The organism is Plantactinospora sp. B5E13, assembly GCF_039871775.1.
Classification (GTDB): domain Bacteria; phylum Actinomycetota; class Actinomycetes; order Mycobacteriales; family Micromonosporaceae; genus Plantactinospora.
Genome location: NZ_JBDPLT010000018.1, coordinates 1 through 55,322 on the forward strand (window position 1 = coordinate 1; position 55,322 = coordinate 55,322).

General features: G+C 72.3%; 54 protein-coding genes and 1 pseudogene (1 of these 55 running past the window's edge). 30 read left to right on the forward strand and 25 right to left on the reverse strand.

What is annotated here, in order from left to right; translation table 11 throughout:
- Positions 1–73: 73 nt before the first annotated feature.
- The 3 genes from ABGB05_RS18145 to ABGB05_RS18155 all read right to left on the reverse strand — a co-directional run bounded on the left by ABGB05_RS18145 (position 74) and on the right by ABGB05_RS18155 (position 2,218).
- Entirely contained in the window at positions 74–649 is a 576-nt protein-coding gene (locus ABGB05_RS18145; RefSeq protein ID WP_347654602.1) for a hemerythrin domain-containing protein, read from the reverse strand.
- A 58-nt stretch (positions 650–707) separates the two neighbouring features.
- Positions 708–1,574 (reverse strand): SRPBCC family protein, encoded by an 867-nt coding sequence (locus ABGB05_RS18150; RefSeq protein ID WP_347654603.1) that lies wholly within the window; start codon positions 1,572–1,574, stop codon positions 708–710.
- 128 nt (positions 1,575–1,702) lie between these two features.
- On the reverse strand, positions 1,703–2,218 hold the full coding sequence (locus ABGB05_RS18155; RefSeq protein WP_347654604.1) for an STAS domain-containing protein: 516 nt from the start codon (positions 2,216–2,218) through the stop codon (positions 1,703–1,705).
- A 148-nt stretch (positions 2,219–2,366) separates the two neighbouring features.
- On the opposite strand from ABGB05_RS18155, the gene ABGB05_RS18160 reads away from it, so the two are divergent.
- The 4 genes from ABGB05_RS18160 (at position 2,367) to ABGB05_RS18175 (ending at position 5,717) form a co-directional block, all read left to right on the forward strand.
- Positions 2,367–3,080 carry a GAF and ANTAR domain-containing protein gene (locus tag ABGB05_RS18160; protein ID WP_347654605.1) on the forward strand — a complete coding sequence of 238 codons (714 nt, stop codon included), beginning with the start codon at positions 2,367–2,369 and terminating at the stop codon, positions 3,078–3,080.
- A 105-nt stretch (positions 3,081–3,185) separates the two neighbouring features.
- Positions 3,186–3,638: a DUF4383 domain-containing protein gene (locus ABGB05_RS18165; protein WP_347654606.1), complete on the forward strand. Its 453-nt coding sequence runs from the start codon at positions 3,186–3,188 to the stop codon at positions 3,636–3,638.
- Positions 3,639–3,651: 13 nt separating this feature from the next.
- Positions 3,652–4,368 carry a DUF2071 domain-containing protein gene (locus tag ABGB05_RS18170; protein ID WP_347654607.1) on the forward strand — a complete coding sequence of 239 codons (717 nt, stop codon included), beginning with the start codon at positions 3,652–3,654 and terminating at the stop codon, positions 4,366–4,368.
- 104 nt (positions 4,369–4,472) lie between these two features.
- The gene (locus ABGB05_RS18175; RefSeq protein ID WP_347654608.1) at positions 4,473–5,717 is read left to right on the forward strand and encodes a cytochrome P450; all 1,245 of its coding nucleotides are present in this window, start codon (positions 4,473–4,475) and stop codon (positions 5,715–5,717) included.
- Between the two features lie 4 nt (positions 5,718–5,721).
- Here ABGB05_RS18175 and ABGB05_RS18180 read toward each other — a convergent pair whose 3' ends face one another.
- A complete protein-coding gene (locus ABGB05_RS18180) occupies positions 5,722–6,171 on the reverse strand; it encodes an SSI family serine proteinase inhibitor (protein ID WP_347654609.1) in 450 nt (149 codons plus the stop codon).
- Positions 6,172–6,370: 199 nt separating this feature from the next.
- Here ABGB05_RS18180 and ABGB05_RS18185 point away from each other — a divergent pair, with 199 nt between their 5' ends.
- The 5 genes from ABGB05_RS18185 (at position 6,371) to ABGB05_RS18205 (ending at position 10,179) form a co-directional block, all read left to right on the forward strand.
- Positions 6,371–7,003, forward strand: a complete 633-nt coding sequence (locus tag ABGB05_RS18185) for a hypothetical protein (protein ID WP_347654610.1) — start codon at positions 6,371–6,373, stop codon at positions 7,001–7,003.
- Entirely contained in the window at positions 6,987–7,721 is a 735-nt protein-coding gene (locus ABGB05_RS18190) for an OmpA family protein (protein WP_347654611.1), read from the forward strand. Before ABGB05_RS18185 ends, ABGB05_RS18190 begins: the two co-directional genes overlap by 17 nt.
- 92 nt (positions 7,722–7,813) lie before the next feature.
- The gene (locus ABGB05_RS18195; protein ID WP_347654612.1) at positions 7,814–8,146 is read left to right on the forward strand and encodes a putative quinol monooxygenase; all 333 of its coding nucleotides are present in this window, start codon (positions 7,814–7,816) and stop codon (positions 8,144–8,146) included.
- Between the two features lie 533 nt (positions 8,147–8,679).
- Positions 8,680–9,552, forward strand: coding sequence for an LLM class F420-dependent oxidoreductase (locus ABGB05_RS18200; protein WP_347654613.1), 873 nt, complete (start codon positions 8,680–8,682; stop codon positions 9,550–9,552).
- A gap of 249 nt (positions 9,553–9,801) precedes the next feature.
- On the forward strand, positions 9,802–10,179 hold the full coding sequence (locus ABGB05_RS18205) for a hypothetical protein (protein WP_347654614.1): 378 nt from the start codon (positions 9,802–9,804) through the stop codon (positions 10,177–10,179).
- 62 nt (positions 10,180–10,241) lie between these two features.
- Here the strand turns inward: ABGB05_RS18205 and ABGB05_RS18210 are convergent, their stop codons facing one another.
- Positions 10,242–10,883: a TetR/AcrR family transcriptional regulator gene (locus ABGB05_RS18210; protein WP_347654615.1), complete on the reverse strand. Its 642-nt coding sequence runs from the start codon at positions 10,881–10,883 to the stop codon at positions 10,242–10,244.
- A 112-nt stretch (positions 10,884–10,995) separates the two neighbouring features.
- Here ABGB05_RS18210 and ABGB05_RS18215 point away from each other — a divergent pair, with 112 nt between their 5' ends.
- On the forward strand, positions 10,996–12,219 hold the full coding sequence (locus ABGB05_RS18215) for a DUF418 domain-containing protein (protein ID WP_347654616.1): 1,224 nt from the start codon (positions 10,996–10,998) through the stop codon (positions 12,217–12,219).
- A 160-nt stretch (positions 12,220–12,379) separates the two neighbouring features.
- Positions 12,380–12,874 (forward strand): nucleoside-diphosphate kinase, encoded by a 495-nt coding sequence (locus tag ABGB05_RS18220; RefSeq protein ID WP_347654617.1) that lies wholly within the window; start codon positions 12,380–12,382, stop codon positions 12,872–12,874.
- A gap of 65 nt (positions 12,875–12,939) precedes the next feature.
- Here the strand turns inward: ABGB05_RS18220 and ABGB05_RS18225 are convergent, their stop codons facing one another.
- From ABGB05_RS18225 to ABGB05_RS18240, 4 genes are all read right to left on the reverse strand, one after another.
- Positions 12,940–13,557: an ATP/GTP-binding protein gene (locus ABGB05_RS18225; protein ID WP_347654618.1), complete on the reverse strand. Its 618-nt coding sequence runs from the start codon at positions 13,555–13,557 to the stop codon at positions 12,940–12,942.
- Positions 13,538–13,924: a DUF742 domain-containing protein gene (locus ABGB05_RS18230; RefSeq protein WP_347654619.1), complete on the reverse strand. Its 387-nt coding sequence runs from the start codon at positions 13,922–13,924 to the stop codon at positions 13,538–13,540. Before ABGB05_RS18230 ends, ABGB05_RS18225 begins: the two co-directional genes overlap by 20 nt.
- A 7-nt stretch (positions 13,925–13,931) precedes the next feature.
- Positions 13,932–14,351, reverse strand: coding sequence for a roadblock/LC7 domain-containing protein (locus ABGB05_RS18235; protein WP_347654620.1), 420 nt, complete (start codon positions 14,349–14,351; stop codon positions 13,932–13,934).
- A 74-nt stretch (positions 14,352–14,425) separates the two neighbouring features.
- Positions 14,426–17,062 carry a nitrate- and nitrite sensing domain-containing protein gene (locus ABGB05_RS18240; RefSeq protein WP_347654621.1) on the reverse strand — a complete coding sequence of 879 codons (2,637 nt, stop codon included), beginning with the start codon at positions 17,060–17,062 and terminating at the stop codon, positions 14,426–14,428.
- Positions 17,063–17,519: 457 nt separating this feature from the next.
- On the opposite strand from ABGB05_RS18240, the gene ABGB05_RS18245 reads away from it, so the two are divergent.
- Positions 17,520–18,191: a GNAT family N-acetyltransferase gene (locus ABGB05_RS18245; protein WP_347654622.1), complete on the forward strand. Its 672-nt coding sequence runs from the start codon at positions 17,520–17,522 to the stop codon at positions 18,189–18,191.
- Between the two features lie 208 nt (positions 18,192–18,399).
- Here the strand turns inward: ABGB05_RS18245 and ABGB05_RS18250 are convergent, their stop codons facing one another.
- Positions 18,400–19,959: a glycoside hydrolase family 3 N-terminal domain-containing protein gene (locus tag ABGB05_RS18250; RefSeq protein ID WP_347654623.1), complete on the reverse strand. Its 1,560-nt coding sequence runs from the start codon at positions 19,957–19,959 to the stop codon at positions 18,400–18,402.
- A 176-nt stretch (positions 19,960–20,135) separates the two neighbouring features.
- Between ABGB05_RS18250 and ABGB05_RS18255 the strand changes: the two genes are divergently transcribed.
- A complete protein-coding gene (locus ABGB05_RS18255) occupies positions 20,136–21,311 on the forward strand; it encodes an ROK family transcriptional regulator (RefSeq protein WP_347654624.1) in 1,176 nt (391 codons plus the stop codon).
- A gap of 238 nt (positions 21,312–21,549) precedes the next feature.
- Entirely contained in the window at positions 21,550–23,133 is a 1,584-nt protein-coding gene (locus tag ABGB05_RS18260; RefSeq protein ID WP_347654625.1) for an N-acetylmuramoyl-L-alanine amidase, read from the forward strand.
- Positions 23,134–23,202: 69 nt separating this feature from the next.
- Here the strand turns inward: ABGB05_RS18260 and ABGB05_RS18265 are convergent, their stop codons facing one another.
- Positions 23,203–24,198, reverse strand: a complete 996-nt coding sequence (locus ABGB05_RS18265; RefSeq protein WP_347654626.1) for an ABC transporter permease subunit — start codon at positions 24,196–24,198, stop codon at positions 23,203–23,205.
- Positions 24,195–25,235 carry an ABC transporter ATP-binding protein gene (locus ABGB05_RS18270; protein WP_347654627.1) on the reverse strand — a complete coding sequence of 347 codons (1,041 nt, stop codon included), beginning with the start codon at positions 25,233–25,235 and terminating at the stop codon, positions 24,195–24,197. Before ABGB05_RS18270 ends, ABGB05_RS18265 begins: the two co-directional genes overlap by 4 nt.
- Positions 25,236–25,402: 167 nt before the next feature.
- On the opposite strand from ABGB05_RS18270, the gene ABGB05_RS18275 reads away from it, so the two are divergent.
- Entirely contained in the window at positions 25,403–26,191 is a 789-nt protein-coding gene (locus ABGB05_RS18275; protein ID WP_347654703.1) for an ABC transporter ATP-binding protein, read from the forward strand.
- Between the two features lie 9 nt (positions 26,192–26,200).
- Here the strand turns inward: ABGB05_RS18275 and ABGB05_RS18280 are convergent, their stop codons facing one another.
- Positions 26,201–27,184 (reverse strand): LLM class flavin-dependent oxidoreductase, encoded by a 984-nt coding sequence (locus ABGB05_RS18280; protein ID WP_347654628.1) that lies wholly within the window; start codon positions 27,182–27,184, stop codon positions 26,201–26,203.
- A 112-nt stretch (positions 27,185–27,296) separates the two neighbouring features.
- Between ABGB05_RS18280 and ABGB05_RS18285 the strand changes: the two genes are divergently transcribed.
- A complete protein-coding gene (locus tag ABGB05_RS18285; RefSeq protein ID WP_347654704.1) occupies positions 27,297–28,184 on the forward strand; it encodes a ribokinase in 888 nt (295 codons plus the stop codon).
- 38 nt (positions 28,185–28,222) lie between these two features.
- On the forward strand, positions 28,223–28,633 hold the full coding sequence (locus ABGB05_RS18290; RefSeq protein ID WP_347654629.1) for a YccF domain-containing protein: 411 nt from the start codon (positions 28,223–28,225) through the stop codon (positions 28,631–28,633).
- Between the two features lie 62 nt (positions 28,634–28,695).
- On the opposite strand, the gene ABGB05_RS18295 is transcribed toward ABGB05_RS18290, so the two are convergent.
- From ABGB05_RS18295 to ABGB05_RS18305, 3 genes are all read right to left on the reverse strand, one after another.
- Positions 28,696–29,973, reverse strand: coding sequence for an RNA polymerase sigma factor (locus ABGB05_RS18295; RefSeq protein WP_347654630.1), 1,278 nt, complete (start codon positions 29,971–29,973; stop codon positions 28,696–28,698).
- Entirely contained in the window at positions 29,954–30,328 is a 375-nt protein-coding gene (locus ABGB05_RS18300) for a YciI family protein (protein ID WP_347654631.1), read from the reverse strand. The genes ABGB05_RS18295 and ABGB05_RS18300 overlap by 20 nt, the downstream gene beginning before the upstream one ends.
- A gap of 114 nt (positions 30,329–30,442) precedes the next feature.
- Positions 30,443–30,952, reverse strand: coding sequence for a DUF664 domain-containing protein (locus tag ABGB05_RS18305; RefSeq protein WP_347654632.1), 510 nt, complete (start codon positions 30,950–30,952; stop codon positions 30,443–30,445).
- A gap of 175 nt (positions 30,953–31,127) precedes the next feature.
- Between ABGB05_RS18305 and ABGB05_RS18310 the strand changes: the two genes are divergently transcribed.
- From ABGB05_RS18310 to ABGB05_RS18355, 10 genes are read left to right on the forward strand one after another with little or no spacing between them, the layout of a single operon-like run.
- Positions 31,128–32,231, forward strand: coding sequence for a LacI family DNA-binding transcriptional regulator (locus ABGB05_RS18310; protein WP_347654633.1), 1,104 nt, complete (start codon positions 31,128–31,130; stop codon positions 32,229–32,231).
- Positions 32,231–33,166 (forward strand): sugar ABC transporter permease, encoded by a 936-nt coding sequence (locus ABGB05_RS18315; RefSeq protein ID WP_347654634.1) that lies wholly within the window; start codon positions 32,231–32,233, stop codon positions 33,164–33,166. Before ABGB05_RS18310 ends, ABGB05_RS18315 begins: the two co-directional genes overlap by 1 nt.
- A complete protein-coding gene (locus tag ABGB05_RS18320) occupies positions 33,166–34,047 on the forward strand; it encodes a carbohydrate ABC transporter permease (RefSeq protein WP_347654635.1) in 882 nt (293 codons plus the stop codon). The genes ABGB05_RS18315 and ABGB05_RS18320 overlap by 1 nt, the downstream gene beginning before the upstream one ends.
- 43 nt (positions 34,048–34,090) lie before the next feature.
- Positions 34,091–35,383, forward strand: coding sequence for a sugar ABC transporter substrate-binding protein (locus tag ABGB05_RS18325; protein ID WP_347654636.1), 1,293 nt, complete (start codon positions 34,091–34,093; stop codon positions 35,381–35,383).
- Between the two features lie 2 nt (positions 35,384–35,385).
- Complete coding sequence (locus tag ABGB05_RS18330; protein WP_347654637.1) at positions 35,386–36,519, forward strand: ADP-ribosylglycohydrolase family protein; 1,134 nt, start codon at positions 35,386–35,388, stop codon at positions 36,517–36,519.
- Positions 36,516–37,973, forward strand: a complete 1,458-nt coding sequence (locus ABGB05_RS18335) for an ADP-ribosylglycohydrolase family protein (protein WP_347654638.1) — start codon at positions 36,516–36,518, stop codon at positions 37,971–37,973. The genes ABGB05_RS18330 and ABGB05_RS18335 overlap by 4 nt, the downstream gene beginning before the upstream one ends.
- Positions 37,970–38,935, forward strand: coding sequence for a ribokinase (locus ABGB05_RS18340; protein ID WP_347654639.1), 966 nt, complete (start codon positions 37,970–37,972; stop codon positions 38,933–38,935). Before ABGB05_RS18335 ends, ABGB05_RS18340 begins: the two co-directional genes overlap by 4 nt.
- On the forward strand, positions 38,932–40,941 hold the full coding sequence (locus tag ABGB05_RS18345; RefSeq protein ID WP_347654640.1) for an SUMF1/EgtB/PvdO family nonheme iron enzyme: 2,010 nt from the start codon (positions 38,932–38,934) through the stop codon (positions 40,939–40,941). The genes ABGB05_RS18340 and ABGB05_RS18345 overlap by 4 nt, the downstream gene beginning before the upstream one ends.
- Positions 40,938–42,182 (forward strand): CoA transferase, encoded by a 1,245-nt coding sequence (locus ABGB05_RS18350; RefSeq protein ID WP_347654641.1) that lies wholly within the window; start codon positions 40,938–40,940, stop codon positions 42,180–42,182. The genes ABGB05_RS18345 and ABGB05_RS18350 overlap by 4 nt, the downstream gene beginning before the upstream one ends.
- Positions 42,182–43,000 carry a CoA ester lyase gene (locus tag ABGB05_RS18355; RefSeq protein ID WP_347654642.1) on the forward strand — a complete coding sequence of 273 codons (819 nt, stop codon included), beginning with the start codon at positions 42,182–42,184 and terminating at the stop codon, positions 42,998–43,000. The genes ABGB05_RS18350 and ABGB05_RS18355 overlap by 1 nt, the downstream gene beginning before the upstream one ends.
- Before the next feature lie 20 nt (positions 43,001–43,020).
- On the opposite strand, the gene ABGB05_RS18360 is transcribed toward ABGB05_RS18355, so the two are convergent.
- Complete coding sequence (locus ABGB05_RS18360) at positions 43,021–43,959, reverse strand: hypothetical protein (protein ID WP_347654643.1); 939 nt, start codon at positions 43,957–43,959, stop codon at positions 43,021–43,023.
- Positions 43,960–44,346: 387 nt separating this feature from the next.
- Between ABGB05_RS18360 and ABGB05_RS18365 the strand changes: the two genes are divergently transcribed.
- A complete protein-coding gene (locus ABGB05_RS18365; protein WP_347654644.1) occupies positions 44,347–44,472 on the forward strand; it encodes a transposase in 126 nt (41 codons plus the stop codon).
- Between the two features lie 242 nt (positions 44,473–44,714).
- On the forward strand, positions 44,715–45,545 hold the full coding sequence (locus ABGB05_RS18370; protein WP_347654645.1) for an SDR family oxidoreductase: 831 nt from the start codon (positions 44,715–44,717) through the stop codon (positions 45,543–45,545).
- Positions 45,546–45,896: 351 nt separating this feature from the next.
- Here ABGB05_RS18370 and ABGB05_RS18375 read toward each other — a convergent pair whose 3' ends face one another.
- The gene (locus tag ABGB05_RS18375) at positions 45,897–46,415 is read right to left on the reverse strand and encodes a hypothetical protein (RefSeq protein ID WP_347654646.1); all 519 of its coding nucleotides are present in this window, start codon (positions 46,413–46,415) and stop codon (positions 45,897–45,899) included.
- Positions 46,416–46,632: 217 nt separating this feature from the next.
- Here ABGB05_RS18375 and ABGB05_RS18380 point away from each other — a divergent pair, with 217 nt between their 5' ends.
- Positions 46,633–47,850 carry a cytochrome P450 gene (locus ABGB05_RS18380; RefSeq protein ID WP_347654647.1) on the forward strand — a complete coding sequence of 406 codons (1,218 nt, stop codon included), beginning with the start codon at positions 46,633–46,635 and terminating at the stop codon, positions 47,848–47,850.
- Between the two features lie 79 nt (positions 47,851–47,929).
- Here the strand turns inward: ABGB05_RS18380 and ABGB05_RS18385 are convergent, their stop codons facing one another.
- The 7 genes and pseudogenes from ABGB05_RS18385 to ABGB05_RS18415 form a co-directional block, all read right to left on the reverse strand.
- Positions 47,930–51,181, reverse strand: a complete 3,252-nt coding sequence (locus ABGB05_RS18385; protein WP_347654648.1) for a S8 family serine peptidase — start codon at positions 51,179–51,181, stop codon at positions 47,930–47,932.
- 178 nt (positions 51,182–51,359) lie between these two features.
- Positions 51,360–51,956 carry a hypothetical protein gene (locus ABGB05_RS18390; protein WP_347654708.1) on the reverse strand — a complete coding sequence of 199 codons (597 nt, stop codon included), beginning with the start codon at positions 51,954–51,956 and terminating at the stop codon, positions 51,360–51,362.
- A 121-nt stretch (positions 51,957–52,077) separates the two neighbouring features.
- A pseudogene (locus ABGB05_RS18395) lies at positions 52,078–52,338 on the reverse strand (sigma factor); the annotation flags it as partial.
- 77 nt (positions 52,339–52,415) lie between these two features.
- Positions 52,416–52,898, reverse strand: coding sequence for a DUF6232 family protein (locus ABGB05_RS18400; protein WP_347654649.1), 483 nt, complete (start codon positions 52,896–52,898; stop codon positions 52,416–52,418).
- A gap of 56 nt (positions 52,899–52,954) precedes the next feature.
- Complete coding sequence (locus ABGB05_RS18405) at positions 52,955–53,461, reverse strand: hypothetical protein (RefSeq protein WP_347654650.1); 507 nt, start codon at positions 53,459–53,461, stop codon at positions 52,955–52,957.
- A gap of 84 nt (positions 53,462–53,545) precedes the next feature.
- Positions 53,546–54,835, reverse strand: a complete 1,290-nt coding sequence (locus ABGB05_RS18410; protein ID WP_347654651.1) for an amidase domain-containing protein — start codon at positions 54,833–54,835, stop codon at positions 53,546–53,548.
- A 214-nt stretch (positions 54,836–55,049) separates the two neighbouring features.
- A protein-coding gene (locus tag ABGB05_RS18415; protein WP_347654652.1) for a DUF6232 family protein crosses the window boundary here: on the reverse strand, positions 55,050–55,322 show its 3' portion. The gene runs 201 nt beyond the window's last position; only the last 273 of its 474 coding nucleotides appear in the window; the start codon falls outside the window, past its right edge; its stop codon occupies positions 55,050–55,052.

Below are 55,322 nucleotides of genomic sequence, written 5' to 3' on the forward strand. Positions count from 1 at the left end.
GGGGCGCCCCCGGCCCCCGCGACCGGATCGTGGCGAGGGCATGGTGGCACGGCGACGCCGTCCGCTGGCGGGGTCAGCCCTTGTCCGCGTTCGACTCACGCCAGTCGCGGATCGCGTCCCGGACCCGGTCGAACACCGCCATCGGCGGACCGACCAGCAGGTTCGCCGAAGCGGACTCGCCGGTGTGCGGATGCGGCCGGGTCGGCGCCATCGCCTCGGCGGCCCGTAGCGCCCCGGCCATCCGGGCCAGCTGCGCCTCCGACATGCTGCGCCGCAGCGAGGGGAACTCCTCGTTCTCCTCGTGGCTGGCGTGCTGGATCACCGCGTCGGCGAACCGCGCCATCCGGGCGTCGAAGTTCGGGTGGTCGACGCCCATGTCGTACAGTTCGGCCAGATCGCGCTTGGCCTGGTCCTCCTCCTGTAGCCGCTGGTCCACCACCTGCTGGCCACGGTCGATCTTCTTCCGGGCGGTCGGGTGTACGACGATCTCCTCCGCGCTCTCGTGTACCGCCAGCAGCCGGACGAGGGATTCGAACAGTTCCCGCTTCTCCGTACCCTGCGCGCGGTGCAACTGGCCGAACAGCGTCTTGATCTGGTTGTGCTGGTCGACCAGGAGGTCCATTACGTCTCGCTGTTTCGTCGCCGTCATCGCCGGCCACCTCGCTTCCGTCGTGGTTGATGGTGGCGGTTTCCCCCTACGGACTCCTTCATGTGCGGTCGGCGGAACGGGTGGGGCGGGCGTTACCGCTGGGCCGGGTGCAGCACCGCCCGCAGGCAGCTGTCCTGCTTCTGTTCGAACATCCGGTAGCCGCGGGGCCCTCGTCGAGCGGGATCGGATGGGTCGCGAGGTACGAGGTGTCGATCTCACCGGCGGCCATCCGGGACAGCAGCATCGGGATGTAGCGCTGGGCGTGCATCTGACCCGCCCGCAGGACAAGAGCCTTGTTCATCGCCGCGCCGAGCGGGAACTTGTCGACCAGGCCCGCGAAGACCCCGACGATGCTCACCGTTCCGCCCTTGCGGCAGGCCATGATCGCCTCCCGGACGGCGGTCGGCCGGTCGCTCTGCATCCGCAACGTCTGCTTGATCTTGTCGTACCCGCCGACGACACCGCTGTCGTGCGCCTCCATCCCGACCGCCTCGATGCAGGCGTCCGGGCCCCGTCCGGCGCCGTACTCCCGCAGCGCGTCCAGGACGTCGACCTGGGTGTAGTCCACCGTGTCGACCCCGAGCCGGTCGGCCGCGGCACGCAGCCGGTCGGCGAACCGGTCCTCGGTGATCTCGGCGGTCCACTCGACCGGGATGTCCAGCGGCCCGCCCACCGTCCACTGTGACAGCCGTCGGTCCAGTTCCCGTACCCGGGCGGTCCGGTCCAGCGACGTGGCCAGGGTGGGCAGGTCGCGCCAGAAGGCGTACACCTGGGCGGGTGGTCGGTCGACCGCCACCCCGCGTACGGTGTGCCGGCTCCCGGTTCGGGGGCGGACGAACCCGCCGGTGTGCCGGGCCGCCACCGCGACGGCGGTGCCCGCCGCCGCCAGGCCGGCGAACAGCGCCAGCTTTCTTGTCGTCGGCATCCGATCTCCTCCGGTCGATGTCGGTTACCCGGATCGCTACCCTCTGGGTGCGCCGGATAACCGATCACGGCCGGAATGGGCGGTCGAGGTGTGTGGTCGGAGGACCGACCGACCCGGATCGGGCCGGGTCAGTACCGCAGCCCGAGGACGTCCTCGACGTTGGCCAGGTGCAGGATGCGGCGGGTGATGCCGTGCGCGTTGCGGACCGCGAACCGGGTGCCGGTCTGGGTGGCCCGGTGCTGCGCGGCGAGGAGGGCGTGCAGCCCGGCGGCGCTGAAGAAGGTGACCCGCGCGAGGTCGCAGCAGACCTGGTCGTGGCCCTCGACGGCGTGCACCAGCGAGCGTCGCAGCAGGGGTGCGGTGGTCAGGTCCACCTCGCCGACGGCGGAGAGGACCGGGAGCTTCCCGGGCGACGTCGGGCGGGCCTCCGGCCCGGCGGCGTCGAGTGTCCCGGTGGCTTCGAGATGGTGCCGGACCGTCAGCGGCGGGGTGGCCAGGCGGGGGCCGGCGGCCGTCCCGACGTGGTTGTCGGCCGGCCCGGAGCGGTTGTCGACCCGGTCGACGTGGTTGCGGGCCGGGCCGGAGCGTTCCCGGGCCGGGTGGGCGTTGTCGCCGGAAGTCGGGGGGAGGGTTCGTTCGGACACGGGGCACCAGCCTCTCTCGGCGTAGGCAAGAGCAGCATGGGCACGTGGCTTGACCCACGGTCGAGTGTACGGCGGTGCCAGCCCCTCTGCCCAGGCGGGACGTCCTGGGCAGGCGATCGTGGCACGTTTCGTCGTATGCTCGGACGGGATGGCAGCGTCACATCTGGAACCGATCGACGCGCTCGCCGAACTGAGTCAGATCAAGCTCGGCGAGACGGATCTGCGCGGTGTCCAGGAGTCGATCGTCGGGTTGGCGAAGCGCACGGTTCCGGGTACCCGTGCGGTTTCGGTCACCCTGGTGCAGGGCACCGAGGCCCACACCGTCGCCGCCACCGGTCCCCTCGCCGTGCAGTTGGAGACCTGGCAGTACGAGCACGGCAGCGGTCCGTGCCTGGACGCCGCCGAGGCCGGTGGCACGGTCTCGATCCCGGACACCTCGGCCGAGCCCCGCTGGCCGGACTGGGCCGCACAGGCCCACGCCGAGGGGATCCGCAGCCTGCTCTCGATCGGACTGCCGGTGCAGGAGGCCGTCGTCGGTGCCCTCAACATGTACGGCGCCGTACCGGACGCCTTCGACGAGGATTCCATCAACCTGGCCCGGACCTTCGCCGGGTACGCCGCCGTGGCGCTGGCCAACGCCCACCTGTACGACGCCACCAGCACCGTCGTACGCCAGCTGCGCACCGCGATGGAGAGCCGGGCGGTCATCGAACAGGCCAAGGGGATCATCATGGGCGACCGGCGCTGTACCGCAGACGAGGCGTTCGCCCTGCTGGTCAAGGTCTCCCAGGACTCGAACCGGAAGGTCCGGGACGTCGCCGCCAGGCTCGTCGCCGAGGCCAACCAGCCGCGCCGGAGCTGACGCCGGCCGGTCCGCTCGACCACCCCGGATCCGGACGGCCCGGCCTGTTTCGGACCACAGTCGATGGGAACAGGACACCATCGATTCCCGCAGGAGGTGGGCGGCATGGCAGGTGACTCGTACCCGGGGACGGCCGAGGCGAAAGACGATCGTTTGCTCCTGGTGCGCAAGCTCGCCGGGGCCGTCGCCGTGGTTTTCCTCCTGGCCGGAATCGCCGGTTTCATCCCCGGAATCACCACCCACTACGGGGACCTGACGTTCGCCGGACACGGTTCCGGGGCGAAACTGTTCAACGTCTTCCAGGTGTCGATCCTGCACAACCTCGTACACCTCGCCTTCGGTGTCGTCGGGCTGCTGATGGCCCGTACCGTGCCCGGCGCGCGGCTGTTCCTGGTCGGCGGCGGCGCGGTCTACCTGGTGCTCTGGCTCTACGGCCTGGTGATCGACCACGGAAGCGGGGCCAACTTCCTGCCGGTGGACGGCGCGGACAACTGGCTGCATCTCGGTCTGGGCCTCGGGATGATCGTCCTGGGGTTGGCCTCCGGCGAGCGCGACTGACCCCGGACGCGTCGTGCAGGCACCCCCGTCGCCCCGGATCAGCCGGCCCGTCATGTACCACCGCTGGGACCGGATCACCTTCCTGCACTGGCGGTACCCGCCGGAGGCGGTCCAGCCGATGCTCCCTCCGGAACTACGGGTGGAGACCTTCGACGGTGCCGCCTGGGTCGGCCTGACCCCGTTCCTCATGCGCGGGGTCCGGGCACCCGCCGTACCGGCCCTGCCGTGGCTGTCGGTGTTCCCGGAGACCAACGTCCGGACGTACGCGCGGGACGGGCGGGGACGTAACGGGATCTGGTTCCTGTCGCTGGACGCGGCACGGCTGCCGGCGGTGCTCGCCGCCCGCGCCACGTACGCCCTGCCCTACCACTGGTCTCGGATGTCGGTACGGTACGACGACGACCTGGTCGGCTACCGGTGCCGCCGGCGGTGGCCCGGCCCGGCCGGCCGGCGTTGCGATGTCGACGTACGACTGGGTCCGCCGTTGACCGAGGCGGAGCGGGACCCGCTGGCGCACTTCCTCACCGCCCGGTACCGGCTCTTCACCCGGATCGGTGGTCGGCTCGCCGCCGCCGAGGTGGAACATCCCGACTGGCTGTTGCGGCACGTGGAACCGCTCCGACTCGACCAGGACCTGCTGGTCGGAACAGGGCTGCCCGCGCCGGACGGTGCGCCGCTCGCCCACGCCTCCCCGGGCGTGCCGGTCCGGGTGGGGCTCTGGCATTGGTGACCCCGGTGCCGCCCGCCTCGGGTGCCGCCGTCCTGTGGGCGGCCGGCTCGGGTGCCGTCGGCGCGGGGTTTCGCCAGCTGGGTGTCCGGGCAAGTCTCCGCCTCATGAGCACCTCGCACCGCCCCGTCACCGCGGGCGCCTCCGGGCTGGTTGCCCACGGGTACGGATGGCTGCCCAACCTGCGCAGACGCAGCGGCGCGCAGGCCGTGCGGTTCCGGCTCACCGGTCAGCGGGTGCTGGCACTGTCCGGGCCCGACGCCGTCCGGTTCTTCTACGACGACAACCACATCCGGCGGGCCGGAGCGCTGCCGGAGCCGGTGCAGAGCACCCTGTTCGGCCGGGGCGCGGTGCACACCCTCGACGGCGAACTCCACCGCCACCGTAAGGCGATGTTCATGTCGCTGATGACCGGGGCGGGGATCGACCGGTTGGTCGGTCATGCCACCACGGCCTGGGACGAGGTGTTCGACCCGGGGCGGCGACACTCGGCGGTGGTGCTCTTCGACGAGGCGGCCCGGATCCTGACCCGGGCGGTTTGCCGCTGGGCGGGTGTCTCGCTGGCGCCGGGCGATGTCGCGCCGCTCGCCGCCGACCTGGTGGCGCTGGTCGACGGGTTCGGCACCCTCGGGCCGCGGCACTGGCGCGCCCGACGGGCCCGTCAGCGGCGGGAGCGGTGGCTGGCGGACCTGGTCGACCAGGTGCGCGACGGTGTGCTCGACGTACCCGAGGAGTCGGCCTGCGTGGCGGTGGCCCGGCACCGGGCGACCAATGGTGAGTTGCTGCCGCCCCGGGTGGCGGCGGTGGAACTGCTCAACGTGCTCAGACCGACCGTCGCGGTCTGCTGGTACGTCATGTTCGCCGCACACGCCCTGCACCGCTGGCCCGCGCAGCGCGCCCGGCTGCGGGCCGGCGACCCGGGGTACGCCGAGGCGTTCGCCCACGAGGTCCGGCGCTTCTACCCGTTCGCGCCGTTCGTCGGCGGCCGGGCGGTCACCGACCTGACCTGGCAGGGCGAGTCCGTTCCGGCCGGTGCCCTGGTGCTGCTCGACCTGTACGGCCAGAACCACGACCCGCAGCTGTGGCCGGAACCGTACGTCTTCGACCCGACGCGCTTCCACGACCGGGAGCCGGGTGCCGTCGACCTGGTGCCGCAGGGCGGTGGCAGCCCGTACACCGGGCACCGGTGTCCGGGCGAGGCGATCACCGTGGCCCTGCTGGCCGCGTTCGCGGACCGCCTCGCCCGACTCGGGTACGTCGTCCCGGAGCAGGATCTCGGCATTCCACTGCACCGCATTCCGACCCGGGTGCGCAGCGGTTTTGTCCTGGTGCCCCACGCCGGGGGAGAGTGACCGGTCAGGGCGTCCTGCCGTCCAGCGGAATCCGGAACACGTGTCCGTGCGACGTCACCGCGCAGCCCTCGTTCGACACCTCCTCGGTCCAGTACACCGGCTCGTCCCGGACGACCCCCGAGACGCTGATGTCGACCGGCTGCCAGACGCCCGCGCAGCCGGCGTTCAGCGGCGGGATGGCGGCGATGTCACCCTTGACCGCCTCGACCTCGGTGCAGGCCTCCGCCGGGTACGGGTGCTCGTTGCCCGGCCCCACGCAGCGGAGCAGGACGACAACCGGTTCGGTGCGCTTGCTGGGGCCGGGACCTTTGGGCGCTCCGACCACCACGTGCAGTGACGTGACCGCCGGGGTGACGGGGTCGACGAGGTCGGCGTTCGCGGCGCTGGTGGAGAATCCGGCCGCCATGCCGACTCCCATGACGAGCGTGCCGAGGGCGGCAGCGGGCTTCCTCATGTCTCCTCCGTTCGATTGATGGACATCGATTCAAACAGGTTAACCCAGAGTTTCGGGTTCGTGTCGTCCCGTTTCGGCTCCCCAGTTCGTGCCAACCGGAACCCGCTGCTCGGCCGGGGCGACCCCCGGGTGCCTACGGTCAGCCCGGTCGGTTTCGACGCCGGAAACCGACCGGTAGCGGAACCAGGGAGGAAGACTCGTGCGTGTGTCCAGGGTGGCCATCGTCGGCGTACTCACGCTGGCCGTGGCGCTGCCGCTGACCGGATGTGGGATCCTCGGTGGCGACGACGGGGCGACCGGCCCCGCAGCCGGCTCCACCGCAGCCGGCTCCACCGCAGCCGGCTCCACCGCAGCCGGCGGTACCGCCGCCGGCGAGCCGGAGCCGCTGGGTGCGGTCATCGCCACCCGGGAGATCGAGGTCGAGGAGAGCGGCCGGACCGTCCCGCTCCGGGTCGAGCTCCACCAGCTCCGTCGGGACACCGGGTTTGTCACCGTCAACCTGCGGATGACCAACACCGGCCCGGAGGGCGGGCAGCGTTGGCAGATCGCGGACGAGTTCGCCGGTGAGACGGTCGGGCACACCATGGCCGGGGTGTCGCTGGTCGACCGGAAGAACCGCAGGCAGTACCTGGTCGCCCGGGTCGCCAGCCCCGGAACCGGCGGGGCCGACCGGGAGTTGTACCTCTGCTCGGCCAACCTCGCCGGGGTGTTCGTCCAACCCGGGCAGTCGGTCCAGCTGTACGCCGTCTTCGGGGCCCCACCCGACGACGTCCGGGCGGTCGATGTCGTGGTGCCGAACGTTCCGATCTTCGAAAATGTCCCGCTCGGCTGACCGGCGGGCCGGTCGGACCACGGTCACGGCCCGCCCGGCCCCGACCTGGCTTCCGGCGCTGGTCGGCGCGGTGTTCGCGATCGAGCTGGCGGTGACCTGCCTCGCGCCGGCGATCGCCCGTGCGGAGCCCACCGGCCCGGCGACGTCCGGCCCGGTTGTCGCCCGCGCGGAGCCCACCGGCCCGGCTCCGACCGCCGGTGTCGTGCCGGGGCCCGAGGTGCCCGACAACGCCCCGGTGGTCGCTCCGGTCGTCGACCTCGCCGCGCCGGCCGTCGACCTGGCGACCCCGGCCCGGGACATCTACGTGCGCAGCGGTGACGTGGAGGGGAGCATCCGGGAGGCGGAGACCGGGAAACGCGTCGAGGTGACGCTCGACGCCGACGTACTCTTCGAATTCGGTAGCGCCGCGCTGTCTACGGCGGCCCGCGAACGGCTCAGCACGGTCGCCGGACGGCTCCGGGACCAGGCCAGGGGGACGGTGCGGATCGACGGCCACACGGACGCGATCGGCGACGACGCGTCGAATCTGGAACTGTCCCGGCGGCGTGCCGAGGCGGTCCGGGACGTGCTCCGCGACGCGCTCACCGGTACCGCCCTCAGCTTCGAGGTGCACGGCCACGGCGAGAGCCGTCCGGTGGCGCCGAACGTCCGGGACGGCCGGGACAACCCGGCGGGACGGGCCCGGAACCGACGGGTCGAGATCCGCTTCGACCGGTGACCGGTCGACCTCACTAGGCTCGGTTCGGCCTCACCAGGCCCGGCGGGCGTGACCCGGTCACGTCGCGCGAGACGTCGTACGAGGAGAAACCGATGATCTTCATTACCGCGAAGTTCCGAGTGCTGCCGGAGTACGCCGACCGGTGGCCCGAGATCGCCGCCGAGTTCACCACGGCGACCCGGGCCGAACCCGGCTGCCTGTGGTTCGAGTGGTCCCGCAGCGTCACCGACCCGACCGAGTACGTCCTGGTCGAGGCGTTCCGTGACGGCGACGCCGGTGCCGCGCACGTGCAGTCGGAACACTTCCGCACCGCCCAGCGGACGCTGCCGCCCCACCTCGCCGAGACCCCCCGGATCGTGAACACCACGGTTCCGCAGGACGACTGGTCGGAACTCGGCGAGATGGCGGTGCCCGACCGGAGTTGAGGGCGCGGAAGGGCCACTGTCCGAGCTCTGGTACGACAAGCACAGGCAGGAGTACGCGGCCGGGCGCGACGAGTGGGGCAACTGCTTCCGCCACGTGGGCGTTGACTGATCGGGGTGCGGCCGCTTCCGGCGGTCGCACCTCTTTCCTTTCGACCATCTGGTCCTGCCGACCCGGCGCTGGTCCGGGCCGTGGTGGACGCCTTCGCGGACGGGCTGCGCGGGCGGGGCCCGGGGTTGGCGGACGCGTCGGGTGACTGGCGCGGGCCCAAGTACGTCGGTCACCTGGTCGCTGATCCGCCGCCACCGGGCGGGCGGGCTCGACGTTGTGGCCTTCGACCACCCCACGGTCTGACGTTGCGTCCACAACGGGTGGCCGTCCCTGTTCGGCGGGATCCGAGGTCACACCACGAACGGCGACCGCCGTGTTGGTTAGGGTGGTTGGCGGGCGCCTGCCCCGGTTTCGGCCGCTCTTCCCGGGAAGGGTGGCACGGCCGACGCCGGGCGCTCCAACCGTGGAAGGAGCGCCGGAGAGCATGGAACTCGGTCTGCAGATCCCCAACTTCACCTGGCCGAACGGCCCTGCCGGACTCGGTGGTGACCTGGCCGCGATCGCCCGTACCGCAGATCAGGCGGGCTTCGGCTACCTGGCGGTGATGGACCACTTCTTCCAGATCCGTGGAGTGGGCCCGAGCGAGGCGGAGATGCTGGAGGCGTACAGCACGCTCGGGTTCCTCGCCGCGCACACCGAGCGCGCCACCCTGCTGACCCTGATCACCGGGGTGCACCACCGGCCGGCCGGACTGCTGGCCAAGACCCTCACCACCCTGGACGTCCTCTCCGGCGGCCGGCTGATGCTCGGCATCGGGGCCGGTTGGAACGAGGAGGAGTCACGCGGCCTCGGCTTCCCGTTCCCGCCGCTCGCGCAACGGTACGAGCTGCTCGAGGAGACCCTGCGCTACCTGTTGCAGATGTGGTCCGACGACGACGGACCGTTCACCGGCCGGCACATCCGGGCCGATCGGCTGCTCAACTCGCCGCAGCCGCTGACCCGGCCGCACCCACCGATCATGATCGGTGGCGGGGGTGAGAAGAAGACGTTGCGGCTGGTGGCGCGGTACGCCCAGGCGTGCAACCTGTTCAACACCCCGGAACTGGGGCACAAGCTCGACGTACTGCGACGGCACTGCGAGGCCGAGGGGCGGGACTACAACGAGATCACCAAGACCGTCTACCAGTTGATGGACATCGGGGAGAACGGCGAGAAGGTCGGCGAACTGGTCGAGGAACTGCACCGGTTGCACGACCTCGGCTTCGGGATGGCCATCGGCGCCGTACCCCAGTTGCCCCGGCTGGACGTGCTGGAGCGGATCGGCGCCGAGGTCATCCCGGTCGTCCGGCAGTTCTGACCCGGCCACGTCGACCATGTCGGCGGCTGCCCGCCCGCCGGCCACACCCCGGAGCCCGGCGGGCGCGTCGGGGTGTGCGACGGCCCGAAGCCCGTGTCCGGGGCCGCAAGACGGGAGAAAACCTCACAATCCGCCTCCCGGCGGTCCGTCCCGGTGGCAGCATCACGGGGTGGAAGGGCACCCCTCGAAAGCCTGCCAGGGGTGTCGTGGTCGGGCCGGTTCCGGCCGACCGGACGGGAGGGAACCGCCATGGGTGACATGCGCAGCGGCAACACCACGAGTGACCCGGCGGGCGTCACCGCCACGGACCGCTCGAGCGCGCCCGGCCTGGAACGGGCCGATGGCCAGGGAGCCGCCTCCCGGTCCGGATCCGGGACGTTCGGCCGGCGGCTCCGGGGCCGTCCGGTTCCGCTCGCCGCCGCGGCGGCGGTCGCGGCGGTGGCCGGGGTGGTGGTCGAGCGCCGACGGCGCAGAGCCGCGGCCCGCCGGGCCGAGGGCTGGAACGTCGACCGGCTGATCCGGCTGGCCCGCCCGGTGGCGCCGTGGTGGTCCGCCGCGGCCGGCTCGGTGCGCCGGATTTCCGGATCCCGACTGGCCCAGACGGCGACGCGCCGGGGGCGCTCCTGATCCGCAGGTGTGTCGGCACGGCTGGCGAGGCGGTGTGTCGCGGGCGTGCCGCCCCGGGGCCGTCAGCGGGATTCCGGCCCCTCCGGTCGGTGACCCGTTGGCCGGACCCCGACGGCGGGCAGGATCGCCTGGTCGACGATGGCCGCGATCAGCCGTCGGTCCGGTAGTTGGCCGTGGTCCGTGGCGTGTTTGAGTACCAGCGCCTCCCCGATGTCGGTCACCACCGGGGTGACCAGGGTCGGGTCGAGGTCCCCCCGTGCCGCGTAGTGCAGCAGGACGGTCCGGGTGAAGGTGCCTCCCCGGGCGTCGAAGACCCGGGTGTAGAGCGCGTCGACCAGGTCCGGATGGCGGTGGCGTTCCACCATGATCATCGCGACCGCGTTGGCGGCCGGGGTGATCAGCCAGGTGACGAGTTGTTCCAGGGCGCGGATCAGGTCGCCGCGCAGGTCGTCCGCGCCCGGGGTCGGGGTCTCCTGCGGGTGGGCGTCGTGCAGCGCGTCCAACAGCAGTTCGCGGGGTGAGGACCAGCGGCGGTACAGCGAGGTCTTGGCGGTCGCCGCCCGTTTCGCGATGCCCTCCATGGTGAGCCCGCCGATACCGACCTCGGCCACCTCGGTCAGCACCGCGGCGTGGATGGCCCGGATCAGTTCTTCCCCGCGTCGGCGGCCGCGACCGGCCGTGGTGCCGGGCCCTTCTTCGCCCATACTGCCTCCCACCTAAGAAACGCTTGCGTATCTTAATGCGCTGCGTTTAGATACGCATGCGTAGCTTATCTGCTCGCTGTTTCCGTTGATCCTCCAGCAGAACAGGTGGACCATGTCAAAACTCGCCAGCGGCGCGGAGCGGAAAGCGCCGCCGACCGACCAGTCCGTACCAACGGTCCGGTCGCTGGCCCCCGACCTCGCCCGGGGCACGATGCTGCTGCTCATCGCCCTTGCCCACGCCCACATGTACCGCTACGGCGAAGCGACCGGCTTCCGTGGCTACGCCCTCGACGGCAGCCTGCCCGACCGGCTCGTCGCACTGCTCCAGGTCCTCCTCGTGGACGGTCGCGCCCTGCCCATGTTCGCCGCGCTCTTCGGCTACAGCCTGGTCCGGCTGGCCGACCGGCGGTCCGCCGCCGGTGCCGACTGGCCGACGGTACGGGCCCTGCTGCGCCGACGCAGCCGTTGGCTGATCGCCTTCGGATTCGTCCACGCGCTGCTGCTGTTCTTCGGTGACATCCTGGCCGCCTACGGACTGCTCGGGCTGCTCCTGGTCAGCATGCTGCGCGCCCGGGACCGTACCCTGCTCCGGGTCGCCGCCCTCTGGACGCTGGTCTTCGTGGCCGTTGCCACCCTGCCGCCGCTCGGCATCATCGAAAACGGGTCGACGCCGCTGCCGACCGGGCTGGCGTCCCCGGTCGAGGCACTCGGCGCCCGGCTCGTCACCTGGACGTTCCTGACCCCGATGCTGGCCATGGACGTGGTCACGCCCCTGCTGCTCGGCATCTGGGCGGCCCGCCGCCGACTGCTCGACGAACCCGGCCGGCATCGTGCGCTGCTGCGCCGGATCGCGCTGCTCGGCGTCTCCGCCACGGTGCTCGGCGGCGCCCCGCTGGCCCTCATCGACGCCGGGATCTGGACCGGCTGGACGGCGGCCACCGCCGTACCGGCGTACGTCCTGCACAGCGTGACCGGGATCGCCGGCGGGCTCGGCTACGCCGCGCTGGCCGGACTCGTCGCCCACCGGCGGGCCGCCGCCCCCGGCCGGATCGTCACCGCGCTCGCCGCCTGCGGACAGCGCTCGTTGACCTGCTACCTGCTCCAGTCGGTGGCGTTCGTCCTGATCTTCGTCCCGTACCTCGGCGGGGTCGGCGGACGGATCGGCGACGCGGGGGCCTCGGCGGTAGCCGCCGCGGTCTGGCTCGGCACCGTGCTGCTCGCCGACACGATGCGCCGCGCCGACTGGCGTGGTCCGGCCGAGGTGCTGCTGCGTCGGCTCAGCTACCGGACCGGACGCCCGGCTGGGGAGCGGGACCGGATCGCCGTGCCCGGTTGAGCCCCCGGCCGGTGGTCGGTGGCACCGGAACACCGGATCCGGGCCTACTACTATCGTGATCTCAGCGGCCCGTCGCTGGAGCGTGCGACGACCGGATCTCGGGGCAGCCGGACGATCCAGCTCGTCAGGGCCCGACCAGTTGATCGAGGAAGGGGCCACGGTGGCGGCCACAGAACGTACTCTTGTCCTGCTCAAACCCGACGCGGTCGCGCGAGGCCTGACCGGGCGCCTGGTGCAGCGGTTCGAGGACGCCGGCCTGAAGATCGTCGGCCTGAAGATGAAGCACATGGACGCGGACTTCACCCGCAAGCACTACTTCGACCTCGAGGAGCGCTTCGGCAAGGGGGTGTACGACGCCACCGCCACCTACATGCAGCAGGGGCCGGTCGTCGCCCTGCTGCTGGAGGGGGTCGACGCGGTGGCCAACGTCCGCCGGATGATCGGGCCGACCTTCCCGGCCCAGGCCGCGCCGGGCACCATCCGGGGCGACTTCGCGCACATGTCGAAGGCGTACGCCGAGGGCACCGGCAAGGCCGTCGCCAACCTGGTGCACGCCTCGGGCAGTGTCGACGAGGCGAAGTACGAGGCGCAGCTCTGGTTCGCCGACGAGGAGCAGTTCGACTACCAGACCCTCGCCGAGCGGTACGTCTTCTGACCTGGAACCCAACGGCCGGCCCGTCGGACCTCCGTGAGGTCTGACGGGCCGTCTGCCGGCCTCCCTCAGCCGGCGGTCGCCTGTCGGGCGGCCCGGTGACTGCGCATCGCGTGCTGGAGGACGGAGATCAGCACCTCCTTGCCGGACTCGCGGTTCCGCGCGTCGCAGAGCAGCACCGGTACACCCGGATCCAGGCTCAACGCCTGCTTGACCTCGTCGAGTTCGTACCGGCGGGCGCCCTCGAAACAGTTGACCGCGACGATGAACGGCGTGCCGTGCTTCTCGAAGTAGTCGACGGACGGGAAACAGTCAGCCAGCCTCCGGGTGTCCGCGAGCACCACGGCGCCGAGCGCGCCCAGGGCCAGTTCGTCCCAGACAAACCAGAAGCGATCCTGCCCGGGCGTGCCGAACAGGTACAGCACCAGGCTTTCGGTGATGGTGATCCGGCCGAAGTCCATCGCCACGGTCGTGGTGTTCTTGCCCTCGACCCCGGACAGGTCGTCGACGCTGACCCCCTCCTCGGTGAGGAGTTCCTCCGTCCGCAGTGGCCGGGTCTCGCTGACCGCGCCGACCATCGTCGTCTTGCCGGCCCCGAATCCACCGGCGATCAGGATCTTGACCGCGGTCGGTACCTCCTCGGAGGCCCCGGGCCCGTCCGGGCGGTCAGAGTGCACGTAGCCCATTTATCACCTGTTCAAAGATGCTGTCGTCGGTCAGGACCGGGGTCGGTCGCGGCTCGATGACCCGGACGATGTGCCGTTCGAGCAGGTCGCCGAGGAGCACCCGGACGGTGCCGAGCGGTAGGTCCAGATGGGCGGCGACCTCGGCGACCGAGAGCCGCCGCTGGCAGAGCGTGACGATCGCCAGGTGTTCCGGGCCGAGCCCGATGTCCCGGCCGGTGACCCGGCGGACCGTGCTCACCTGGGAGATCAGGTCGAACCTGCCGGTCACCGGCCGGGCGCGACCCCGGGTCACCGCGTACGGTCGCACCACCGGGCCGGCGTGCTCGTCGACCCAGTGCACCTCGGACGGATCCTCCGGGGCGGTCATCTCGCTCTCACGGCCGGTCGACCGGCTGCTCGGGCGACCGACTGGTCGAGGCGAGGTACTTACCGGCCCGGGTCACCAGCATCGCCATCTCGTACGCGACCAGGCCGACGTCCGCGTCCTCCTCGGCCAGTACGGCCAGGCAGGCGCCGTGTCCGGCGGCGGTGACGAACAGGAACGCCGAGCGCCACTCGATGATGGTCTGCTGCACCGGACCGCCACCGAACCGTTTGCCCGCTCCCCGGGCCAGGCTCTGGACCCCGGACGCCACCGCGGCGAGGTGCTCGGCGTCGTCCCGTTCGAATCCCCGCGACGACGCCATCAGCAGGCCGTCGACGGAGAGCAGGATCGCATGCTGGGTCTGTTTCACCCGGCCGACCAGGTCGTCGAGCAACCAGGTCAGGTCGAGGTTCGACGCTGTCTTGTGCACGGGCTGACTGTCCCTCTCTCTACCGGTGGTATCGCTGTCCCCGCGACCCGGCCACGGCCGGGCGTCCGACGGAATCAGTGCGGAGGAGCCCCGTCGTCGGGCGGACGGGCCGCCTCGGAGCGTCCGCGTCGGGTGCCCGACTGGTAGGAACTCATCATCCGGCGGATCTCCTCCGGAGAGCGCGGCCCGTCCTCCTCCACCGGATCCGGATCGACCTGCTGCTCGCTGTTCCGCAGGGCCGGTGCGAGGTTCGCCTGGCGTACCCGGATGGGCAGCCCGGACGGGGTCGAACCGGCGTCGGGACCGGCTGTCGCCGCCGGTTGGCCGAGACCGCTGGCCGGGCCGACACCGCCGGCCGGCGGGGCGGCGGGGCGGCGCGGCGCGACATCGGCGGCGGACGGCGGGGCGGAGGCGGTGCCGGTGGACAGGTCAGGTCCGCCGGTCGCGGTCCCCGCTGGCGTCGCCGGCCCGCCCGGGGCGGCCGCGCCGAGGCCACGGTCCGGATACCGGCCCGGATCGGTTCGTGGATCCTGCTCTGGAAGATGGCGGCGTTCCTGCCGGGGGACCCGGGGCGGCTCCCGCCACCCGCCCGGCGCCTCGTCGCCCACCGGCGCCCGGCCCGGGTCGCCCGGTCCGGGCGACCGCCGGAGACCGCCGCCGGAGCCGACCCCTTCGGAGCCGACCCCTCCGGCGCCTGCGGCGGCGCCGATTCCGCCGGGTGGTCCGGCCGGAGCCACCGTCCCGGCCGGTTCGGGACCGCCGATGGCCCGGGTGGCACCGGCGGCGCCGGCGTACTGCCGGATCGCCGGGGACTCGCCGGACACCTCGGCCGGGCCCCCGCCGGGCCGGTCGCTGACCAGATTCGGCGGGATGAGCACCACCGCGGTGGTGCCCCCGTACGGCGACTCCTTGAGCCGGACCTTCACCCCGTGCCGCTCGCTGAGCCGGCTGACGACGTAGAGACCGAGCTGGGCCGCGCCGGCGAGGCTGAACTCGTACTCGCTGGCGATCCGGTCGTTGGCCGCGGCCCGGTCGTCGGCGCTCATGCCGAGCCCACGGTCCTCGATCTCGACGGCGTACCCGTTTGCGACCAACTGGCCGCTGACCTGGACCGCGGTGTGTGGGGGCGAGAAGGAGAGGGCGTTCTCGATCAGCTCGGCCAGCAGGTGGATGACGTCACCGACCGCCCGGCCGGCGAGCTCGACCGGCCCGGCGGGCAGCACGGTCACCCGGGTGTAGTCCTCGACCTCGGCGGCCGCCCCGCGCAGCACGTCGATCATCGGTACGTTGCGGCGCCAGGCCCGGCCCGGAGCGGCACCGGAGAGCACGATGAGGTTCTCCGCGTTGCGGCGCATCCGGGTGGCCAGGTGGTCGACCCGGAACAGGTCCTCCAACTCGTCCGGCTCGTTCTCCCGGCGCTCCATCGCGTCGAGCAGGGTCAGCTGACGGTGCAGCAGCGCCTGGGTACGCCGGGCCAGGCTGAGGAAGATGTCCCGGACACTGCGGCGCAGCTCGGCCTGCTCCACGGCGGTTCGCACGGCCGTGGACTGGGCGACGTTGAACGCCTGCGCCACCTGCCCGATCTCGTCTCGCCCCGCCTCGATCGGCGGCGCCTCCGCGTCGACGTCCACCGACTCGCCGCGACCGAGCCGGGCGACCAGGCCGGGCAGCCGGTCGTTGGCGAGGCGCAGCGCCGCCAGGCGGAGCTGTTCGAGCTGCCGGACCAGCGACCGGGCGGTGTTCACCGAGATGACGACGGCGATCAGGCCGAGGCCGGCCGCGATCAGCATCCGGACTATCGTGCCGATCGCGCCCGGGGTCGCCGCCCGGACCACCTCGTCGCCGCCGGCGATCTGGATCCGCTGCAGTTCGGCGAGGGCCGGGTCGATGGTGGCCCGCCACTGTTCGGCGGGGACGGCGGGACGACCGCCGGGGCGACCCCCGGCGATCAGCCGGTCCTCGACCGCCTGCAACTGGGCGGTCGGGCCCTGCGCCACCGACTGGCGGTACCGGTCCTGGTCGGCCCGGGGCAGCTCGGCCATGGCGTCCGCCGCCAACATCCGCCGCATGCCGATCAGCTGGACGACCCGGGCGTGCTCCGCGGCGGTGAGCCGGTCGGCGGCGTACGCCCCGGCGAGCAGCCCGTCTGTCTGGGACGCCAGCTCACGGGCCTTGCTGAAACGGATCAGGTTCTCCACCCGGCGGTCGATGTCCCCGGCGTCCAGGTTGCCGAGGGAACCGTAGATCCGGTAGATCGTGTCGATGTTGTCGCTGAAGGTCTCCGCCGCGGTCGTCCGGTCCACACTGCGGTTGTCGACCGCCGCCCGCAGACCCGCCAGGGCGTCCAACGTGGTGAGCGACTCGGCGACCCGGCGTTCCAGCTCCGGCCGGGCCGCGAACTCGGCCCACCAGCTCTGCGCGCGTTCCCGGAAGTGCGCCACGTCCGTGTCGACCGCGCGGCGGGCCTCGGCCAGCTGGTCGGGTGCGGACGGCTGCGGACTCCCCAGCTGGGCGAGGGTGAGCCGCCGTTCCTCCTGCAGGTGCAGGACCAGGGGCTCCGTCGGTGCGTAGACCCGGGCCTCGAGGGTCTGCACCCACAACAGGTTCAACCCGTCCCGGAGGGTGACCCAGGCGCCGAAGGCCCAGAGGCCGGTCAGCGTGACCAGCAGGGCGACTACCTTGGTACGCAGGCGCGAAGAGCGAAGGCCCATTACACCGTCCCGTGCCGGTCGGAAAACGGCTCACCGGCGGATCGGCGGCCATGGCTGTGTCGTGGGGTGCGGCGGCGTACGGCACGACGGTGGACCCCGCCCGGCGCATCCACGATCATTGAGTTCCCGGCGCACGGTAGCAGCGCCCGGTGTCCGTCTCAACCCTGGTTTGCGCCCAGATCGCCGGATTGCGCCCCCGAGGAAGGGCTGGCCTGCACTTCAGTGAAAAATGGGAATTCATCTCACGCGTCGGGTGGTCCCGGTCGTTGATCCGGCCGCTGCCGTCGGTGGTGTCACCGTCGCTGGTCGCCCCCGGTGGGCGACGCCGCACCGGATCCGCGCCGGTCTCTGCGGCTGGTCGGTCTGGGTAGGGTGGCCGGCAGCGGCCGGCCCACACCCGGAGTACGTTCCGTGGCGCGGCGTGCCGACCGCAGGCTCGGAAATGGGAGAGGGACGGATGCTCGACCGGCGACTACACCACCATCTGGTGACCTGGCTGGGGCAGTGGCCGGCCGGACAACCGTTGGACGTCGTCGGTTCCGAACGACGTACCCAGCCCGGCTGGGACGGTGCGACGTACCCGGTGCTCGGGGTCGGCACCCCGAGCGGAGTGGTGCTCTCCGTGCCACCGGGCCACGTCGCCGCCGTACGGGGGCTGGGTCGACTGTCGACGACGGAACTGCTGGCCCGGCTGCCCGAGGTGCTCGACCTGCCCGGCTGGTCCGGCTACCGGGCGGTCTTCCGGTACACGGTGAGGCCCGCGTCGACCGCCGACTGTGGCGAGTGGGTCGCCGCCGACGATCCGGTGTTGCCCTCCTGGCTGCGGCCGTTCGGTGGCGAGGTGCTGATCGCCCGGGCCGAGGACGGCGGATACGCCGCCGGCGTCGGGGTGAAGCGGCACGACGCGCACGGGCACGAACTGGCGGTCGGCACCGAGCCGGCGTACCGGGGGCGGGGGCTGGCCCGGCGGCTGGTGGCCCAGGCCGCGCGGCGGGTGCTGGACGAGGGTGCGGTCCCGACCTACCTGCACGCCACCGACAACCTGGGTTCGGCGCGGGTCGCCGAGGCCGCCGGTTTTCCCGACCGGGGCTGGTCGGTCTACGGCCTCGCCGAGCGGGACGGTGCCTGAGCCGCTCCCGACCGCCGACCTGCCGCGGGCCGTGGACCTGGCGGGTCCACGGCCCGCGTCCTCTCCCAGGCCGAGGTCCGGCAGCGGAACGGTGGCGGACCCACGACGAGCCGACCGCATCCGTTAGGTAACGCTACGTAGCGCCACTGTCGCTTACAAGCCTGCGGGGGCACGGTGCGAACTGCCCGTTCGGTCGACTTGACCGGATTCAGCCGGCCAGGCCGAGTGCCTCCGCCGCGGCCCGGCCATTGGCGTGGCTCGCACCGTACGTGGTGACGAAGGCCCGTACCCCGGCCGGCCGCCAGTTCGACGGCCAACCCATCTCGACGACGGTGACCGGATGTGTGTCGGCCAGCGCCTCGACCAGCTCCGGACCGCCCGGCAGCAGGTGCAGACGTCGGCCGACCAGCACGATCGGCCGTTCCCCGGCCTGTGCGCGCAGGGCGTCGACGTCCGCTCCGGCGGCGACCAGCCGTACGTGCTCGGTGCCTTCCAGGTGTGGCCCGAGGCCCCACGGGACCCGGCCCTCGGCCAGGGTGGCGGCGGCGAAGAGCTGCACCACGAGCGGCTTGTCGAGCCCGGTCAGCGCACCCTCGACCCGGACGGCGCGACGCGCGGCGGCGTACCCGAGGGTGTCCGGGGCCGGCGCGGTGGCGGCCGGCGTCGCGGGGACCTGACCGGGCGGCTCGGTGGCCGAGACCCGGCTGGCGGCCTCGACCGGTGGGGCGGCCTCGACCGGCGGCGTGCTCCCGACCGGGCGGGCCGCGGCGGTACGGGCCCAGTCGGCGAGTGCGGCGGCCCGTTCGGCGGCCTGCTCGAGCCGGACCGTTGCGAGTCGGCCGTCGCGCAGTGCGGCCACGATCGCGGCGACGACCTCCTCGACCAGCGGAGCGTCGACCTTCGCGCCGATGCAGAGCAGGTCGGCGCCGGCGGCGAGTGCCTGTACGGCGGCCGGCCCGACGCCGCCGGCGGCGACGGCCGCGCCCTTCATCTCCAGCGCGTCGGTCAGGACCGCGCCGGTGAAGCCGTACTCGGTGCGGAGCAGGTCGACCAGGACGGCCCGGCTGAAGGTGGCCGGGCCGTCACCGGTGAGCGCGGGGACCCGGATGTGCGCGGTCATCACAGCCCTGGCGCCGGCGGCGACCACCGCCGCGAACGGCGGCAGGTCGCGGGACCGCAGCAGCTCCACCGGTACGTCCACGGTCGGCAGTTCCAGGTGGGAGTCGGCGACCGTGGCGCCGTGGCCGGGGAAGTGTTTGGCACAGGCGGCGACGCCGGCCGCCTGCAGGCCCGTGACCGCCGCCCCGGCGTGCGCGGCGACCCGGTCGGGATCGGCGCCGAACGCCCGGGTGCCGATGATCGGGTTGTCGTCGGCGGTGTTGACGTCCACGGTGGGGGCGAGGTTGAGGTTGACCCCGACGGCCCGCAGTTCGGTGCCGATCGCGTGGTAGATCCGTCCGGTCAGCGCGGGGTCGTCGACCACGCCGAGCGCGGCGTTGCCGGGGTAGGGGCTGCCGGTGCGGTGGGCCAGCCGGGTGACGTCGCCGCCCTCCTCGTCGATCGCCACCAGTACGTCGGCCCGGGCGTCGCGCAGTGCGGCGGTGGCGGTCGCGAGCTGGTCGGGGTGGTCGACGTTCCGGCCGAAGAGGGTGTGCCCGGCCAGCCCGTCGGCGACCAGGTCGAGGGCCCAGCCCGGTGGGGTGGTGCCGGGGAAGGCGGCGAGCAGGGTGCGTAGCGCCAGTCGACGGAGTCCTGGATCGACTACCACGATTCCCCCTTTGGTTCCTCTTCCGAGGCCGAGTGTCGCACCGGGCAGGGCCGTCCCGGGGTCGAGCGGCACCGGATCGGCTTACCGCCTGGGGACCGTCGGCCCATTACGCTACGTCTACTCCCACGAAGGTTAGCCTGTTGATAAAGAAAGTTTCTTAAGGTAAGAGGACCCGCATGGCCAGCACCCGGTTGCCCGGAACCCCCCGTCTGCTCCGCGCGCTCAACGACCGTGCGGCGCTGGAGCTGCTGCTCACCAGGGGGCCGCTCACCCGTGCCCAACTGGGTGAGATGACCGGGCTGTCCAAGGTCACCGCCTCCCAACTGGTCGAACGGCTGGAGGAACGCGGACTGGTCACCCGGGTCGGCGAGCAGGCCGGCGGGCGCGGACCGAACGCACAGCTCTACGCGGTGCGGCCGGGCAGCGCGCACGTGGTCGGCGTCGACGTCGGCCCGGACCGGGTGGTGGCCGCCTGCGCCGACATCACCGGCGAGGTACGCGGTCGGGTGGAACAGTCCACCCGGGACACCGACGACCCGGTCGGCGTCGTCCACAACGCCGTGATGCAGGCGGCGAAGGAGGCGCGGGCAGAGCTCGACACGGTACGTCGGGTGGTGCTCGGCACCCCCGGTCTGGTCGACCCGGGCACCGGCGACATCACCTTCGCGTTCAACCTGCCCCGCTGGCACCGTGGCCTGCTGGCCGCACTCCGCGAGGACCTGCACACCCCGGTGCACTTCGAGAACGACGTCAACCTGGCCGCGGTCGCCGAGGCGGAGTCCGGCGCGGCCCGGGGCGTCGACGACTTCGTCCTGGCCTGGCTCGGGGTCGGCATCGGTCTGGCCATCGTGCTGAACGGGCGACTGCACCACGGCAGCACCGGCGCGGCCGGTGAGATCGGCTACCTGCCGGTGCCCGGCGTACCGATCCCGAGGGACGCCTCGCGCCGGGCGAAGCCGGCCTTCGGGCAGCTGGCCGGCTCGGACGCGGTCCGCGCGGTGGCTCGGGAGCACGGCTTCCGGGCCGGTTCGGGGGCGGACGCGCTGCGGGCCGCGATCGCGGCGGGCACCGCCGGGGGCCCGGTGCTCGACGAGGTGGCCCGCCGCCTCGCGCTCGGCGTGGCCAGCAGTTGTGTGGTGCTCGACCCGCCGCTGGTGGTGCTGGCCGGCGAGATCGGTCAGGCCGGCGGCACCGCCCTGGCCGAACGGGTGCAGCACGAGGTCGCCGCCATCACCCTGGTCACGCCCCGGGTGGTGCCGACCACGCTGACCGAGGAACCGGTGCTGCGTGGCGCGCTGCGGGTCGCGCTCGACGTGGTCCGGGACGAGGTGTTCGGCTCCACCGTCGGCTGATCCCGCTGCCGGGGCGGCCCCCCTCCGCGAGGTGTCGGCGCAGTTCAACGCTGCCGTACCGGAGTCCTCGACCATCGGGCCGGTGTCGGCGACGGCTCCAGGTCGGCGTGGCATGTAGATAGTTTTCACCAATCGCCAACGTGCTGCAATCTCTCGACATAGAAGATTGTGGCGCTATACCGTACGGCCAACCGGCGCCCCCACCCCCAGGGCGTCCGATCACTCGGGAGGAGTGACGGTGACCGTTCGGTACCCCCAGTCGCGCCTGAGCCAACTGCTCGGCGCCACCCTGCTCGTCTCCCTCGCCACCGGTCTGACCAGCCCGGCAGCCAACGCCGCCCCGGCGACCGACAGCCCCGCCGGCGCCACGACCGCCACCGTCGGCGGCCCGCTGGCCACCGCCTTCGACCGGGCCGCGGCCCGCTACGACGTACCCCGTGACCTGCTGGTGGCGGTCGGCTACGCCGAGACCCACCTCGACGGCCACGACGGCGCGCCCAGCGCGTCCAACGGGTACGGCGTGATGCACCTGGCCAGCAACCCGAAGCTCCGTACGCTCGACGAGGCGGCCGCGTTGACCGGCCTCGCACCGGTGACCCTGCGCACCGACCCGGCCGCCAACGTCACCGGCGCGGCCGCCGTGCTGCGGTCGTACGCCGACCGGGCCGGACTGACCGCCGCCCAGCGCGCCGACCCCGACCACTGGTACACCACCGTCGTCCGGTACGGCGGCGCGAGCACCCCCGCCGTCGCCCGGCTCTACGCGGACACCGTCTACGACCTGCTCGGCACCGGCTTCCAGACGACCACCGGCGGCGGACCGGTCCGGGTCGCGCCCCGCCCGGTCGCCCCCGAACGCGGTGCCCTGGCCGCCGTCGCCCCGCTCGGCACCGGCGACGGTGTCGGCATCATGAGCACCGACTACGGCCCGGCCGCCTGGGCACCGGCGCACGCGGAGAACTACACCGTCTCCAGCCGGGAGTCCGCGTACCCGATCAACTACGTGGTCATCCACGTGGCCCAGGGGTCGTACGCCGGCACCGTCAGCTGGTTCCAGAACCCCGCCGCCGGGGTCAGCGCCCACTACACGATCCGCTCCTCCGACGGCGCGGTCACCCAGTCGGTCCGGGAGAAGGACATCGCGTACCACGCCGGCAACTGGACGTACAACACCCAGTCGATCGGCATCGAACACGAGGGGTACGTCAACCAGCCCTCCTGGTTCACCGACGCCATGTACCGCTCCTCGGCCGCGCTGACCCGGCACCTCTGCGACCGGTACGGCATCCCGAAGGACCGTAGCCACATCATCGGGCACAACCAGGTGCCGGGCGCCACCCACACCGACCCGGGGCCGAACTGGAACTGGACCTACTACATGCAGCTGGTCACCGGCTCGACCCCGCCGCCCAGCTGGTCGGTGACCATCGACAACAGCACCGCGGGCGCCTTCACCGCGAGCGCCAACTGGGGCACCTCGGCGTACTCGGCGCAGCGGCACGGCACCGACTACCGGTTCGCCGACCCGGTCGAGGCGAGCGACCCGGCGTGGTACCGGGCGAACATCCCGACCACCGCGAGCTACCGGGTCGAGGCGTGGTACCCGGACGACCCGGGCTACAACAGCTCGGCGCCGTACGTCATCGTCACGCCGAGCGGTAACCAGACCGTCCACGTCGACCAGCGTTCCGGCGGCGGCGCGTGGCGCAACCTCGGCACCTTCACCCTGGCCGCCGGGGACGGCAACAAGGTGGGGGTGAGCCGCTGGACCGGCGGCACCGGCCTGGTGATCGCGGACGCGATCCGGATCAGCCGCGTCTGAGTCGGGGAAGGGCCTCTTCGTGCCGCACGGCGGCAGCCGGTGCTGCGGGAAGGGGCCCTTCCTGACATGTCAGGCGAGGTCGCGGCGGCGGAAGGTGGCGAACGCGGCGCCGACCACCACCAGCACCAGGCCCAGCAGCACGGCCAGCCCGACCGGCCAACCGATGGTGTACGACGTGTCGCAGACGGGCCGCTCCGGGGTCACGAAACAGTCCACGTTCGCGAAGAAGCGCAGCCCGCCCGAGATCCAGGCCCCCAGATAGCTGCTGAGCATCCACACGTCGGGTCGGGCCGCGTCGACGATCTCCAGCACGATCCGTAGCCCGCCCTCCCAGACCACGCCGTACGCCGCCGCCGCGCCGAGCGCCGCCGAGGTGTGCCGGCCCAGGGTGGCGATGGCGAAGCCGAGTGTGCTGGCGACCAGTACCAGCGTCAGACCCCGGGTGAGCAGGAGCAGCAGGTCGGCCCAGAACTGCGCGTCCGCGACGCCCGGCATTCCGCGTACCTCGCCGACGAGCCGGAACGAGGCGATGTAGAGCACCGTGCTGACCAGCGACAGCCCCAGGACCCCGACGAGCAGGGTGCCGAGTTTGGTGCCGAGCACCAGCAGCCGTTGCGGTCGCCAGAGCAGCAGGTTGGTCATCCCGCCGGAGGTGAGGTCGGCACCGATGTACGAGGCGCCGACCAGGAAGCCGAACAGGCAGAGGAAGGCGATGAGGAAGTACGCCAGTTCCCTGATCTGCCGGTCGAAGACGAAAACCCCGGGCAGGTGGTCGGAGGCGTCGATCCGGGCCGGGTTCAGGTCCTCGCAGTCGCGGGCGTAGTGGTCCGCCGGTGACTGCCCGCTGGCCTCCAGTTGGCGACAGTCGTCGTACAGGCCGCCAATCTCCATGCGTCGCTCGTCGGCCTGCTGTTGAGCCATCTGGATCTCGCCGGCGTCCGGCTGGCGCGAGCCGGCCAGGGTCGCCAGGACGGTGACCGTGAACGCGGCGACGAGCAGCACGACCATCAGCTGGACGAAGCGGCGGGCGGCGAGGCGGCCGAACTCGGCCCGGACCAGGTTCACTGCCGTACCCCTTCCGAAACGTCGGCTTCCGCCGCCCGGTCGTCGTCGACGGTGGCCGCCACCGGGTCGTCCCCGGCGGCCGCCGGCAGCACCGACTCGTCGACCTGCCGCGGCAGTCCGGGCTCGGGTCGGGTACCGGTCAACTCCAGGAAGACACTCTCCAGATCCGGGGTGAGCGGAGTCAGCTCGGAGACCCAGAGGTCCTGCTCGCCGAGGAGCTGGTTGAGCCGGGCCGGATCCTCCACCCCGCCGACCACCAGCTGGTCGAAAAGTGTGGCGACGGTCAGCCCGGCCGCGGTCAGGACCTCGGCGGCCCGGTCCTGGTCGGCCACCCGGACCCGGAACTCGCCGTGGTCGAAGCCGGCGAGCACCTCCGCGACCGGGCCGGCGGCCACCCGACGGCCCCGCGAGATGATCGTCACATGGTCGCAGATCTGCTCGATCTCGGCCAGGATGTGGCTGGAGACCAGCACGGTCACCCCGGCGGCGGCGAGGTCGCGCATCAGGTCACGCATCTCCCGGATGCCGGCCGGGTCGAGGCCGTTGGCCGGCTCGTCGAGGATCAGCAGCTCCGGCTCCTTGAGTAGCGCCGAGGCCACCGCCAGTCGCTGCCGCATGCCGAGCGAGTACGTCCTGACCCGGTCCTCGCCCCGGTCGCGGAGCCCGACCTGCTCGAGCACCTCGTCGACCCGGGTCGTCGGTACTCCGCCGGCGACGGCCAGCAGGTGCAGGGTGCGCCAACCGGTGAAGTTCCCGAAGAACTGGGGACTCTCCACAATGGCGCCGAACCGGGGGGCCACCGCCGGCAGCCGTTCCGGGGTCGGCTCGCCGAACAGGGCCATCCGGCCGCTGTCCGGCCGGACCAGACCGAGCAGGGTCCGCAACGTGGTGGTCTTGCCGGACCCGTTCGGCCCGAGGAATCCGTGCACCTGACCCGTCTCGACCAGCATGTCGAAGCCGTCGAGGGCGACGCGTCGACCGTGCCGCAGGCTGGTGAACGACTTGCGTAGCCCGGCGATCTCGATCACCGCTGACACCGCACACCTCCGTACGCCGTGACGTCGGACACGGCGCCCCACCCTACGGTCCGGACGGCGCCCGTGGGGGGCGGTGCGGTGCGTGGTTGGATGGCAGGGTGCGTGAAGAGCCCGTTTCCCTCTCCAACAGTGGCCAGACCGCCGACGCCGGTGCCGAGACGCCACCGCTGAGCCCGGACGTGGTCATCGACCTTCACCGGGTCGGGGTGCAACGCTCCGGCAACCCGCTGCTGAAGGACGTGACCTGGCGGGTGACGGCCGACGAGCGCTGGGTCGTGCTCGGCCCGAACGGCGCGGGCAAGACGACCCTGCTGAACCTGGCGGCCGGACGACTGCACCCGACGACCGGGGTGGTGCACGCGCTCGGTGAGCGGGTCGGTCGCACCGACCTGGCGGAACTGCGTACCCGGATCGGGGTGACCACGGCGGCGCTGGCCGAACGGATCCCGGCCGAGGAACGGGTCCGGGACGTGGTCCTGACCGCGGCCTGGTCGGTGGTGGGCCGCTGGCGTGAGCAGTACGACGCGATGGACGAGGCGCGCGCCGTCGCGCTGCTCGACCAGCTCGGCGTCGCCGGACTGGCCGAGCGGACGTACGGGACCCTCTCGGAGGGGGAGCGGAAGCGGACGCAGATCGCCCGCGCCCTGATGACCGACCCGGAGCTGCTGCTGCTCGACGAGCCGGCGGCCGGACTGGACCTCGGCGGCCGGGAGGACCTGGTCGCCCGGCTGGCCGAACTGGCCCACGACGAGGAGGCCCCGGCGATGGTGCTGGTCACCCACCACGTGGAGGAGATCCCGCCGGGCTTCACCCACGCGCTGCTGCTGCGCGAGGGCGGCGTCGTGGCGCAGGGTCCGGTCGCGGAGACGATCACCGGGGAGTACCTGTCGAAGACCTTCGGGCTGCCGCTCGTGGTCGACCGACCCGGGGACCGGTTCACCGCCCGGGCCGCCTGACCGCCCTCCTCACACCGTGGCGGCGCGGACCATCGGGACCAGCGACTCCGCCGCCAGGGTGATCTGGGCGACCGCCAGTGCGGCGTCCCGGGGCGGGATGAAGACCACCGCGTCGGCGCTGGCGTCGCGGAGCCGGGTCACCGCCGCCGCGCACTGCTCCGCGCTGCCGGCCGCGGCGAACCGTTCCAGCCAGTGCTCGGGCAGCGCCTCGGCGAGCGCGGCGACCCCGGGCGAGGCGGCCAGCAGCGCGGTGAACTCCGCCGCCAGTTCGGCGTCGGCCGGGGAGAGCGGCCCGCCGTCGACGAGCCGGGCGGCGATCTCCCGGCGGGCGCTGGCCCGGGCGTCGTCGAAGTCCAGGTGGGCGTAGACGGTGAGCCGGTGGTCGTCGGTCCGGCCGGCCTCCCGGCGCCCCTCGTCGATCAGACGGCGGGCCCAGCGTACGTAGTCGGGGCTGGCGCACTCGGCGAGGATGGTGCCGTCGGCCACCTGTCCGGAGAGCCGCAGCGAGCGGGCGTTGCGGACCCCGGTCGCGATCGGCGGTGGCTGGACGGGCGGGAACTCCAGGGCCACCTCGGCGAGCTGGGCGTGCCGCCCGGCCACGGTGACGGTCTCGCCGGCGAGTAGCGCGCGGACCGCCGACACGGTCTCGCCGAGCACCGCCAGCGGGGACGGGTGGTCGGCGCCGACCTGGCGTACCCAGTCCGGCATGCCGTGCCCGAAACCGGGCAGGATCCGGCCGGGGAAGAGTCGGGCGAGGTTGGCCAGCTCCATCGCGGCCAGCGCCGGGTTGCGGAATGCCGCTGGCAGGATGCCGATGCCGATCTTCAGCGTCTCGGTCGCCGCCGCGGCCACCGCGGCGGTGGAGACCGCGCCGCCGAAGAAGCAGTCCTCGACCACCCACAGCTCGTCGTAGCCCAGCCGTTCCACCAGCCGGGCGTACGCCGGTAGCTGCTCCGGCGGGGTGTCACAGCGGTACATGACTCCGATCGGCATCTGACCCATATCGTGCAGCCTGCCAGAGGATGTCGGCGGCGGCCCGCTCTAGACTCGATCTCTGCGCGAACGGGAGGTGTCGGTGGAACGGCAACGGCCACGGGTGGTGGTCATGGGCAGCGCGAACATGGACCTGGTGGTGATGACCGGGGTCCTGCCGAAGCCCGGGGAGACCGTCTTCGGCAGCGACTTCGTGATGGTCGCCGGCGGCAAGGGTGCCAACCAGGCGATCGCGGCCAGCCGGGCGGGCGGGGACGGGGCGCTGCTCGGGGCGATCGGCTCCGACTCGTTCGGGGTGACCCTGAAGGCCCGGATCGCCGCCGCCGGGGTCGACACCGAACGGGTCCGGGTGGTGTACGGCGCCTCGGGAGTCGCGGTCGTCACGGTCGACGCCGACGGGGAGAACACCATCGTGGTGACCCCGGCCGCCAACTCGGCCTTCGTCGGGCTCGGTGACGGCGAGCTGGCCGCGGTCCGGGAGGCGGACGTCCTGGTCGCGCAGTTGGAGATCCCGGTCGGCACGGTCACCGAGGCGGCCCGGGCCGCCCGGGAGGGCGGGACGAAGGTGCTGCTCAACGCGGCCCCGCCGCAGCCGGTCCCGACCGAGCTGCTGGACCTGGTGGATCTGTTGGTGGTCAACGAGGCGGAGGCGCGGGCGATCACCGGGCGGGGCCGGGAGGCGCCGGAGGCGCTGCTCGACGTCGTACCGCACGCGGTGTTGACCCTGGGCCGGCACGGTGCCTGGTACGGCGAGCGGGACGGCGTCCGGATGCACGTGCCGGCGGTCAAGGTCGATCTCGTCGACTCCACCGCCGCCGGGGACGCGTTCACCGGTGCCCTGGCGGTGGCCTGGGGCGAGGGGCGGGACCTGGTCGACGCGGTGCACTGGGCGGCGGCGGCCGGTGCCGCCTGCGCCCGCAAGCTCGGCGCCTCGGTGGCGCTGCCGCTGCGGTCGGAGATCGACGAACTCTACGTACCGCCGGCGCGGCCCGGGCAATAACCGATCGGCGGCTTGATCCGGATGTGCACCATGGGAGCATGGTGCGGTTCGTCCTCAATATCCTTTGGCTGATCTTCGGCAGCGGCATCGCGCTCGCGATCGGGTACGGCATCGCGGCGCTGATCTGCTTCGTCCTGGTGGTGACCATCCCGTTCGGGGTCGCCGCGATGCGGCTGGCGTACTACTCGCTCTGGCCGTTCGGCCGGACCCTGGTGGCCAAGCCCGGCGCCGGTCTCGGCTCGGGATTGGCGAACGTGCTCTGGGTGGTGCTGGCCGGCTGGTGGCTCGCCCTGACCCACATCGTCGCCGGGGTGACGCTCTGCGTGACGATCATCGGGATCCCGTTCGGCATCGCCAACTTCAAGCTGGTTCCGGCCGCGTTCTGGCCGCTCGGCCGGGAGGTGGTGGAGGTCGACGACCTGCGTCGGCCGGGCGTGAGCGCCGGCTGAGCCGGCCGGGCGTGAGCGCCGCCCGAGCCGGCCGGTCGGGGCCGCCCGGCCGCCGGCCAGGATCACCCATCGGCCGGCAGAGCCGCCCGGCTGCGCCGCAGGAAGTCCCGCTCGACGCTGTTGCCGGTCAGGTCGGCGGCGGTGTCGTACGCCCGCGCGGCCTCCCCGGTGCGACCGAGGCGGCGCAGCAGGTCGGCCCGGACGGCGTGGAACAGGTGGTGGCGGTCCAGGGCGAGCCCGTCGACCAGGGCGAGCGCCGGACCCGGCCCGTCGACCTCGGCGACCGCCACCGCGCGGTGCAGGGCCACCACCGGACTCGGCGCGACCGCCAGCAGGTGGTCGTAGAGCATCAGGATCTGCCGCCAGTCGGTGCCGGCCGCGGTCGGTGCGTCGGTGTGCACCGCCTGGATCGCCGCCTGCAACTGGTACGGCCCGGGCCGGTCCCGGCGTAGGCAGCGGCGGACGATCTCGTGCCCCTCGTCGATCAGGTGACGGTTCCAGCGGCGACGGTCCTGGTCGGCCAGCCGGACCAGGGTGCCGTCCGGGCCGGTACGGGCCGACCGGCGTGCCTCGACCAGCAGCATCAGCCCGAGCAGCCCGAGCACCTCCGGCTCGTCCGGCATCAGGTCGGCGAGCAGCCGGCCGAGCCGGATCGCCTCGGCGCCGAGATCCTCGCGGACCAGCCGGTCACCGGTACTGGCCGTGTACCCCTCGTTGAAGACGAGATAGACGACAGCCAGTACCGCCCGCAGCCGGTCCGGCAGGTCGGCTTCGGCCGGAATCCGGTACGGGATGCGGGCCGCCCGGATCTTGCCCTTGGCCCGGACCAGCCGTTGGGCCATGGTCGGCTCGGGTACCAGGAACGCGTGCGCGATCTGCGCGGTGCTGAGCCCGCCGAGCAGACGCAGTGTCAGGGCGACCTGGGCGGCCGGCGAGAGCGCCGGATGGCAGCAGGTGAAGATCAGGCGGAGCCGGTCGTCGCGCACGGGTCCCTCCTCGGCGGGCGGCGGATCGTCGACGTACGGCGGATCGTCGAGGTGCGACACGGACCCGACCGTCTCGCGGTGCAGTCGGTCGACCGCCCGGTGTCCGGCCGCCTCCCGACGGAGTCGGTCGACCGCGCGGTTCCGGGCGGTGGTGATGATCCAGCCGGCCGGACTCGGTGGCGGGCCCTGCTCCGGCCACTGCCGCAGGGCGGTGACAAACGCGTCCTGGACCGCGTCCTCGGCCAGGGTGATGTCGCCGAGGACGCGGACCAGGACGGCGACCGCGCGGCCGTACTCCGCGCGGAACACCTGCGCGATGCCGTCGCGGGAGGTGTCAGGCCGAGGCCGGGTCACAGCTGTCGGCCTCGTCGGCCAGCGGCCGTACCTCGATCGGCAGCAGGCCGATCGCCTCGGCGAGTTTGCGACCCCACACCAGCGCCGCGTCCAGGTCGGGCGCCCGGACGACGGTGAAGCCACCGAGATGCTCCTTGCCCTCGGTGTACGGGCCGTCGGTCATCAGCACGTCGCCGTTGTCGACCCGGAGCACCGTCGCGGTGCTCGCCGGATGGAGGCCGCCGCTGAACACCCACGCCCCGGCGGCCTTCATCTCCTGGTTCAGCGCGGCCAGCCGCTCCATGATCGGGTCCAGGATCTCCGGGCCGGGCGGGTCGCCGTCGCCCTGGTAGATGCTGAGCAGGTACTGCGGCATGCCAACTCCTTCGGTCACGGCCGCCGGCACCGCGCCGACGGCCTTTTACCCTCTGTACGAACGAGGGGACTGCGGATCGACACGTTCCGGCCGGAAAATCTCGTCGGATCCGGGTCACTCGCCGACCGGGCCGCCGGACAGCTCGGTCACCACGTCGAGGTGCCCCGCGTGGCGGGCGTACTCCTGCAGCAGGTGGAAGAGCACCCGTTCGAGCGGCGGCGGCTCCGCACCGTCCCAGCGCGGGCCGGGGGCGCCCCGGGTGTCGAGGTCGTTGCCGGTCACCACCGCCCGGGTGTGCGCGCCCTGGGTGCGCAGCGCGTCGAGCAGGCCGTCGCGGGTCTCGGCGGGTGCCACGTACCAGCGGTCGTCGCGGCGGTCGGCCCACGGGTCACCGACGTCGTGTCCCTGGAATCCCCATTCGATCCACCGAAGTTCCACGTGCCGCAGGTGTTTGACCAGTTCCAGCGGCGTCCAGCCGGACGGTAGCCGGCTGTGCCGCAGTTCGGCGTCCGGCAGTGCGGAGACCTTGGTCGCCACGGTCTCCCGGAAGTAGTCGAGGTAGCGCAGGAACACCTCGGCACGCCCGGGGGCCGGACTGGTGGGTTCGGGAAACGGGGGTGTCATCCGGCCAGTATCGGGGTCGCCGCTATGCCGCGCCCTGTCCGTGTCGTCCCGCCGAAGGGGCCAACGAAGCCGCTGAGCTGCGGAGAAACATTTTTGTAACAGGGTCTTGACGCCTTGCTGACGCGGGAGCAGACTCCCTGGAAACGTTTACAAGTCAGGGGTGGAGGTTCGGTGCATGGGTCGTAAACGTTTACAGCCCTCCGCCGACGGCCGGCCGACCGTACACACGGTGGCCGCCCGGGCCGGCGTCTCGATCGCCTCCGCCTCACGCGTGCTCAACGGCGTCGGCGGCAGCCCCGAGACCGTCCGCCGGGTCCGTGCCGCGGCGGCCGAGGTCGGCTACGTGCCGAACGCGATCGCCCGGTCGCTGCAGTCCCAGCGCACCGGTCTGGTCGCCCTCGCGGTCGCCGACATCGGCAACCCGGTCTACGTGGCGATGATGCGGGCCATCGAGGCGGTGGTCGCGGCCAGCGGCCGGCAACTGCTGGTACACGCCACCGGCGGCGACGTCGCCGGCGAGATCTCGCTGCTGCGGCGCCTGGCCCACCGGTACGTGGACGGCATGATCGTCTCGCCGATCCGGCTCACCGACCACCACCTGGAGGCGATGGTGGTCAGCCCGGTCCCGGTGGTCGTCGTCGGCCAGCTGCCCGACGACGCGCCGGTCGACAACGTCCGTACCGACTCCCGGGCCGGTGTCGGGCTCGCCGTCGACCACCTGCTCGCCACCGGCCGCCAGCGGATCGGCTTCCTGAACGGTCCACTCGACACCGTCCCGGGCGCGGCCCGGGACGCCGGCTTCCGTGCCGCGCTGGCCAACCACGGCATCACCGTCGACGAGAACCTGATCGAGGTCGGCGACTTCCAGTACGCCGCCGGCCGGGCCGCCGCCGCCCGACTGCTGGCCCGGGCCGAACCCGACGCGCTGCTCTGCGCCAACGACCTGATCGCGGTCGGCGCCCTGCACGCCCTGCTCAGCGAGGACCGGCGGGTGCCGCAGGACGTGGCACTGGTCGGCATGGACGACACCGAACTGGCCCAGATGGCGTTCCCGCAGCTCTCCAGCGTCTCGCTCGGCTCCGCCGACCGGGGGCGCCGGGCGGCCGAGCTGCTGCTGGAGCGGATCGCCGAACCCGACCTCCCGCCCCGGCGGGCGCACGTCGCGCCGAGCCTGGCGGTCCGCGCCTCCAGCCTTCCCCCGGGCGCGGCCCCACGACCCGCCGCACCGAGCCAGCCCGCTGGAGCGGAACCCGTCACCACGCCGATGGAGGTGATCTGATGACCACGCTGACCGAGCGGCCGGAGGTCGACCGGACCGGCGGCCGGCGGCCGTCCCGACGTGGGCGCTCCGACCGTACGACGGTCTACCTGCTGCTGCTCCCGTCGCTGCTGCCGGTCCTCGTCCTCTCCGTCTTCCCGCTGCTGCGCGGCATCTACCTCGGGTTCACCGACGCCCGCGCCGGCCGGAACGTGGAGATCGGTTTCACCGGCCTGGCCAACTACCGGGAACTGCTGCACGACAGCCTGTTCTGGAGTTCGTTCCGGATCGGCCTGCTCTGGGCCTTCTCGGTGACCGTGCTGCAGTTCGTGCTCGCCCTCGGCCTGGCCCTGCTGCTCAACCAGCGGCTGCGGTTCCGTGGGGTGGCCCGGGTGCTGGCCGTCGTGCCGTGGGCGATGCCGCCGGTGGTGGTCGGCATCCTCTGGCGGCTGGTGTACCACCCCGACGCCGGGCTGCTCAACGAGTTCCTGCACCGGGTCGGCGCGGACGGACTGCGGACCACCTGGCTCGGCGACTTCAGCACCGCACTGCCCGCCGTGATCATCGTCGGGGTCTGGGCCGGCATGCCGCAGACCACCGTCGTACTCCTGGCGGGCCTGCAGGGGGTGCCGCGCGAGTTGCACGAGGCGGCCGAGGTCGACGGCGCCAACGCCTGGCAGCGGTTCCGCGGCGTCACGCTGCCGTCGCTGATGCCGGTGATCGTCGCGATCACCTCACTCGACTTCATCTGGAACTTCAACTCGTTCGGCCTGGTCTACGTGCTCACCGCCGGTGGACCGGGGGGCAAGACCATGCTGCCGATGCTCTTCGCGTACGAGGAGGCGTTCCGGTACGGCAACTACGGCTACGCCGCCGCCCTCGGCAACGTGATGGTGGTGATCGTCGTGGCGCTGCTCGCGGTGTACCTGCGTCGCCGGCTCAGGGAGGCGAACTGATGACAACCGATCCGACCCTGACCCGGACGCGACCGGGGCGGAACCGGAGGCGCCGCAACCGGGTCGGCCGGGGCCTGCAGTACCTGGCACTGGCCGGATACCTGGTCTTCCTGGCCTTCCCGCTGGTGTGGCTGGTCTCCACCTCGTTCAAACCGCCCCGCGAACTGGTGAAACTGCACCCGACGTTGATCCCGGACCACCCGACGCTGGCCAACTTCGTCCAGGCCTTCACCGAACAGGAGCTCGGCCGGGCGGCGTGGAACAGTCTCCAGGTCTCGCTCGCCTCGGCGGTGATCACCGTGCTGATCGCGACGCCGGCGTCGTACGCCCTGGCGCGGTTCCGGACCCGGCTCGGCACCGTCGCCCTCGGCTGGGTGCTGCTCTCCCAGCTCTTCCCGTTCGTCCTGCTGATCATCCCGATCTTCCTGGTGCTGCGGCAGGTCGGGCTGGCCAACACCCACGCCGGACTGGTGCTGATCTACGTCGTCTGGGCGCTGCCGTTCGCGCTCTGGATGCTCCAGGGTTTCGTCCGCAACATCCCCCGGGAACTGGAGGAGGCCGCGTCGGTCGACGGCGCCACCCGGCTGCAGACCCTGCGTCGGGTGATCTTCCCGCTGCTGACCCCCGGCCTGGTCGCGACCGCGCTGTTCGCCTTCATCTCCGCCTGGAACGAGTTCTTCTTCGCCCTGGTCCTGATCAAGACCCCGGAACTGGCGACCCTGCCGGTCGCGCTGGCCCGGTTCGTCGGCATCGAGGGCACCGCCCGGCTCGGCCCGCTGGCCGCCGGCTCACTGCTCGCCACCCTGCCCAGCCTGGTCTTCTTCGCCTTCATGCAGCGCCGACTGGCCTCCGGGTCGCTCGCCGGCGCGGTGAAGGGCTGAGCAACCCGACCCACCCACACCCCACCACCAGGAGGTATCCCCCATGCTCCACAGACTCACCCGGCGGCGGGTCCTCGCCGTCGCGCTCGCCGGGGCCGTCGGCCTCGGCACACTCGCCGGCTGCGGCAGCGGCGGTGACGACGAGAGCTCCGGTCCGGTCAAGCTGAGATTCCTCAGCCTGGCCTGGCAGAAGGAGTCGCTGCAGGCCAACAAGGACCTGGTCGCGAAGTGGAACGCCGAGCACCCGGACATCCAGGTCGAGTACGTCCAGGGCGACTGGAACTCCGTACACGACCAGTTGCTGACCTCGTTCGAGGGCGGTGACGCGCCGGACATCGTGCACTACGAGGCGGCCGCGATCGGCGAGTTCAGCAAGCAGGGCTACCTGGCCGACCTCTCCGGGCTGCTCTCCGACGACTTCAAGGGCCAGATCGACAAGGGGATCTGGGACACCGCCACCTTCGACGGCAAGGTCACCGGCGTGCCGTTCCTGCTGGAGTCGCAGGTGGTCATCGCCAACAAGAAGCTGCTCGACGGAGCCGGGATCACGGTGCCGGCGGCCGACGGCGGCTGGAGCTGGGACGAGTTCCAGACCAACGCCCAGAAGCTCACCAAGCCGGGCCAGTACGGTGTCGCCTGGGCGCTGAAGTCGCCGACGAACCGGGTGCTGAACCTCGCGCTGAACTTCGACGGCAAGTACTTCTACCCCGACGGCGGTAAGACCGAGGTCCGGATCGGGGCCCCGGAGACCGAGGTCCCGAAGCGGATCCACGACATGCTCTACACCGCGAAGTCCGCCGCGCCGGAGGCGCTGGGGATGAGCGGCGCCGACACCCTGCCGGGCTTCTTCGCCGGCAAGTACGCGATGATCCCCGGCTCGGTCTCGCTGCGCCAGCAGATGGTGGAGCAGGCGCCGAAGGACTTCGACTGGGTGACCCTGCCGCCGGTCAGGGGGCTCTCCGCCAACCAGGCCGCCAACCCGCAGACGCTGTCGGTCTCCGCCGACTCGGCGCACCCGAAGGAGGCGGCCCAGTTCCTGGAGTTCTTCCTCAACCCGGCCAACATGGCCCAGCTGGCGAAGGGCGACTGGCTGGTGCCGACCGGGAAGCAGGCGAACGAGGAGCTGGTCAAGGCGACCGGCGGCAAGCAGGGCTGGGACGTCGCGGCGGCCAGCGCCGCCGACCTGACGGTGGCACCGTTCCAGATGGTCGACGGCTACCCGGAGTGGAAGACCAAGTACGCCACCCCGGCACTGCAGCAGTACTTCGCCAACAAGATCACGCTCGACCAGCTCGCCACGCAGCTGGTCGACGGTGGGAAGCAGGTCCTGAGGTAACCATGGAACTCTTGCTCGACAAGTCGGTCGGCTGCCTGGTCGGCGCCGCGGTGGGCGATGCCCTCGGCGGTGCCACGGAAACGGCGCTGCCCGAGCAGATCCGGGCCCGGTACGGCGGCTGGGTGGAGGGGATCGTGCCACCGTTCCACGCCGACTGGGCCACCGCGCGGCCGCTGGCGCCGTACCACAAGGGCGACGGGCACATCACCGACGACACGTTGATGACCCACGCGCTGGTCCGGGCGTACCTGCGCAAGCGGGACCACCTCGACGCGTACGACGTGGCGGAGCTGCTGGTACCCGACCTGATCGAGCGGGTGGTCTACATCCCGGACCTGGAGCGGGAGGGGGTGACCTTCCACCGGCTCGCCGCGGCGGAGCGGTGGCTGGTCACCCGCCTGCACCACGCGCACGTCGACCCGAGGGAGGGCGGCGTCGGCAACATCGTCAACTGTGGGGCCGCCATGTACATGGCCCCGGTCGGGGTGGTGAACGCCGGCGACCCGGCCGCCGCGTACGCCGAGGCGGTGGAGATCGCCGGCGCGCACCAGCACAGCTACGGGCGGGAGGCGGCGGCGGTCTTCGCCGCCGCGGTCGCCGCCGCGATGGCCCCGGGGGCGGGGGTCGACGACGTGCTGGCCGCCGTCCTCGACCTGGCCCGGGACGGCACCCGGGCGGCGATCGCCGCCGTGGTCAAGCAGGCCGGGGGGTACGCCGACTGGCGCGACGCGATCGCCCCGCTGCGGGCCGCGATGGCACCGTACGACACGGTGGGGGAGGAGTACCGCAGCCCGGGGCTCGGAGCGCGGCGGCCCAGCCGGCTGCACGCGATCGAGGAACTTCCGGTGGCCCTCGGCATGCTGGTGGTGGCCCGGGGCGACCTGCGGCAGGCGGTGCTCGGGGCGGTCAACTACGGCCGGGACGCGGACTCGACGGCCACCATGGCCGGGGCGATCGCCGGGGCGCTCGGCGGCGCGGCGGCGGTGCCGACCGAGTGGTCCGAGGTGGTCGCCGAGGCGTCCCGGACCGACCTGGTCGAGCCGGCCCGTCAGCTCGCCGCGGTGGCGAGGGAGATCTTCGCGCAGGACCGGGAGCGGTTCGACCGGCGCGCCGAGCGTTTCGCCGGGCTGGCATGAACGGGACCAGGACCGGGACGGCGGCGGAGCTGGCCGGGACAGCGGCGCCGGGCCCGGCCGGGCTGTCGGCGGCCCCGGCCGCTGCCGCTTCGCTGCGGCTGACCTGGGTACAGCCGGAGGACCTGCTGCCGCACGAGCTGGCGGCCAGCGCCGACGAGGGCCGGGACGTCTCGGCGGTCGCCGCCCGCTGGGCGGCGGCCGGCGGGTCGACGGTGCCGCCGGTGAGCGGGGCGTCGGCGGTGGCGGCCGGTCCGGAGCTGCGGAGACTGGCGGCGGAACTGCTCGACGAGTGCGACGCCCTGCCGGACCCGGATCCGGCAACGGAGCCGCAGGCGCTCGCCGACATCCGGGCGACCTGGCCGGCGGAGTCCGGTCTGCCGACCGGGCCGCCGGACCCGGACCGGCTGCACGGCGGCTGGCTCGGCCGGGCGGTCGGCTGCCTGCTCGGCAAGCCGGTGGAGAAGATCCCCCGGCAGGGGATCCGGGAGATCCTCACCGCGACCGGGCGGTGGCCGCTGCGCGGCTACTTCACCGCCGCCGGGCTGCCGGCCGAGGTGGCGGCCCGCTGGCCGTGGAACCGGCGCAGCGCGGTGAACAGCCTCGCCGAGAACATCAACGGCATGCCGGAGGACGACGACCTCAACTTCGCCCTGCTGGCGCTGCGGATCCGGGAGACCCGGGGGCCGGAGTTCGGCAGCGTGGACGTGGCCCAGGCGTGGCTGGACTGGCTGCCCGGCGGTCGGGTCTTCACCGCCGAACGGGTGGCGTACCGGAACCTGCTGCTCGGGCTGACCCCGCCGGAGACGGCCCGGCGGCACAACCCGTTCCGGGAGTGGATCGGCGCGCAGATCCGTACCGACGTCTACGGCTGGGTCAACCCGGGCCGGCCGGACCGGGCGGCGGAGCTGGCGTACCGGGACGCGGTGGTCAGCCACGTCCGATCCGGGGTGTACGGGGCACTCTGGGTGGCGGCGATGACCTCCGCCGCCGTGGTCGCCGACGACGTGGCGACCGTGCTCGACGCGGGCGAGTCGGTGCTGCCGCCGCGCAGCCGGTTCGCGACCGCGGTCCGGGAGGCCCGGGCGCTCGGCGCGGCGGCGTCCGGCGACGACGACTGGGAGTCGGTGCTCGACGCGCTGTACGCCCGGCACGGGCACCTGCACTGGGTGCACGTCCGGAACAACGCGGCCCTGGTCGCCGCCGCGCTGGCGTACGGCCGGGGTGACCTGGTCCGGTCGATCTGCGCGGTGGTCAGCGGTGGCTGGGACACCGACTCGACCGGGGCCACGGTCGGCTCGATCACCGGTGCGCTGACCGGGGCCGCCGACCTGCCGGCCGAGTGGACCGGTCCGCTGCGCGGGCGGCTGCACAGCAGCATCGCCGGTTTCGACGGCATCGGTTTTGTCGACCTGGCCGACCGGACCCGTCGGCTGGTCAGCGAGGAGATTCTGTGATGGATGCCCGAGTTGTGGTGGTCGGCAGTACCAACCTGGACCTGGTGGTGACCGCGCCGACCCTGCCCCGTCCGGGGGAGACGGTGCTGGGCAACGGATTCAGCACCGTACCCGGGGGCAAGGGGGCGAACCAGGCGGTCGCCGCCGCCCGGGCCGGTGCCCGGTGTGCGTTTGTCGGGGCGGTCGGCCAGGACGGGTTCGCCGACCAGTTGCGGGCCAGCCTCGCGGACGCGGGAGTGGACGTACGGCGGCTGCGTAGTGTGCCCGGGCCGTCCGGGGTGGCGTTGATCGCGGTCGACGCCGGTGCCGAGAACCTGATCGTGGTGGCGCCCGGCGCCAACGGCGAACTGACCAGCCTCGCCGACCCGGACCAGGCGGTGGTGGAGGCGGCGGACGTACTCCTGGCCCAGCTCGAGGTGCCAGTCGAGGCGGTGGTCCAGGCGGCCGCCTGGGCGCGTACCGCCGGGGTCACCGTGATACTGAACGCGGCGCCGGCCCGGCGGCTGCCGGCGGAGCTGCTCGACGTGGTCGACCTGCTGGTGGTCAACCAGGTGGAGGCGGCGGTGATCGCCGGTGTCGACGAGGCCGGCGGTCCCGACGGCGGACTGGACGGTTTGCTGGACGCGCTGCTGGCGCTGGTGCCCCGGGCGGTGGTGACGCTCGGCGCCCGGGGCGTGCGGTACGCGGACCGGTTCGGGCTGCGGCTGTCGGTGCCGTCGCCGACGGTGGAGGCGGTCGACACCACCGCGGCCGGGGACGCGTTCACCGGTGCCCTGGCGGTGGCCTGGGCCGAGCGCGGCGGCCCGGTCGATCCGGCGGCGGTGACGTCGGCCCTGAGCTGGGCCTGTGCCGCCGGAGCCGCCTGCGCCCGACGGCCGGGCGCCTCGACCGCGCTGCCCACCCGGGACGAGATCGACGAACTCTTCGCCCAGTCCTACCAACGCAACGAGGAGGCGGCGTGAGCGAGCGGATTCCGGTCGCCTTCAACCCGTACGTGCCGAGGCCGATCGACCGGCCGACGGCGGTGCCGCTGGAGCCGGAGGCGGACCTGTCGGTGCTGGACGAGGCGAAGATTTTCGCCGCTCCGGACGACCCGGCGGACTGGCCGGCCTGGCGGGACCGGATCACCCGGTGGCGGGGCGAGGCGCGGCGTCGGCTCGCCTACGACGGCGGGCACTACGACACCATCGCCGGGGACAACTTCAGCGTCTGTCTGGCCTGGCTCTGGGACGAGACGCTCTACGACCACGAGCGGGGGATCTTCACCGTCGACGCGTTCCTGGCGGCGGCGGAACGGGACTTCGGCGGCTTCGACGGGGTGGTGCTCTGGCACGCGTACCCGGTGATCGGGCTCGACGAGCGGAACCAGTTCGACTACTACCGCCAGGTGCCGGAGCTGCCCGAGGTGGTCCGGACCTTCCAGGCGCGCGGCGTACGGGTCTTCGTCGACTACAACCCGTGGGACGTGGGGACCCGCCGTGAACCGGGCGTGGACGCCGAGGAGGTGGCGGCGCTCGCCGGCTGGCTCGGCGTCGACGGCATCTTCCTGGACACCCTCAAGGAGGGTGCCGGCGAGCTGCGCAAGACCCTCGACGCGGTCCGTCCGGGCCTGGTCCTGGAGGGTGAGTCGCGGGTGCCGCTGGCCCGGATCGCCGACCACGCGATGTCCTGGGCGCAGTGGTTCGCCGACTCGACCGTGCCCGGGGTGCTCCGGGCCAAGTGGTTCGAGCGCCGGCACATGCTGCACCACACCCGGCGTTGGCACCGCAGCCACCTGGACGAGCTGCACTCGGCCTGGTTGAACGGGGCCGGGGTGCTGGTCTGGGAGAGCGTTTTCGGGGTCTGGGTCGGCTGGAACGACCGGGACCGGGCCGTGCTGCGGGCGATGCGCCGGGTGCAGGGCAGCCACGCCGCCTGGTTGCGGTCCGAGGACTGGACACCGCTCGCCGACCATGCCGGCAACGGGGTGTACGCCTCCCGTTGGGTGCATGACGGCACCGCGCTGTGGACGGTCGTGAACCGGAGTGACGAGGCCCGGGAGATCTGGTTGGAGAGGGCGACCACCCGCCCCGGGTATCGGCTCCACGACCTGGTCACCGGCACCCCGTTGACCGAGGAACGGCTCTCCGACGGCCGGTACCTCGTCCGGGGCTTCCCGCTGCCGCCGGGTGGGATCGCCGCGGTGGCGGAGATCCCGGACGGGCAGCCGGTGCCGCGTCACGAGCCGCCGGCCGGGGCACCGGACTTTCCCGCCCGGGCGGCGGTCCGGATCCCCGCGCCGGCGCCCGGGGCAGGCCGACCTCGCCGGGGCGACGTACCGGCCGGACTGGTGGCGGTCGACGGCGGGCGACGGGAGCTGCTGGTCCGGTACCGGCTCCGGGAGACCGGCCTGTACGGCGAGGCGCCGTACGTCGACGAGTGGAAGCCGCTGCCGCCGAGGCTGCACCAGCCGGTGACCCTGCACCGAACCGTCCATCTTGGACGGTTCGGGATCGCCGGGCGGGAGGTGACCAACGCCGAGTACGCCGATTTCGTCCGGGCCACCGGCTACCGGCCGGTCCGCCCCGAACGCTGGCCGTGGGCCGACGGCGGCGCCGGTTGGGGTGCCCCCGACGCGCCGGCCACCCACCTCGAGCTGGCGGACGCCCGGGCGTACGCGGCCTGGGCCGGGCTGCGGCTGCCGACCGAGGACGAGTGGCAGGTCGCCGCCGAGGCGGGACTGCTGCACCGGGCCGAACCGCTGGTGTGGAACCTGACCGAGAGCGAGCACACCGACGGGCGTACCCGGTTCGTGATCCTCAAGGGCGGTGCGGCGTACCGGGCCGAGGGTTCGGACTGGTACTTCGACGGCGGTCCGCAACCACCGGAGATGTCGATCAAGCTGTTGTCGCTCGGTGCCGGCCTCACCCGGTCGCCGTCGATCGGTTTCCGCTGCGCCGTCGACCTGTCGGACGGAGGCGCGGCATGACCGCCGGGTTCTCCGCGTCCGACGGTGACCGGCCCGCCGCGCTGGCCGGGCAGGCACCCGCCGCACTGGCCGGGGTGAAGGTGGTCGAACTGGCCACCCTCTTCGCCGGCCCGCTCGCCACCGCCTTCCTCGGCGACTTCGGCGCCGAGGTGGTCAAGGTCGAGCATCCGGCGAAGCCGGACCCGTCCCGGGGACACGGGCCGGCGAAGGACGGGATCGGACTCTGGTGGAAGGTGCTCGGCCGCAACAAGCGGACGGTCACCGCGAACCTCTCCGCCCCGGCCGGCGCCGAGGTGCTGCGCCGGCTGGTCGCCGACGCCGACGTCCTGGTGGAGAACTTCCGCCCCGGGACCCTGGAACGGTGGGGGATCGGGCCGGCCGAGCTGCACGCGGTCAACCCCCGGCTGGTGATCGCCCGGATCAGCGGCTTCGGCCAGGTCGGCCCGTACGCCCGGCGGCCCGGGTTCGGCACCCTCGCCGAGGCGATGAGCGGCTTCGCCGCCGCCACCGGTGAACCCGACGGCCCGCCGACCCTGCCGCCGTTCGGGCTCGCCGACTCGGTGACCGCACTCGCCACCGCGTATGCGGTGATGCTGGCGCTGCGGTCCCGGGACGTCACCGGGGCCGGGCAGGTTGTCGACCTGGCGATCATCGAGCCGATCATGACCATGCTCGGGCCGCAGATCACCTGGTACGACCAGCTCGGCTACCTGCAGCCCCGGCTCGGAAACCGGTCGAACAACAACGCGCCCCGGAACACGTACCGGTGTGCCGACGGGCGCTGGGTGGCGGTCTCGACCAGCGCGCAGAGCATCGCCGAACGGGTGATGCGGCTGGTCGGTCGGCCGGACCTGGTCGACGAGCCGTGGTTCGGCACCGGCAGCGGCCGGGCCGCGCACGCCGACGAGCTCGACGCCGCCGTCGGGTCCTGGGTCGCGGCCCGGGACCGCGACGAGGTGGTGGCCGCGTTCGAGCAGGCCGAGGCGGCGGTGGCGCCGATCTACGACGTCCGGGACATCCTGGCCGACCCGCAGTACGCCGCACTCGGCACGGTGGTCTCGGTGCCGGACCCGGACCTCGGCCCGGTCCGGATGCAGAACGTGCCGTTCCGGATGTCGGCGACCCCGGGCGGGATCCGGCACACCGGCCGGCGGCACGGGCAGGACACCGACGAGCTGCTGGCCGGGCTCGGCTTCACCGCCGAGGAGATCACCGCACTCCGCGCGGAGGGGGCGATCTGATGACGCTGACCATGCTCTACGTGCCCGGCGACCGGCCGGACCGGTTCGGCAAGGCGGTCGACTCCGGCGCCGACGCGGTCATCCTCGACCTGGAGGACGCGGTGGTGGCGGCCCGCAAGGCGTACGCCCGGGACGCGGTCGCCGAGTTCGTCGGCTCGGTGCACGCGGTACCGGTGCACGTCCGGGTCAACGAGCTGACCGGCCCGGACGTCGACGCCGACCTCGACGCGGTCGCCGGGGCACCGGGGCTGGCCGGGCTGCGGCTGCCGAAGGTGGAGTCGGCCGAGGCGGTCCGCCGGGTCGCCGCGCGGCTGCCGGCACCGCTGTATCCGCTGGTCGAGTCGGCGGTCGGCGTCGAGCGGGCGTACGAGATCGGGGCCGCGGACCCGGCGGTGGCCGCGCTCGGGCTCGGCGAGGCCGACCTGCGCTCCGATCTCGGGGTGACCGTCGAGGAGGGCCTGACCTGGGTACGTGGCCGGATCGTGGTCGCGGCCCGGGCGGCCGGACTGCCGCCGCCGATGCTGCCGGTGTATGCCAACGTCACCGACCTGACCGGGCTCGCCGCGTCGTGCGCGTACGGGCGGCGGCTCGGTTTTCTCGGTCGGACCGCCATCCATCCCCGGCAGTTGCCGGTGATCGTCGAGGCGTTCCGGCCGGCCGAGGCGGAGGTGTCCCGGGCCCGGGAGCTGCTGGACGCGGTCGCCGAGGCGCAGACCCGGGACTCCGGGACGGTGGTGCTGCCGGACGGCCGGTTCGCCGACCGGGCGATGGTCGCCGCCGCCCGCCGCACCGTCGACCTGGCCGCCCGGTACGGGTAGCCCCGGGACCGGTCCGTCGGCTATCCCTGGAGGACGTCGTTGATGGTGGTGGCGGTGATGGCCCGGTGTAGCCAGGTGTCGAGTTGGGTGAGGTCGGTGCAGGTGAGGATCTGCTCGCGGGCTTCGGTGGGTAGCTCGACGCCGCGCCCCTCAAGTACGGTCACGATCGCCAGGGCCTTACCCTTTGCCTGGCCTCGGGCTTCACCTCTGGCCTCACCTCTGGCTTCGCCCCGGGCTTCGCCCCGGGCTTCGCCCAGCTCCTCGTGCTGAGCGGCCAGTTCACGCAGCAGTTCGCTGCGGTATTCGTGGCCCACGGTGGTGGTCATGAAAGCCTCCCAACGAGTCCGGGCCGCTGTCGGCAGCCCGGCCAGCACAACGTCATAATACAAGATTGCCGTCTTCGGACTGACCGCACGAAGTGCCTCCATCAGCGCTGGGAAGGTGGCTTCCACCTGGGCATCGTTGCCGTGGCAGATGGCCGAGAGCACGGCCAGGGCCGGGTTGCTCCGGGCCAGGTCCACATCCACGACCAGCGGTACGTCGCCCGGAGTGAAGATCAACGGGCGCAGCGTCAGACTCAGTCCGGTGAACTCGAAGAGGTCGCGATAGCGCCCGGCAATCCGGGAATCAGGGCAGTAGACGAGTAACGCGGCGTCGACATCCAACTCGGCCTCGAGTTGGGCCACGTAGAGCTTCCAGGTGCGTCGTTTCCCGGAGTCCCAGCCGCGCTGGATCTCCAGGACGACCGCGAGCAGCGGCCGGTCGGCCGGATCGCAGAAGAGCAGCATGCTGTCCGCGTGGTAGGTGCGCGGGACCAGCACCCGTACGTCCGTGGCGTGCGTCCGGGCGTGGTGGTAGTCGGGCACCTTCACGTCGAAGACGTGCGTCAGCAACCAGGCCACCAAACTCGGATCGAGCTTGGCCAGGGCGACCGGGGTCTCATGTTCGGCGCTTGGCATGGCGGACACCTTATGAGAGGGATACGACTTTCGATGGGTTGACGCGCGGTGTGTCTGTCTCGTCTCGCATTGTGGTCGGTCCGGTGGTTGTAGCGGAGCTGGCCGTCCCGCCGGGGACGGCCAATCTCGACCTCACCCTCGGCACGACCACCGACCGTCCATTCACGCTGGCCTGGCTGCTCGTCCTCGTCGGGACCGGCCTGCGGTTGGAGGCCGCCATCGGAGCCCGAAAGGTAGGGCACGACAGCCCCGGTCGCTGACTTCCGTGACCGCAGCCCAGTTGTCGGTGTGGCAGGGGGGAGACCGGCGCGGTCCATCGGTATGAAGTGATCCCCTGAGACCGGACACCTCCTGCCTCGGCACTCTGCCGAGGAGGAAAAAATCGCTGTGGCTCGACAGAGCAAGTACCCCGAGGAGTTCCGTCGCCAAGCGGCGGCGCTGGTGTTGAACTCTGGTCGCACGATCCGTGACGTGGGCCGGGAGTTGGGCGTCAACCACGAGACCTACGAGTAGATCCACCGAGAGTCCCTGACACACATCGAGGTGTCCGGCCGATAGGGGTCACTTCACCTGAGGGCTGGCACGTCTTCAGGCGTTTGCCAGATGTACGGGGGCACACGCGTTCGCTCGACGGAGGGAGCGCTCGTCGTGCTCGTGGTCTTGGGCACGTCCGCTGACGGCGTCGAGCCAACCCTGGTACCCGAGGCGTCGCCGTGGAGAGAATGGCGCTGCGGCAAGTGCATCCGGGAGGGCCGATGACCACAATGTTCGGCAAGGTGTGTCTGGTGACCGGCGGGACCAGCGGAATTGGCCGGGAGACGGCGGCCCGGCTGGCCGAGCTGGGGGCCACCGTGGTCGTCGTCGGGCGCGACGTCGAGCGAGGGCGAGCGGCGGTCAAGGAGATCCGGCATCGGACGCCCGGCGCCGAGGTGGACCTCCTGACGGCCGACATGTCGAGCCTGGCCGAAGTGCGCCGGCTGGCCGCCGAGGTGCTGGAGAAGTACGACCGGCTCGACGTGCTTGACAACAACGCCGGTGTGATCATGCTCAAGCAGCAGTTCACGGTCGACGGCTACGAGACCATGTTCGCCGTCAACCATCTGGCGCCGTTCCTGCTGACCAGCCTGCTGCGGGAACGGCTGGTAGGCAGCGCGCCGGCCCGCGTGATCACGGTCTCGTCCAATGTGCATCGCTCGGCCAAGCAGATTCCCTGGGACGAACTGGCCCGCGGCGAGCCGAGCTACCCGCTGTCGAAACTGGCGAACATCTTGTTCACAGCCGAGTTGGCCAAGCGCCTGACCGGCACCGGCGTGGTCGCCAACTGCCTGCACCCGGGCCTCATCCGCACCCAGTTGGGCCGCGAGGCCCGCGGCGTCGCGAAGCTCCTCGTCACGGCCGCCAAGCCTTTCATGGGTACGGTCCAGACCGGCGCGGCCACCCCGGTCCACCTGGCCAGCGCCCCAGAGGCGGCCGAGGTCACCGGAGGCTACTTCTTTCGCGGCAAGCAGATCGAGCCGAGCTCCCTGGCCCGCGACCCCGAGGCGGCCGCGCGTTTATGGACCCTCAGCGAGGAGCTGGTGGCGTAAGCCGAGTCAAGATCGTCGCCATGCGGCGCGCTCGCCAGACTTGTGGTCAGCACGCGCCGTTGACCGTGAACATCTGGATGCCTTCCGTGGTATCCGGATCACGGCTAGAAGCGCGCCCCGGCGTGGGCGTCTCGCGCGCAGCTTGCGCGTGGGGCCTGTCTTGCAAGCCTGCGAGCGGCCCGCAACTGGGCACGTGGCTTCAGCGGCCCGCAGAGGGTTAGCAGCTGATGGCGTGGCGGTCGTCATGGGTGCTCACTAGTCGGCTCTAGTTGGCCGTGAACTTGAAGGAATGGGCAGCGGCCACCGGAATCTCGTACGCGACGGCACGTCGCCGCTACGATTTCGACGTCGTCAGGTACGGCCGGCGATCGGTACGGAGGTCTCGGCGTCGAGCGCCCGACCGGCGGCGTCGAGCGGCGTGACCAGGAGTGCCGGTGCGGTCGGCCCGGCGACGTACCCGGGAATGAGGAACCTCCCGTCGTGCACCCGGGCCGGTACGGCGGCGCCGTCGGGTACCCGGACGGAGACGGTGTGGGCGCCGGTCACCGGTACGTCGCCGAGGAAACCGTCGAGGACCGCTGCGACCGTGTACTGGTCGCCGCCGCCCCAGGCGCTGACCGCGCCCGCGTGTCGACCCTCGACCAGGCTCCCGACGCTCCAGCCGGTCGTCGCGGTCCAGAGCCGCAGCGTACGGCCGTCACCGAGGTCCACGGTCTGCGCGGCGACGAATCCGTCGGGTGGCTGCCACGCCGGCGCCGGGGTCGTCGGTTCGTCCGAGGGGACCAGGCGTGCGGCGGCGACCAGCGCCAACGCGACCGCCGCGAGTCCGACAAGGCTCCGCAAATTGGTACGGCGCACAGCGGTGTCCACCCCACGATCCTCGCAGGTTCGGTCAACCCGGGGCGGCGCCCCGGACATCAGGCCACGCATCACGTCAACTCACGTTGGGTAGTCGACGTCGTTGCGAACCGTCAAATTGGGCATCGACAAGGCGACCGGATGTCGGAAGGATGGACGCGGGCCGGCGCGGCGACCCGTGCGGCGCCGGAGCCGGATCCTCACCGACACCAGAGCGGGGAGAGAAGCTGTGACGACCGCACCCGTCAGCAATCCGTTCACCGCCGGCTGGGACCTGCACGAGGTGCTGGGCGGGCTTCGCCGGGACAGCCCGGTCCTCGAGATGACCATGCCGACCGGAAAGAACGCCTGGCTGGTCACCCGGTACGAGGACGCGCAGCGGGCACTGAGCGACCCACGGCTGAGCAAGGGTGTTTCGCCGGCCGGCGGGGTGGAGTACCGGACGCTGGTCTCCGAGGATGTCGAGCAGGCACTGACCCGGCACATGCTGGCCAGCGACCCGCCGGACCACACCCGGCTGCGCCGACTGGTCGCCGGCCCGTTCGCACCGCGCAAGGTGGCGGCGATGCGGCCGTGGATCGAGGAGATCGCCGAGCGGCTGCTGGACAACATCGGCGACGCCGCCGAGGTCGACCTGCTCGACGCGTACGCGGCACCGCTGCCGATCCAGGTGATCTGCGAGATGCTCGGCGTCCCGCCGGAGGACCAGTCCGCCTTCCGGGGCTGGGTCACCGCGATCCTCGCCGGCCCGATGAACCTGACCGAGTGGCCGGCCGCGGTGCGGTCCATGATCACTTACATCCGGGAGCTGCTGGCGGCGAAGCGGGAGCGGCCCGGTAACGACATGCTCTCCGACCTGCTGGCGGTCCGGGACGAGGGTGACCGGCTCAGCGACGACGAGTTGACCTCGATGGTCTACCTGCTGTTGATCGCCGGGCACGAGACGACCACCAACCTGATCGCCAACGGCATGCTGGTGCTGCTGTCGGAGCCGGAGCGCTGGGCACAGGTGGTGGCGGCGCCGGAGCTGCTGCCCGGGGTGATCGAGGAGCTGCTGCGCTACGAGGGGCCGGTGCAGAGTTCGACGTTCCGTACCGCGCTGGAGCCGGTCGAGATCGGTGGGCAGATGATCCCGGCCGGTGCCACGGTGGTGGTGTCGCTGTCGTCGGCGAACCGGGACGCCGCCCGGTTCCCGGACCCGGACCAGCTTGTGCTGGACCGGCCGAGCATCCCGAACCTGGCGTTCGGGCACGGCATCCACTACTGCCTCGGCGCGCCGTTGGCCCGGTTGGAGGGGCAGGTCGCGTTCGCCGCGCTGGCCCGTCGGTTCCCCGGGATGCGGCTCGCGACCCCGCCCGAGCAGCTGGTGTGGCGGCCCAGCGTACTGATCCGGGGACTCAACTCCCTGCCGGTGCTGCCGGGCGGCTCCGGTCAGCCCGGCCAGTGATCCTTCGGCAGTGACCGGTTGACACTCCGGGCCGCTCCGCCGCTCGGCGGGACGGCCCGGAGGACCCGTCCGATGTGACTCAGGCGGTCCGGTACGCGTTGATGATGGTCTGGGTCAACGTCGTACCGTCCCGGCCGACAACCTCGGCCCGTAGCGAGACGCCGCCGCCCCGGCCGGGGTTCTTGACCGTGATCTCACCGTGCTTGAGCCGGGCCTCCCGCCAGCTACGGCCACCGTCGGTGGAGACCGAGACGGTCAGTTCGGCCACGTCCTCCGCGCCCGGCCCCTGTACGGCCACCGGCACGCTGAACCGCCGATGGGCCGGTGCGGTCGAGTCCAGTCCCAGCTTCGGCGTGAACCGGACGACGGTCCCGTTCAGCGTCACCGTCTCCTCCCCGGCCGGCCGGGCCGAGGTGAAGGTGTAGGCCATGCTGATCTCGCTGGAGACCGGGGCGTCCCGGTGGATCGTGCTGACCAGCTTGTACCTGGCCCGCTCCGCCGGCACGTCGAAGACGACGAGGTCGAGGTGGGTGTCGGCGGTGGCGTACTCCTTGCCGTCCCGGTAGAGGACCGTCTGCGCCGAGGTGACCAGGCTGTCGCCGTAGTTGCCGGCACCGTCGGTGGTCGGGTTGAGGATGCCGCCCATCTGGTCGCCCCGGCGCAGCACGCCGTTGCCCTCCCGCAGGTACGGCCCGAACACGCCGATGTTCAGGTCCTGCTGGTACGTCCGGCCCGCCTGGAAGTCGACACTCTCCCCGGAGTAGTACGCCTCGACGCCGTCCGGGCCGTTCTGCATGAGGCTCAGGCCCCAGGCGGTCACCCCGGTCTCGACGTAGACGTCGACGGCCCGGGGCAGGGGCTGGGCGGTGGCCTGGGACGAGCCGAGCAGCGTCGGTCCGGTGAACAGCCAGCCGGTCCGGTCGGGCAGCCAGGCGCCCAGCCGAGTACGGATCAGCGCGAGCTTCTTCTGCGGCGTCTGCCGGTTCAGCCCGGTGTAGAACGAGCCGTCCCGCCGGTCCGACAGGTGGTACTCGACGTTGCCGCGCTGCCAGTCGGTGATGGCCAGGCCGGTGATGTCCCAGCTGTCGGGGGCGTGGCCGAGCTGTCCGGTGCGGAACCCGTCCGGGCTGGGCCCGCCCATCCACTGGTTGAGGTACCGGAAGCCGTCCTCGGGCCGGGTCCAGAGCATGCCGACGGTGATGCCGGCCTGCTTCGCCTTCTTGTCCGGCGGGGTGAGCCGGACCGGTCGGGCGTCGTTCGCCTCGAAGGTGACGTTGGTGTTCTGCTCGGTCAGGTCGAAACTGGGCATGACCAGCCAGTCGTCGCCGGTCTCGGTGCCGTCCGGCTGCCAGCGCAGGAACGCCTCGATCCGGTAGTCGCCGACCGGAAGCTCGGCGGTGGCGGTGCCGTCGTCGTGCATGTCCGGGTAGTAGACCCGCAGGTTGTTCATGTCGTACACGGTGGCGTTCCAGTTCGTCGCCGGTGCGCCGGTACGGTCGACGGCCTTCATCGTGAGGGTGACCACCGGCGGTTCGCGGCGCAGTACGCCGGCGGTGGTGACGGTCTGCCCGTCCCCGGTGCCGACGACGTAGACGCCGTAGCTGCCGTACCGGTCGCCACCGGCCCGGCTGTCGGCGGTGACCTGGACGGTGGCGGTGCCACCGGCCGGCACGGTCACCCGGTCGGCGTTGAGGCTGAACATGCCGGCGGGGTTGTCACCGGTGACCGCGAGGTCCAGGGTGACGTCCCGGTCGCCGAGGTTGCGGTACCTGATCTCCCGGGTGACCGGCGGTACGTTGTCGTCCGGGGCCGACACGGCGCCGAAGTTGACCGAGCCGGTCTCGGCGACCACCGTCTGCCGCAGGGCGGCGGCGACGTCGATCCGCCCGGATCCCTGCTGGTACGGGGTGTGGCCGCCGGGGCGGGCGGAGCTGACCAGGACCGACTTGAGCTGCTGGCCGGTCCAGTCCGGACGGGCCTGGGCGAGCAGCGCGGCGGCGCCGGAGACGTGCGGGGTCGCCATCGACGTACCGGACATGGTGCCGTAGCCGCCGCCGGGGAGGGCGGCGGTGATGTCGACCCCGGGGGCGGTGACGTCCGGCTTGATGCCGCCGTCCCGGACCCGGGGACCGCGCGAGGAGAACGGCGCGAGACGGTCGGCACCGTCGACCGCGCCGACGGTCAGCGCGGCGTCCGCGGTGCCGGGGGAACCGAGGATGCCGTCGTTCGGGCCGGCGTTGCCGGCGGCGACCACGAAGAGGGTGTCGGAGGTGGCGGAGAGCTGTTCGAGGGCCGCCTCCTTCAGGTCGACGGTCGCGCCGACGTACTGGCCGAGGCTCATGCTGACGATGTCGGCGCCCTGGTCGACCGCCCACTGCATGCCCGCGATGATGCCGGAGTCGAAGCCCGAGCCGTTGTCGTCGAGGACCTTGCCGCTGAGCAGTTCGGCTCCGGGGGCGACGCCCCGGTAGCGGCCGTCGGAGGCGGCGCCGGTGCCGGCGGCGGTGGAGGCGACGTGCGTACCGTGCCCGTTGTGGTCCTCGGCGTCGGCGGCGTCGGTGAAGTTCGCCGCGGCGCTGATCCGCCCGGCGAGGTCCGGGTGGTCGGTGTCGACACCGGAGTCGAGGACCGCGAGCCTGACCCCGCTGCCGTCGTAGCCGGAGGCCCAGGCGGCCGGTGCCCCGATCTGCGCCACGCTCTCGTCCAGGGCCGCCTCGACGATCCCGTCCAGGGCGATCGTCCTGATCCCGGGGGCGACGGCCAGGGACCGGCGGGCGCCGGTCGGCTGGGCCAGCCGGGTCCAGACGTCCGCCGCCTTCTCGGCGGAGACGGTCAGCGCCTCGCCGTTGATCGTGTCGAGGGCGGCGTGTACGTCGACACCGTCGTCGGCGCGCAGTCGGGCCGACCGGTTCTCCTGGTAGGTGACGATGATCGGCAGGCCGTCGCGGTCCCGGTACTCGGGGCGGCTCAGTTCGGTGACGTTGAACAGCCGCTCGTCCAGCACACCGCTGTTGATCAGTGGTCGTACGTCGGCGGGGACGACCTCGACCGAGCTGCCGTTGTCGAGGATCTGCACCGGTACGTTCTCCCGGCCCTTCGCCCGGATCAGGCCGGTGACCCGGCCGGCCGGGTGGTACAGCACCCGGTCGCCGGTGATGAGCGGGATCTCCAGGCTGTGCGGGTCGGCCTGGCCGAGGCGGCCGGGCGCGGTGGTCGGCGGGGGTTCGGTGGGGGTCTGCGCGGTGGCGGGCAGCGGCAGCGCCGTGGTGAGGGCGGCCGCCACCACCGCGCTGACGGCCGCGTGGCCGGCCCGCGATCGGTTGAGCCTCAAGGGTTCTCCTCGCTGTTTGTCGACGGCCATGTCAGCCGAGCGGCCGACCGTGACCCGGCCCGGGGGACGAGGCCGCAGCGAGTATCAAACGAAGATCATCAAGCCCGCAAGATCCATTACCGAGGGTGCCGACGGCCGGTGGTCCGGCCGGCCGCCGGCGACCGGTGACCGTCGCGCCTCAGAACCCCCAGGGCTCCGCCGGACGACAGTCCTGGTCGGCCTTGCCGTAGACGACGGTGCCGTCCGGGGCGGTGTAGCAGCGGTCCTGCTCCTCGTCCGGAGGGAAGAGCAGTTGCCGGACGATCTCCCGACCCTCGCGGTCGTAGCCGACCAGTTCGGCCCGGTCGGTCACGTCCCCCCTGCTCACCAGGCCGAAGGCGCCGTTGGTCAGCCGCGCCCGGGTCTGCCGACCGTCGCCGTGCTCCAATACCAGCCGCCGCACCCGGGACACTGACCCGACCGCCGACCGCCACCTCGCCGCTGTCCATCTCGGTGGAGGTGAGCAACATCCGCTGGACCAGACCGGGCAGCCAGTCTCTGGCCCGCAACCCGGCTCGCTGCCCACGGCACCGGTGAGTTCCCCGCCTGGGGTCAGGTCGACGCTGCACTCGAAGTACGCCGAGCCGGTCAGGAACAGCATCACCGCCTTGTGGGACCGTTGGGCGGCCACCGCGAGGTTGTCCACGGTGAGCGGGATCTGGTGGATCTCGTCGTTGCGTTCCAGGCACCAGTTGGTGGCCCGGCGCAGCGTCGGGGAGAGTTCGTCCGCTCCCATCGCCAGCACCGTCTGCCCGCCGTTCGTCGTCGAGCCGCCCGGCGACCTCGTCGGCCGGATCCCCGTCCACATTCCGCTCGGGCGGCATCCGGTGCAGCAGTGCCCGCCACCGTCGTGCCGACCGCCACTCGGTCCGGGCCGTGTTAATAGCCACCACCAGCAGCCAGGGCAGCACGGAACCGTCGACCAGCCGGGCCTCGCCCCGGCGCCGCCAGGCGACCAGGAACGTCGACTGGGTGACGTCCTCGGCGGTCGTCCACGACCCGGTGAGCCGGAACGCGTGGTTGTGGACCGTCCGGGCGTACCGGTCGAAGAGCCGGCCGAAGGCGGCCGGGTCACCCGTCTCGGAGGCCGACCACAGCTCCTGGTCCGACGGTTGCATCTGGATGGTCACGTCCAACTATGGCCGGCAGTACCCGACCTGTTGCGGCTTCGTTCGGCCCCGCGGCCCGGCTCCGCTCAGCGATCTCCGCCGTGCTGCTCGATGGCGCGCTGCACCGCGCGGTAGATCTGGCCGAACCGGAGCGCGTCGGAGGTCCGGACCAGCATGATCTCGTGGCCGTGCCATTGCACCCAGAGCTCCTGCACCCGGACACCCCGCTCGTAGGAGCGGTCCAGCCAGGTCAGCGGCAGTTCCAGGAACGGGGTCAGGGCGAACGCGCCGACCACGCAGGCGGCCAGGATGATCGCGGCGAGCTGCCACTGCCCCCGGTCGTGCGCCGAGTAGGCGAGGGAGAGCACGCAGATCATCGCGACCAGCGGTGGGATCGAGAAGAGGAAGATGAGGACGCCCCGGCCGAGCAGCCGGGACCGGGTCCGGGCGGTGCCGGGCCCGCGGACGTGCCAGACGTACGTCAGCTCGGAGATCGGCACCGCGTGACCGTTGGCGTGGATGGCGGCCGAGGTTACGCGTACCGTGTCGTCCCGGTAATAGAGCGTCACCAGTCCAGCAAAGCGTGCCGGTCAACGATTGTCGATGGTCGGTACGGCGGCGCGGTTCACACCTCGTCCAGGACCGAGGCGGCGGCGGGGGCGCTGCGTCCGCCCTTGCAGATCCGGACGACGCCCTCCGGCACCGGGGAGAGCAGGGCGTTGGTGCCGGTGATGTCGTAGCCGGGCAGCGGGGTGCCGTCGACCGTGGTCGGCCGATCGTGTGGCCGGGCGAAGACCACGAGTACGGTGCCGACACCGAGCAGGTCACTCTCGGCGGGGGTGTCCACCCCGGGCCAGACCGCCACCCGCTCCGGCACGCCGGCACCGGCGAGCGTCCCGTCCACCCGGGCGACCAGGCCCCGGGTGGTGGTCACCCCGTCGGTGATGAGCGGCTGCTCCTCGATCGTCGCCCGGAACACCGCCGCCGCCCGGGAGGCGTGCTCCCGGACAGCGGCGGCGGTGGGCGTCGGACACTGCTCGCCAGCCTGTTGCGCGGCCCCGGTGGATTCGCAGGCGCTCAGGGAAGCGGCGGTGACGAGCGTGACGGAGGCGGCAGCGACGGCCGGTGCCACACGCAGACCGGAAAACATTTCGGCTGCCTCCCTCGTCCCATTCGGAAATGGCATGTGTGATTGTTCAGATGGTAGACCGCTACGTCAGGTACGCGCGGCCCAGTACGGCCCGTCGTTCTGGGAGATGATGTCCCAGAGCGGCTTGTTCTCGGTGTCGGTGCTGTGATAGCTGAGCAGTGGCCAGCCGTCCGAAGCGCGTCCGGTCACCATCATGGTGTGGTCGGGTGCGTCGGTTTCCCCGTATCCGTCGATCTCCATCTGCATGACGTCGGAGATGAGCAGATCATCGAGGTACGGCATGAAGGTCACCCGGCCGCCGTAGTTGTTCTCGTAGATGTTCCAGTTCGTCGCGCCACCCCAGGTGTAGGAGTGGATCGGGGTGCAGTCGTTGCAGCGCCAGTACCAGACGTCGTAGTCGTCGTGGTTCCAGAGCACCGCGGGGTAGTCCTCGGAGCCGGCCTCGGCGTACCGGCCGGTCCAGAGGGCCCAGGAGATGAAGGTCGTGCAGTCGTTGGTGTCCCGGGTGTAGGTGACCGGGTTGTCGGTCGCGTAGAAGAGGGCGAAGTCGACCATCGCCTGGTAGTTGTGGGGCGGGCCCTCGCCGCCCATCGGCTGCGCCACCCGGTCGGGGGCGGGCAGCGGTCGGTCGGCGGGGCGGCCGACGGTACTCGTCGCGCCGACCCGCTCGGTCTTGTCCGGGGTGGCGCGTTCCGCGTCGGCGGCCGGCACCCGACGGTTGGCCAGCTTGGTGGCGTCCCCGGCGGCCAGGGCCCTCCGGTTGGTGGCCAGTGAGGCGCGCAGGGGGGTGACCCGTTGCGCGATCTCGGCCCGGCGGACCGCCTCCGGGACCCGGGCGACCCGGGTGAGCTGCGCCGCGCCGAACTCGCTGGCCGGGTCGAGCGCGGTGATGCCCGCCAGTCGCCAACTCTGGTCGACCAGCAGGTAGCGCACCTGGTGCCGGGCCGTGTAGTGGTATTCCTGCGCCGAACCGGCGTACCGGTAGGTGGTCTCCTCCACCACCTCGGCGTCGCGTCGGGTGCCGCTGCCGGTGCTCGACACGACGGTGACGGTGGTGTCGACGGAGCTGAACTCGGCGCCGGCGAGTCGCCGGGCGAAGTCCCGGTCGGCCTGGACGGCCTGCCGGGCGGCGAGTGTGTCGGCCGCGCTCGGCGCGACCGCCGGTCGGGCACCGGCGAGTGCCCGGCTCTGGGCGGCCCCGGAGAGCAGGGCCGCGTTCTCGGTGACGAGCACGCTTTCCGCGATGCCCGCCAGTTCGGCCGTGGAGGGTACCGCGGCGAACGCGGACGTCGGTGTGAGCAGCGCCGCGAAGGCAAGGGTCGCCCCCACGGCCAGAATGCGCGCAGGTGTGCGCATCGCCAGCATCAAACCTCCCGAGGTCTGTTGTCGGAGTGGCTCGATGCTAGCGACGGGCGTCGATTGCCGTCCCGCCCCGAGAAGTGACCATCTCTGTTAGATGAACGACATTCGCGAATCCTTGAGATGACCTTGCCGACTTGGTAACGACCGGCCGCCGGCCAGGCAATTTGTTTACGGCAGCGGACGGGCATGGAACAGTTTCTGTAACGGATCATCGGCGGACCGCGTGGACCGTCCGCTGCTCGACGGCCCGTTCCAGCGCGCGGTAGATCTGACCGAACCGCAGTGCGTCGGCGGTGACCAGCAGTCGGACCGGTCCGCCCCGGCACTGCGCCCAGATCTCCAGCCGGTGACTGCCCCGGTCGTAACTGCGGTCAACCCGGTCGAGCAGCAGGTCGGCGACGGGTGCGGCGGCCAGTCCGAGCAGGACCGAGACCCCGACGACGCCGACGGTGACCGCGAGGGAGGCGTGCAGGCGTACCGC

What these genes read in the sequence shown, in the direction of transcription:
- ABGB05_RS18145 (WP_347654602.1), bottom strand. Translation starts at nt 649, where the DNA reads ATGACGGCGACGAAACAGCGAGACGTAATGGACCTCCTGGTCGACCAG.
- ABGB05_RS18150 (WP_347654603.1), bottom strand. Translation starts at nt 1,574, where the DNA reads ATGCCGACGACAAGAAAGCTGGCGCTGTTCGCCGGCCTGGCGGCGGCG.
- ABGB05_RS18160 (WP_347654605.1), top strand. Translation starts at nt 2,367, where the DNA reads ATGGCAGCGTCACATCTGGAACCGATCGACGCGCTCGCCGAACTGAGT.
- ABGB05_RS18165 (WP_347654606.1), top strand. Translation starts at nt 3,186, where the DNA reads ATGGCAGGTGACTCGTACCCGGGGACGGCCGAGGCGAAAGACGATCGT.
- ABGB05_RS18175 (WP_347654608.1), top strand. Translation starts at nt 4,473, where the DNA reads ATGAGCACCTCGCACCGCCCCGTCACCGCGGGCGCCTCCGGGCTGGTT.
- ABGB05_RS18180 (WP_347654609.1), bottom strand. Translation starts at nt 6,171, where the DNA reads ATGAGGAAGCCCGCTGCCGCCCTCGGCACGCTCGTCATGGGAGTCGGC.
- ABGB05_RS18190 (WP_347654611.1), top strand. Translation starts at nt 6,987, where the DNA reads ATGTCCCGCTCGGCTGACCGGCGGGCCGGTCGGACCACGGTCACGGCC.
- ABGB05_RS18195 (WP_347654612.1), top strand. Translation starts at nt 7,814, where the DNA reads ATGATCTTCATTACCGCGAAGTTCCGAGTGCTGCCGGAGTACGCCGAC.
- ABGB05_RS18200 (WP_347654613.1), top strand. Translation starts at nt 8,680, where the DNA reads ATGGAACTCGGTCTGCAGATCCCCAACTTCACCTGGCCGAACGGCCCT.
- ABGB05_RS18205 (WP_347654614.1), top strand. Translation starts at nt 9,802, where the DNA reads ATGGGTGACATGCGCAGCGGCAACACCACGAGTGACCCGGCGGGCGTC.
- ABGB05_RS18210 (WP_347654615.1), bottom strand. Translation starts at nt 10,883, where the DNA reads ATGGGCGAAGAAGGGCCCGGCACCACGGCCGGTCGCGGCCGCCGACGC.
- ABGB05_RS18215 (WP_347654616.1), top strand. Translation starts at nt 10,996, where the DNA reads ATGTCAAAACTCGCCAGCGGCGCGGAGCGGAAAGCGCCGCCGACCGAC.
- ABGB05_RS18225 (WP_347654618.1), bottom strand. Translation starts at nt 13,557, where the DNA reads ATGGGCTACGTGCACTCTGACCGCCCGGACGGGCCCGGGGCCTCCGAG.
- ABGB05_RS18230 (WP_347654619.1), bottom strand. Translation starts at nt 13,924, where the DNA reads ATGACCGCCCCGGAGGATCCGTCCGAGGTGCACTGGGTCGACGAGCAC.
- ABGB05_RS18240 (WP_347654621.1), bottom strand. Translation starts at nt 17,062, where the DNA reads ATGGGCCTTCGCTCTTCGCGCCTGCGTACCAAGGTAGTCGCCCTGCTG.
- ABGB05_RS18245 (WP_347654622.1), top strand. Translation starts at nt 17,520, where the DNA reads ATGCTCGACCGGCGACTACACCACCATCTGGTGACCTGGCTGGGGCAG.
- ABGB05_RS18255 (WP_347654624.1), top strand. Translation starts at nt 20,136, where the DNA reads ATGGCCAGCACCCGGTTGCCCGGAACCCCCCGTCTGCTCCGCGCGCTC.
- ABGB05_RS18280 (WP_347654628.1), bottom strand. Translation starts at nt 27,184, where the DNA reads ATGCCGATCGGAGTCATGTACCGCTGTGACACCCCGCCGGAGCAGCTA.
- ABGB05_RS18285 (WP_347654704.1), top strand. Translation starts at nt 27,297, where the DNA reads ATGGGCAGCGCGAACATGGACCTGGTGGTGATGACCGGGGTCCTGCCG.
- ABGB05_RS18290 (WP_347654629.1), top strand. Translation starts at nt 28,223, where the DNA reads ATGGTGCGGTTCGTCCTCAATATCCTTTGGCTGATCTTCGGCAGCGGC.
- ABGB05_RS18300 (WP_347654631.1), bottom strand. Translation starts at nt 30,328, where the DNA reads ATGCCGCAGTACCTGCTCAGCATCTACCAGGGCGACGGCGACCCGCCC.
- ABGB05_RS18305 (WP_347654632.1), bottom strand. Translation starts at nt 30,952, where the DNA reads ATGACACCCCCGTTTCCCGAACCCACCAGTCCGGCCCCCGGGCGTGCC.
- ABGB05_RS18310 (WP_347654633.1), top strand. Translation starts at nt 31,128, where the DNA reads ATGGGTCGTAAACGTTTACAGCCCTCCGCCGACGGCCGGCCGACCGTA.
- ABGB05_RS18315 (WP_347654634.1), top strand. Translation starts at nt 32,231, where the DNA reads ATGACCACGCTGACCGAGCGGCCGGAGGTCGACCGGACCGGCGGCCGG.
- ABGB05_RS18320 (WP_347654635.1), top strand. Translation starts at nt 33,166, where the DNA reads ATGACAACCGATCCGACCCTGACCCGGACGCGACCGGGGCGGAACCGG.
- ABGB05_RS18325 (WP_347654636.1), top strand. Translation starts at nt 34,091, where the DNA reads ATGCTCCACAGACTCACCCGGCGGCGGGTCCTCGCCGTCGCGCTCGCC.
- ABGB05_RS18330 (WP_347654637.1), top strand. Translation starts at nt 35,386, where the DNA reads ATGGAACTCTTGCTCGACAAGTCGGTCGGCTGCCTGGTCGGCGCCGCG.
- ABGB05_RS18335 (WP_347654638.1), top strand. Translation starts at nt 36,516, where the DNA reads ATGAACGGGACCAGGACCGGGACGGCGGCGGAGCTGGCCGGGACAGCG.
- ABGB05_RS18350 (WP_347654641.1), top strand. Translation starts at nt 40,938, where the DNA reads ATGACCGCCGGGTTCTCCGCGTCCGACGGTGACCGGCCCGCCGCGCTG.
- ABGB05_RS18355 (WP_347654642.1), top strand. Translation starts at nt 42,182, where the DNA reads ATGACGCTGACCATGCTCTACGTGCCCGGCGACCGGCCGGACCGGTTC.
- ABGB05_RS18360 (WP_347654643.1), bottom strand. Translation starts at nt 43,959, where the DNA reads ATGCCAAGCGCCGAACATGAGACCCCGGTCGCCCTGGCCAAGCTCGAT.
- ABGB05_RS18370 (WP_347654645.1), top strand. Translation starts at nt 44,715, where the DNA reads ATGACCACAATGTTCGGCAAGGTGTGTCTGGTGACCGGCGGGACCAGC.
- ABGB05_RS18390 (WP_347654708.1), bottom strand. Translation starts at nt 51,956, where the DNA reads ATGGGAGCGGACGAACTCTCCCCGACGCTGCGCCGGGCCACCAACTGG.
- ABGB05_RS18410 (WP_347654651.1), bottom strand. Translation starts at nt 54,835, where the DNA reads ATGCGCACACCTGCGCGCATTCTGGCCGTGGGGGCGACCCTTGCCTTC.